50 protein-coding genes are annotated in these 57,671 nt (G+C 52.8%); 26 read left to right on the top strand and 24 right to left on the bottom strand.

The genetic code is table 11. The annotated features are described in order from the left end of the window. Window positions 1-141: 141 nt before the first annotated feature. The 3 genes from argH to argC all read right to left on the bottom strand — a co-directional run bounded on the left by argH (window position 142) and on the right by argC (window position 3,411). Complete coding sequence (gene argH, locus OGV89_RS03765; protein WP_003028856.1) at window positions 142-1,515, bottom strand: argininosuccinate lyase; 1,374 nt, start codon at window positions 1,513-1,515, stop codon at window positions 142-144. 108 nt (window positions 1,516-1,623) lie between these two features. Next, the gene (gene argB, locus OGV89_RS03760) at window positions 1,624-2,397 is read right to left on the bottom strand and encodes an acetylglutamate kinase (protein ID WP_003028854.1); all 774 of its coding nucleotides are present in this window, start codon (window positions 2,395-2,397) and stop codon (window positions 1,624-1,626) included. A 9-nt stretch (window positions 2,398-2,406) separates the two neighbouring features. After that, window positions 2,407-3,411, bottom strand: a complete 1,005-nt coding sequence (gene argC / locus OGV89_RS03755) for an N-acetyl-gamma-glutamyl-phosphate reductase (RefSeq protein WP_048234190.1) — start codon at window positions 3,409-3,411, stop codon at window positions 2,407-2,409. Between the two features lie 155 nt (window positions 3,412-3,566). Between argC and argE the strand changes: the two genes are divergently transcribed. The 6 genes from argE (at window position 3,567) to gldA (ending at window position 12,611) form a co-directional block, all read left to right on the top strand. Beyond that, complete coding sequence (gene argE / locus OGV89_RS03750; protein ID WP_286558152.1) at window positions 3,567-4,718, top strand: acetylornithine deacetylase; 1,152 nt, start codon at window positions 3,567-3,569, stop codon at window positions 4,716-4,718. A 269-nt stretch (window positions 4,719-4,987) separates the two neighbouring features. Further along, a complete protein-coding gene (gene ppc, locus OGV89_RS03745; RefSeq protein ID WP_003840542.1) occupies window positions 4,988-7,639 on the top strand; it encodes a phosphoenolpyruvate carboxylase in 2,652 nt (883 codons plus the stop codon). Between the two features lie 212 nt (window positions 7,640-7,851). Then, window positions 7,852-9,585 carry a phosphoethanolamine transferase CptA gene (locus tag OGV89_RS03740; protein WP_003847837.1) on the top strand — a complete coding sequence of 578 codons (1,734 nt, stop codon included), beginning with the start codon at window positions 7,852-7,854 and terminating at the stop codon, window positions 9,583-9,585. A gap of 151 nt (window positions 9,586-9,736) precedes the next feature. Further along, window positions 9,737-10,585 carry an AraC family transcriptional regulator gene (locus OGV89_RS03735; protein ID WP_003847839.1) on the top strand — a complete coding sequence of 283 codons (849 nt, stop codon included), beginning with the start codon at window positions 9,737-9,739 and terminating at the stop codon, window positions 10,583-10,585. Between the two features lie 247 nt (window positions 10,586-10,832). Then, window positions 10,833-11,495 carry a fructose-6-phosphate aldolase gene (gene fsa, locus OGV89_RS03730; protein WP_003847840.1) on the top strand — a complete coding sequence of 221 codons (663 nt, stop codon included), beginning with the start codon at window positions 10,833-10,835 and terminating at the stop codon, window positions 11,493-11,495. 12 nt (window positions 11,496-11,507) lie between these two features. Then, window positions 11,508-12,611 (top strand): bifunctional L-1,2-propanediol dehydrogenase/glycerol dehydrogenase, encoded by a 1,104-nt coding sequence (gene gldA / locus OGV89_RS03725; RefSeq protein ID WP_003847842.1) that lies wholly within the window; start codon window positions 11,508-11,510, stop codon window positions 12,609-12,611. Window positions 12,612-12,697: 86 nt separating this feature from the next. Here the strand turns inward: gldA and katG are convergent, their stop codons facing one another. From katG to OGV89_RS03710, 3 genes are all read right to left on the bottom strand, one after another. After that, complete coding sequence (gene katG, locus OGV89_RS03720; RefSeq protein ID WP_003840531.1) at window positions 12,698-14,878, bottom strand: catalase/peroxidase HPI; 2,181 nt, start codon at window positions 14,876-14,878, stop codon at window positions 12,698-12,700. A gap of 166 nt (window positions 14,879-15,044) precedes the next feature. After that, window positions 15,045-15,932: a methylenetetrahydrofolate reductase gene (gene metF, locus OGV89_RS03715; RefSeq protein ID WP_003028830.1), complete on the bottom strand. Its 888-nt coding sequence runs from the start codon at window positions 15,930-15,932 to the stop codon at window positions 15,045-15,047. Window positions 15,933-16,089: 157 nt separating this feature from the next. Continuing rightward, entirely contained in the window at window positions 16,090-16,998 is a 909-nt protein-coding gene (locus OGV89_RS03710) for a LysR family transcriptional regulator (RefSeq protein ID WP_032939327.1), read from the bottom strand. Between the two features lie 89 nt (window positions 16,999-17,087). On the opposite strand from OGV89_RS03710, the gene OGV89_RS03705 reads away from it, so the two are divergent. Continuing rightward, a complete protein-coding gene (locus OGV89_RS03705; RefSeq protein WP_003028825.1) occupies window positions 17,088-17,465 on the top strand; it encodes a carboxymuconolactone decarboxylase family protein in 378 nt (125 codons plus the stop codon). Between the two features lie 38 nt (window positions 17,466-17,503). Here OGV89_RS03705 and OGV89_RS03700 read toward each other — a convergent pair whose 3' ends face one another. Further along, the gene (locus tag OGV89_RS03700) at window positions 17,504-19,060 is read right to left on the bottom strand and encodes a bifunctional metallophosphatase/5'-nucleotidase (RefSeq protein ID WP_003847848.1); all 1,557 of its coding nucleotides are present in this window, start codon (window positions 19,058-19,060) and stop codon (window positions 17,504-17,506) included. 133 nt (window positions 19,061-19,193) lie between these two features. On the opposite strand from OGV89_RS03700, the gene OGV89_RS03695 reads away from it, so the two are divergent. Next, window positions 19,194-20,369: a hypothetical protein gene (locus OGV89_RS03695; protein WP_003847850.1), complete on the top strand. Its 1,176-nt coding sequence runs from the start codon at window positions 19,194-19,196 to the stop codon at window positions 20,367-20,369. A gap of 35 nt (window positions 20,370-20,404) precedes the next feature. Here the strand turns inward: OGV89_RS03695 and metL are convergent, their stop codons facing one another. Both metL and metB read right to left on the bottom strand, forming a co-directional pair. After that, window positions 20,405-22,837 (bottom strand): bifunctional aspartate kinase/homoserine dehydrogenase II, encoded by a 2,433-nt coding sequence (metL, locus tag OGV89_RS03690; RefSeq protein WP_200003156.1) that lies wholly within the window; start codon window positions 22,835-22,837, stop codon window positions 20,405-20,407. A 2-nt stretch (window positions 22,838-22,839) separates the two neighbouring features. After that, a complete protein-coding gene (metB, locus tag OGV89_RS03685; protein ID WP_003847854.1) occupies window positions 22,840-24,000 on the bottom strand; it encodes a cystathionine gamma-synthase in 1,161 nt (386 codons plus the stop codon). A gap of 264 nt (window positions 24,001-24,264) precedes the next feature. Between metB and metJ the strand changes: the two genes are divergently transcribed. After that, on the top strand, window positions 24,265-24,582 hold the full coding sequence (gene metJ / locus OGV89_RS03680) for a met regulon transcriptional regulator MetJ (protein ID WP_003028816.1): 318 nt from the start codon (window positions 24,265-24,267) through the stop codon (window positions 24,580-24,582). Between the two features lie 52 nt (window positions 24,583-24,634). Here metJ and OGV89_RS03675 read toward each other — a convergent pair whose 3' ends face one another. The 3 genes from OGV89_RS03675 to rpmE form a co-directional block, all read right to left on the bottom strand. Beyond that, on the bottom strand, window positions 24,635-26,059 hold the full coding sequence (locus OGV89_RS03675; protein ID WP_003840517.1) for an MFS transporter: 1,425 nt from the start codon (window positions 26,057-26,059) through the stop codon (window positions 24,635-24,637). Window positions 26,060-26,137: 78 nt separating this feature from the next. Next, complete coding sequence (locus OGV89_RS03670) at window positions 26,138-26,818, bottom strand: oligogalacturonate-specific porin KdgM family protein (protein ID WP_003028811.1); 681 nt, start codon at window positions 26,816-26,818, stop codon at window positions 26,138-26,140. A 337-nt stretch (window positions 26,819-27,155) separates the two neighbouring features. After that, window positions 27,156-27,368, bottom strand: a complete 213-nt coding sequence (rpmE, locus tag OGV89_RS03665) for a 50S ribosomal protein L31 (RefSeq protein ID WP_003028810.1) — start codon at window positions 27,366-27,368, stop codon at window positions 27,156-27,158. A 204-nt stretch (window positions 27,369-27,572) separates the two neighbouring features. On the opposite strand from rpmE, the gene priA reads away from it, so the two are divergent. The 8 genes from priA (at window position 27,573) to OGV89_RS03625 (ending at window position 36,469) form a co-directional block, all read left to right on the top strand. Beyond that, the gene (priA, locus tag OGV89_RS03660; RefSeq protein WP_003847856.1) at window positions 27,573-29,771 is read left to right on the top strand and encodes a primosomal protein N'; all 2,199 of its coding nucleotides are present in this window, start codon (window positions 27,573-27,575) and stop codon (window positions 29,769-29,771) included. Window positions 29,772-29,927: 156 nt separating this feature from the next. Next, window positions 29,928-30,953 (top strand): DNA-binding transcriptional regulator CytR, encoded by a 1,026-nt coding sequence (cytR, locus tag OGV89_RS03655; protein ID WP_003028807.1) that lies wholly within the window; start codon window positions 29,928-29,930, stop codon window positions 30,951-30,953. 93 nt (window positions 30,954-31,046) lie between these two features. Then, window positions 31,047-32,027 carry a cell division protein FtsN gene (gene ftsN, locus OGV89_RS03650; protein ID WP_003840513.1) on the top strand — a complete coding sequence of 327 codons (981 nt, stop codon included), beginning with the start codon at window positions 31,047-31,049 and terminating at the stop codon, window positions 32,025-32,027. Window positions 32,028-32,118: 91 nt separating this feature from the next. Further along, window positions 32,119-32,649 (top strand): ATP-dependent protease subunit HslV, encoded by a 531-nt coding sequence (gene hslV, locus OGV89_RS03645; protein WP_003028805.1) that lies wholly within the window; start codon window positions 32,119-32,121, stop codon window positions 32,647-32,649. Window positions 32,650-32,658: 9 nt separating this feature from the next. Then, window positions 32,659-33,990, top strand: coding sequence for an ATP-dependent protease ATPase subunit HslU (hslU, locus tag OGV89_RS03640; RefSeq protein WP_003028803.1), 1,332 nt, complete (start codon window positions 32,659-32,661; stop codon window positions 33,988-33,990). A gap of 67 nt (window positions 33,991-34,057) precedes the next feature. Further along, window positions 34,058-34,987, top strand: a complete 930-nt coding sequence (gene menA, locus OGV89_RS03635; protein ID WP_003028801.1) for a 1,4-dihydroxy-2-naphthoate polyprenyltransferase — start codon at window positions 34,058-34,060, stop codon at window positions 34,985-34,987. A 92-nt stretch (window positions 34,988-35,079) separates the two neighbouring features. Further along, the gene (gene rraA / locus OGV89_RS03630; RefSeq protein WP_003028798.1) at window positions 35,080-35,565 is read left to right on the top strand and encodes a ribonuclease E activity regulator RraA; all 486 of its coding nucleotides are present in this window, start codon (window positions 35,080-35,082) and stop codon (window positions 35,563-35,565) included. Window positions 35,566-35,725: 160 nt separating this feature from the next. After that, complete coding sequence (locus tag OGV89_RS03625; protein ID WP_003840511.1) at window positions 35,726-36,469, top strand: SDR family NAD(P)-dependent oxidoreductase; 744 nt, start codon at window positions 35,726-35,728, stop codon at window positions 36,467-36,469. A gap of 206 nt (window positions 36,470-36,675) precedes the next feature. Here the strand turns inward: OGV89_RS03625 and zapB are convergent, their stop codons facing one another. Beyond that, window positions 36,676-36,921 (bottom strand): septal ring assembly protein ZapB, encoded by a 246-nt coding sequence (gene zapB, locus OGV89_RS03620; protein WP_088732415.1) that lies wholly within the window; start codon window positions 36,919-36,921, stop codon window positions 36,676-36,678. A 428-nt stretch (window positions 36,922-37,349) separates the two neighbouring features. Between zapB and OGV89_RS03615 the strand changes: the two genes are divergently transcribed. From OGV89_RS03615 to fpr, 4 genes are all read left to right on the top strand, one after another. Continuing rightward, on the top strand, window positions 37,350-38,195 hold the full coding sequence (locus OGV89_RS03615) for an MIP/aquaporin family protein (RefSeq protein ID WP_003028793.1): 846 nt from the start codon (window positions 37,350-37,352) through the stop codon (window positions 38,193-38,195). A gap of 21 nt (window positions 38,196-38,216) precedes the next feature. Further along, on the top strand, window positions 38,217-39,725 hold the full coding sequence (gene glpK, locus OGV89_RS03610) for a glycerol kinase GlpK (protein ID WP_003028792.1): 1,509 nt from the start codon (window positions 38,217-38,219) through the stop codon (window positions 39,723-39,725). Window positions 39,726-39,860: 135 nt separating this feature from the next. Continuing rightward, window positions 39,861-40,871, top strand: coding sequence for a class II fructose-bisphosphatase (glpX, locus tag OGV89_RS03605; protein WP_003840506.1), 1,011 nt, complete (start codon window positions 39,861-39,863; stop codon window positions 40,869-40,871). Between the two features lie 95 nt (window positions 40,872-40,966). Continuing rightward, complete coding sequence (gene fpr / locus OGV89_RS03600; RefSeq protein WP_003840504.1) at window positions 40,967-41,713, top strand: ferredoxin--NADP(+) reductase; 747 nt, start codon at window positions 40,967-40,969, stop codon at window positions 41,711-41,713. 57 nt (window positions 41,714-41,770) lie between these two features. On the opposite strand, the gene OGV89_RS03595 is transcribed toward fpr, so the two are convergent. Then, the gene (locus tag OGV89_RS03595) at window positions 41,771-42,199 is read right to left on the bottom strand and encodes a DUF805 domain-containing protein (RefSeq protein ID WP_003840502.1); all 429 of its coding nucleotides are present in this window, start codon (window positions 42,197-42,199) and stop codon (window positions 41,771-41,773) included. Between the two features lie 100 nt (window positions 42,200-42,299). Here OGV89_RS03595 and OGV89_RS03590 point away from each other — a divergent pair, with 100 nt between their 5' ends. Both OGV89_RS03590 and tpiA read left to right on the top strand, forming a co-directional pair. Further along, window positions 42,300-42,896, top strand: coding sequence for a YiiQ family protein (locus tag OGV89_RS03590; protein WP_016151274.1), 597 nt, complete (start codon window positions 42,300-42,302; stop codon window positions 42,894-42,896). A 111-nt stretch (window positions 42,897-43,007) separates the two neighbouring features. Next, complete coding sequence (gene tpiA, locus OGV89_RS03585) at window positions 43,008-43,775, top strand: triose-phosphate isomerase (RefSeq protein ID WP_003028783.1); 768 nt, start codon at window positions 43,008-43,010, stop codon at window positions 43,773-43,775. 39 nt (window positions 43,776-43,814) lie between these two features. On the opposite strand, the gene OGV89_RS03580 is transcribed toward tpiA, so the two are convergent. The 7 genes from OGV89_RS03580 to cpxP all read right to left on the bottom strand — a co-directional run bounded on the left by OGV89_RS03580 (window position 43,815) and on the right by cpxP (window position 51,522). Further along, complete coding sequence (locus OGV89_RS03580; protein ID WP_016151273.1) at window positions 43,815-45,287, bottom strand: DASS family sodium-coupled anion symporter; 1,473 nt, start codon at window positions 45,285-45,287, stop codon at window positions 43,815-43,817. Window positions 45,288-45,400: 113 nt separating this feature from the next. Next, entirely contained in the window at window positions 45,401-46,705 is a 1,305-nt protein-coding gene (locus tag OGV89_RS03575) for an SLC13 family permease (RefSeq protein WP_003840496.1), read from the bottom strand. Window positions 46,706-46,778: 73 nt separating this feature from the next. Next, the gene (locus OGV89_RS03570) at window positions 46,779-47,528 is read right to left on the bottom strand and encodes a CDP-diacylglycerol diphosphatase (protein ID WP_016151272.1); all 750 of its coding nucleotides are present in this window, start codon (window positions 47,526-47,528) and stop codon (window positions 46,779-46,781) included. Between the two features lie 104 nt (window positions 47,529-47,632). After that, entirely contained in the window at window positions 47,633-48,622 is a 990-nt protein-coding gene (gene sbp / locus OGV89_RS03565) for a sulfate/thiosulfate ABC transporter substrate-binding protein Sbp (protein WP_115454883.1), read from the bottom strand. 203 nt (window positions 48,623-48,825) lie between these two features. Next, window positions 48,826-49,788 (bottom strand): 6-phosphofructokinase, encoded by a 963-nt coding sequence (pfkA, locus tag OGV89_RS03560; RefSeq protein WP_003028778.1) that lies wholly within the window; start codon window positions 49,786-49,788, stop codon window positions 48,826-48,828. Between the two features lie 183 nt (window positions 49,789-49,971). Next, on the bottom strand, window positions 49,972-50,874 hold the full coding sequence (fieF, locus tag OGV89_RS03555) for a CDF family cation-efflux transporter FieF (protein ID WP_003028775.1): 903 nt from the start codon (window positions 50,872-50,874) through the stop codon (window positions 49,972-49,974). 147 nt (window positions 50,875-51,021) lie between these two features. Further along, window positions 51,022-51,522 (bottom strand): cell-envelope stress modulator CpxP, encoded by a 501-nt coding sequence (cpxP, locus tag OGV89_RS03550; RefSeq protein WP_003028767.1) that lies wholly within the window; start codon window positions 51,520-51,522, stop codon window positions 51,022-51,024. Between the two features lie 150 nt (window positions 51,523-51,672). Between cpxP and cpxR the strand changes: the two genes are divergently transcribed. Next, window positions 51,673-52,371 (top strand): envelope stress response regulator transcription factor CpxR, encoded by a 699-nt coding sequence (gene cpxR, locus OGV89_RS03545; protein ID WP_003028763.1) that lies wholly within the window; start codon window positions 51,673-51,675, stop codon window positions 52,369-52,371. Then, on the top strand, window positions 52,368-53,741 hold the full coding sequence (gene cpxA / locus OGV89_RS03540) for an envelope stress sensor histidine kinase CpxA (RefSeq protein ID WP_003840485.1): 1,374 nt from the start codon (window positions 52,368-52,370) through the stop codon (window positions 53,739-53,741). The genes cpxR and cpxA overlap by 4 nt, the downstream gene beginning before the upstream one ends. Window positions 53,742-53,802: 61 nt before the next feature. On the opposite strand, the gene yiiM is transcribed toward cpxA, so the two are convergent. Next, window positions 53,803-54,477: a 6-hydroxyaminopurine reductase gene (gene yiiM / locus OGV89_RS03535; protein WP_003028749.1), complete on the bottom strand. Its 675-nt coding sequence runs from the start codon at window positions 54,475-54,477 to the stop codon at window positions 53,803-53,805. Between the two features lie 152 nt (window positions 54,478-54,629). Between yiiM and OGV89_RS03530 the strand changes: the two genes are divergently transcribed. After that, window positions 54,630-55,526 (top strand): dihydrodipicolinate synthase family protein, encoded by an 897-nt coding sequence (locus OGV89_RS03530; RefSeq protein ID WP_003847870.1) that lies wholly within the window; start codon window positions 54,630-54,632, stop codon window positions 55,524-55,526. A gap of 41 nt (window positions 55,527-55,567) precedes the next feature. Here the strand turns inward: OGV89_RS03530 and kdgT are convergent, their stop codons facing one another. Further along, entirely contained in the window at window positions 55,568-56,551 is a 984-nt protein-coding gene (gene kdgT / locus OGV89_RS03525) for a 2-keto-3-deoxygluconate transporter (RefSeq protein ID WP_048216996.1), read from the bottom strand. Window positions 56,552-56,784: 233 nt separating this feature from the next. Further along, complete coding sequence (gene sodA / locus OGV89_RS03520) at window positions 56,785-57,405, bottom strand: superoxide dismutase [Mn] (protein ID WP_003840480.1); 621 nt, start codon at window positions 57,403-57,405, stop codon at window positions 56,785-56,787. Window positions 57,406-57,671 lie beyond the last annotated feature (266 nt).

Genomic DNA, 57,671 nt, shown 5'->3' with positions numbered 1-57,671 from the left:
TTGAAGCTACTGTCCGTTTTGAGAGTTTCTCTCATACTCGAAATAACTAAAGCCAACGTGAACTTTTGCGGACCTTGTGTCCGCATTTTTTTGCATAAAAAAGCCCGGCGTGACGCCAGGCTCGAATGATTACCCATCAATTTATGCCAGACGCGCCTTCGCGTAGTCGATCGCCTGCGCAACCTGCTGGGGTGACACGCCACCTTTCGCCGCACGCTTGTCCAGGCACGATTGCAACGAGAGGATCGGGTAAACGTCATCGCCAATCACCTGGCTAAACTTTTGTAAGTCAGCAAGCGACAGCGCCTCCAGCGGTTTGCCCTGTCGAATCGCCTCGACCACCGTTTCACCTACGATATGGTGCGCTTCGCGGAACGGGACACCTTTCGCCACCAGATAATCCGCCAGTTCAGTGGCGTTAGCATAGCCCTGCTGCGCCGCTTCCTGGCAACGCGGACGTTTCACCTGGATGCCATCCAGCACCAGCGCGGCCATATGCAGACAGTCCAGCCAGGTGTCGAGCGCGTCGAACAGCCCTTCTTTGTCTTCCTGCATATCTTTGTTGTATGCCAGCGGGAGGCCTTTTAACGTCATCATCATGCCGGTCAACGCACCCTGCACGCGACCGCATTTGCCACGGATCAGCTCCAGCGCATCCGGATTTTTCTTCTGCGGCATCAGAGATGAACCCGAAGTCACACGATCGGACAGCTCGACAAAGCCCGCTTCGCCGGTGTTAAAGAAAATCAGGTCTTCAGCAAAACGCGACAGATGTACCATGCCGATAGAGGCGTCTGAGAGTAACTCCAGCACGTGGTCACGGTCAGAAACGCTGTCCAGACTGTTGCGCGTAGCCGAGGCAAAGCCCAACCAACCCGCCAGCTGCTCGCGATCGATTTCATACGCCGTACCCGCCAGCGCGCCGCAGCCTAACGGACTGACGTCCAGGCGTTTGAGCGCATCCTGCAGGCGGCTCTCGTCACGCGCCAACATTTCAACATAGGCCAGACACCAGTGAGCAAACGTCACCGGCTGCGCACGTTGCAGGTGGGTGTAACCCGGCATGACGGCGTCCTGGTTATTCTCCGCCGTCACCACCAGCGCAGTTTGCAACTGACGATTGGCCGATAGTAATTCGATAACCGTGTCTTTGCACCACAGCTTGAGATCGGTCGCGACCTGGTCGTTACGGCTACGTCCGGTATGCAGTTTTTTACCAAGCTGGCCGACTTTATCAATCAGCTTACCTTCCACCCAACTGTGAATATCTTCGGCATCGCTTTGCAGAATCTGCTGAGGATTCGCGCGAACCTCTTCCAGCAGATTATTCAGCGCTTCTTCCAACCGCAGCTGTTCATCAGCAGTCAGTACACCGACCGTTACCAACGCTTTGGACCAGGCCACAGAGCCAACAATATCCTGTTCTGCCAGGCGGTAGTCAAAACGCAACGAGTCGTTGAACTGTTTGAACCGCTGATCTGCTGCCTGTGTAAAACGCCCACCCCAAAGTGCCATAACGAATTTCCTTAATATGATATTTTTGCCCGGTGGCGCTGCGCTTACCGGGCCTACAAAACCCACGTAGGCCGGATAAGGCGAAGCCGCCATCCGGCACATTAGTAGTTAAGCCAGAATACGCGTACCAATTGGCGTGCCGTTAAACAGCGCCGGGAGTTGCTCTGCATGACGCCAGGAGGCGATATCCACCGGACGACCCAGCGTACGCGCGGCATCCAGCGCCGCATTCACCTTCACGATCATGCCATCGGTAATAATGCCCTGTTCAATCAGCTGTTCCGCTTTCGCTGCAGTCATTTCGGCAATACGCTGGCCTTTGCCATCCAGAATACCGCTCACATCAGAGAGCAGGATCAGATCCGCACCCAGCGTTGCCGCCAGCGCCGTTGCCGCCTGATCGGCATTCACGTTCATCAGCAGCCCATCATCAGTGACGCCAATAGAGCTCACTACCGGCAGAAAACCGCTTTCCAGCAGCGTGTTAATCAGCTTAGGCGAACCCGGCTGCGCCAGTCCAACATGACCCAGTTCTTTATCGAGCGGCGTCACTTTTACGCTGTCGCCATCGCCAAGATACAGACCCACAGACGCGATGTGATGCTTTTTCGCCCAAGCCAGCAAGGTTTTATTCGCCGTTCCCGCCAGGGCACCGGTAATAATGTCAATTTGATCGGCAGGCGTGACGCGCAGACCATTTTTCTTTTTCACCGGCAGATTCAGCTGCTTCATCAGCTCGTCGACCACGCAGCCGCCACCATGCACAATGACCAGCGGACGCTGGTGCGACTCACGATAATTCACCAGTGCGGTAAACAAGCGCTCCAGCGCCTCTTCGCTATCCAGTAAAACGCCGCCCAACTTGATAATTAATGGATTCATTGTTGCACCCTAAATAAGAGACTGCGTTTGGGCAAAGCCAAAACGAATATTTGCGCACTGCATCGCCTGTGCCGCCGCGCCTTTCAATAAGTTGTCTTCCGTCGCCACGACGATCAGGTGTTCACCCTGTACGGCAAACCCGATATCGCAGAACGGTAATCCAACCACATTCTTCAGCGCCGGAACCCCTTTGTCATACAGACGCACCAGCGGTTTATCGCCATACGCCTGTTGCAGCGCCTGAGCCACCTGAGCATGGGTTACGCCCGCCTTAAGGCGGCAAGTGATAGTTTCCAGAATTCCGCGCGGGAAGTTACCCAGATGCGGGGTGAAAATCACTTCTGTCCCCAGATGAGTGGCGATTTCCGGCTGATGACGATGGGTAAACACGCCATACGGCTGCAGGCTCACCTCACAAAAGCTGTTGGAGATAGCCGCTTTACGCCCCGCACCGCTCACGCCGCTGGTCGCATTAATTACCGGCCACTGGCTGAGATCCAGCAGCCCGGCATCAATCAACGGTTTCAGCGAAAGCTGCGCCGCCGTCGGGTAACAACCTGGCACAGCAATCAGATTCGCTTCTTTCAGTTTGTCCGCGTTCCACTCCGCCAGCCCATAAACGGCCTGCTCCAGCAGCTCAGGATGCTGATGCGTAAAGCCATAATATTTTTCATAGAACGTGCCGTCGTTTACGCGAAACGCGCCCGAAAGGTCAAACACCACGCAACCGGCCTGCAAAAACTGCGGAGCCAGGTCATGACTCACCTCATGAGCCGTTGCGAGGAACACAACATCCACCCCTGCGCTAAACTCGCTGATATCTGACATTGGCTGCAACGGTAAATCGACAATGCCTTTCAACTGCGGATGCAAATCGGAGATTAATTTTCCTGCATCATTGCTTTGCGCTGAGACGGTCAAAGCGGTTATGGTCATATCAGGATGGCGATTTACATAGGTCACAAGCTCTGCGCCGGCATAGCCACTGGCGCCCACAATCAGCGTATTCAACATCGGGGCAGCTCACCTTCTTAGATTCTGTTGCCAGGTATAAGCCTTTATCACCTCACCTTACACTTGGTGGGTTTTATTACGCTCAACGTTAATGTATTTTTATTCACAAATACTGCATGAATATTGATACTATCATGACCCGAGGTGTGTCAACAATGAAAAACAATTTACCGCCATTTATCGAGATTTACCGCGCTCTGATTGCCACGCCATCGATCAGTGCCACCGAAGAAGCACTCGATCAAAGCAATGCAGGTTTAATCACTCTGCTGGCGGGCTGGTTTAAAGATTTAGGCTTCAATGTGGAGGTCCAACCGGTTCCCGATACGCGAAATAAATTCAATATGCTGGCGAGCATTGGACAGGGCGCTGGCGGCCTGTTGTTGGCGGGCCATACCGATACCGTACCCTTTGACGACGGACGCTGGACCCGCGATCCGTTCACTCTAACCGAGCATGACAATAAGCTGTATGGTTTGGGTACGGCGGATATGAAAGGCTTCTTCGCCTTTATCCTCGACGCGTTGCGTGATGTCGACGTCACGAAACTGAAAAAACCCCTGTACATTCTGGCCACTGCTAACGAAGAGACCAGCATGGCGGGAGCTCGCTACTTCTCTGAAACTACCGCTCTGCGCCCGGACTGCGCGATCATTGGCGAACCCACATCCCTGCAACCGGTGCGCGCGCACAAAGGCCATATATCTAATGCGATACGTATTCTGGGACAGTCGGGTCATTCAAGCGATCCGGCGCGTGGCGTTAATGCGATTGAACTGATGCATGATGCCATCGGCCATATCATGCATCTGCGCGATGACCTGAAAGCGCGCTATCACCATGATGCCTTTACCGTCCCGTATCCAACGTTAAATTTGGGCCACATCCACGGCGGTGACGCCGCCAACCGAATCTGCGCCTGCTGCGAATTGCATATGGATATTCGCCCGCTACCGGGTATGACGCTAAACGATCTCAATGGGTTACTTAACGAAGCGCTGGCCCCTGTCAGCGAACGTTGGCCGGGTCGCCTGACCGTATCGGAACTGCATCCGCCGATTCCCGGCTATGAGTGCCCACCTGACCATCAACTGGTAGAGGTGGTTGAGAAACTGCTGGGCGCACAGACTGAAGTGGTGAACTATTGCACCGAAGCGCCGTTTATCCAGACGCTTTGCCCAACGCTGGTGTTGGGTCCAGGCTCCATTAATCAGGCGCATCAGCCGGATGAGTATCTGGAAACGCGCTTTATTAAGCCAACCCGCGAATTAATCACCCAGGTTGTGCACCATTTCTGCTGGCATTAACTGCTTGTCACCCCGCTAATCCCTTAGTGGTAAGCGGGGCGATTTTTTAACATTTCCATAAGCAACGCTTATTTGATTGGATGTGAATTAAATAACGTAAATTCACGGCATTTATTCGTTTGCTGAACCGATTTCGCAGCAATTGACGTCACGTGTTTTACGTGGCTTTATAAAAGACGGCTAAAAAGTTAAGTCCGCAAGATTTTGCGTGATAGTCAGGCGCGAAAGATACAGGACATATTCAAAATAGATGGGGTGTCTGGGTTAATATGAACGAACAATATTCCGCGTTGCGTAGTAATGTCAGTATGCTCGGCAAAGTGCTGGGAGAGACCATCAAGGATGCGTTGGGAGAGAACATTCTTGATCGCGTAGAAACAATTCGAAAGCTGTCCAAATCATCTCGCGCTGGCAATGAAATTAATCGCCAGGAATTGCTCACCACACTGCAAAATCTGTCTAACGACGAGCTGCTGCCGGTTGCCCGCGCATTTAGCCAGTTCCTGAACCTGGCCAACACCGCCGAGCAGCACCACAGCATTTCGCCAAAAGGCGAAGCAGCCAGCAACCCGGAAGTGATTGCTCGCACTCTGCGTAAACTGAAAGAGCAACCCAACCTCAATGACGCCACCATCAAGAAAGCCGTAGAATCACTCTCTCTGGAGCTGGTACTCACCGCCCACCCGACCGAGATCACTCGTCGTACGCTGATCCATAAAATGGGTGAAGTGAACGCCTGCCTCAAGCAGCTTGATAACAAAGACCTCGTCGATTATGAACGCAACCAACTGATGCGCCGTCTGCGTCAGCTCATTGCTCAGTCCTGGCATACGGATGAAATCCGCAAACTGCGCCCAAGCCCGGTTGATGAAGCCAAATGGGGATTCGCGGTTGTTGAAAACAGCCTGTGGGAAGGTGTGCCGAACTACCTGCGCGAGCTGAATGAGCAACTGGAAGAGCATCTTGGATATAAGCTGCCAGTTGATTTTGTCCCGGTTCGATTTACCTCCTGGATGGGCGGCGACCGTGACGGCAACCCGAACGTAACGGCGGATATCACCCGTCACGTGCTATTGCTCAGCCGCTGGAAAGCGACAGACCTGTTCCTGAAAGACATCCAGTTTCTGATTTCTGAGCTGTCGATGGTGGATGCCACGCCGGAGCTGATGGCGCTGGTAGGTGAAGAAGGCGCAGCGGAACCTTACCGCTATCTGATGAAAACCCTGCGTTCTCGTCTGATGGCGACCCAGGCCTGGCTTGAAGCCCGTCTGAAAGGCGAGAAATTGCCGAAACCTGCGGGACTTCTCACCCAAAACGAACAACTCTGGGACCCGCTTTACGCGTGCTACCAGTCTCTACAGGCCTGTGGTATGGGCATCATCGCCAATGGCGAATTGCTCGACACCCTGCGCCGCGTGAAGTGTTTCGGCGTGCCGCTGGTGCGTATTGATATTCGTCAGGAAAGCACCCGTCATACTGAAGCCTTGGGCGAACTGACTCGTTATCTGGGCATTGGCGACTACGAAAACTGGTCGGAAGCAGATAAACAGGCTTTCCTGATCCGCGAACTGAATTCCAAGCGTCCGCTCCTGCCGCGTAACTGGGAGCCGAGCAATGACACCCGTGAAGTGCTCGACACCTGTCAGGTCATTGCCGAAGCCCCGTATGGCTCCATTGCCGCCTATGTTATCTCGATGGCGAAAACGCCGTCGGATGTGCTGGCCGTGCATCTGCTGCTGAAAGAAGCCGGAATTGGTTTTGCTATGCCGGTCGCTCCGCTATTTGAAACGCTGGACGACCTCAACAATGCCGATGACGTCATGTCCCAGCTTCTGAATATCGACTGGTACCGCGGCTTTATTCAGGGCAAACAGATGGTCATGATCGGCTACTCTGATTCCGCAAAAGACGCGGGCGTGATGGCGGCGTCCTGGGCGCAATACCAGGCTCAGGACGCGCTGATCAAAACCTGCGAAAAAGCCGGTATCGAACTGACGCTGTTCCACGGTCGCGGCGGATCCATTGGTCGCGGCGGCGCGCCTGCGCATGCGGCGCTGCTCTCTCAACCGCCAGGCAGTCTGAAAGGCGGTCTGCGCGTGACAGAACAAGGGGAGATGATCCGCTTTAAGTACGGCCTGCCGGAAGTGACCATCAGCAGCCTGTCGCTGTATACCGGAGCAATTCTGGAGGCCAACCTGTTACCACCGCCAGAACCGAAGGATAACTGGCGTCATATCATGGATGAGCTTTCCGATATTTCCTGCGAGCTATACCGTGGATATGTTCGTGAAAACAAAGACTTCGTCCCTTATTTCCGCTCAGCTACACCGGAGCAGGAACTGGGTAAATTGCCGCTCGGTTCACGTCCGGCAAAACGCCGTCCGACCGGCGGCGTTGAGTCTCTGCGTGCTATACCGTGGATCTTTGCCTGGACGCAGAACCGTCTGATGCTCCCGGCCTGGCTTGGTGCTGGTACCGCGCTGCAAAAAGTGGTTGAAGATGGTAAGCAAAGCGAACTCGAAGCGATGTGCCGCGACTGGCCATTCTTCTCCACACGCCTTGGCATGCTGGAAATGGTTTTCGCGAAAGCAGACCTGTGGCTGGCAGAGTATTACGATCAGCGCCTGGTCAAAAAAGAGCTGTGGCCGCTGGGTGAAGAGCTACGCCAACGCCTGGCAGCAGATATCGATGTCGTACTGGCGATTGCCAACGACTCACATTTGATGGCCGACCTGCCGTGGATTGCCGAGTCCATTCAGTTAAGGAATGTTTATACTGACCCGCTGAACGTCTTACAGGCAGAGTTGTTACACCGCTCACGCCAGGCCGAAGAGCAAGGTCATGAACCGGATCCACGCGTTGAACAAGCGCTGATGGTGACCATCGCGGGTGTCGCCGCCGGTATGCGCAATACAGGCTAACGTCCCCTCCTGCTGTCGCCTTCGTGCTACTGTACGAAGGCGACAGTAAAAACCGCTGTTACAACCACTTCATTTTCAATATATTCCTGCCTGAACATATTCACTACGTGAATATTACAACAGCAAAACACGATCCTGAGATCGTGATGCTTCAGTTCCTCTTAATGTTTAGTCGCTACTCTTGGCGCTACGATTAAAGACAGGCTCACATTATGCAATCCTTACAACTCCAGTCTAAACCCGCCTTTAGCTGGAAAGCCCTGGGTTGGGCGCTCCTCTATTTTTGGTTTTTTTCCTCATTACTACAGGCCGTTATCTATTTTAGCGGCTATAGCGGATCTACCGGCCTACGCGACTCCCTGCTGTTCAGCTCGCTGTGGTTGATCCCGGTATTTTTATTTCCAAACCGTATCCGCATTATTGCTGCCTTCATTGGCGTAATTCTATGGGCGGCCTCGCTGGCAGCTCTGAGCTATTACGTCATTTACGGGCAAGAGTTCTCGCAAAGCGTTCTGTACGTAATGTTTGAAACCAATGCGAACGAAGCCAGCGAGTACCTGAGTCAATACTTCAGCCTGAAGATCGTCTTAATTGCGCTGGCATATACAGCAATGGCAATTCTGCTATGGACACGTCTGCGTCCGGTATATATTCCATCACCCTGGCGCTATCTGGTGTCGTTTGCACTGTTATACGGATTGATTCTGCATCCGATGACAGTGAACACATTTATCAAACATAAGCCGTTTGAAAAAACGTTGGATGGCCTTGCTTCACGTATGGAGCCCGCCGCGCCGTGGCAATTCATCTCCGGGTATTATCAATATCGTCAGCAGTTGACCTCGCTCAATAGCCTGCTGAATGAGAACAATGCCCTGCCGCCGCTGGCCAACTTTAAAGACAGTTCAGGTGACGCACCGCGTACGCTGGTACTGGTGATTGGTGAGTCAACGCAACGTGGCCGCATGAGCCTGTATGGCTATCCGCGTGAAACGACGCCAGAACTGGATGCGCTGCATAAATCCGATCCTAACTTCACCGTATTCAATAATGTCGTGACTTCCCGTCCGTACACCATTGAAATCCTGCAGCAGGCGCTGACCTTCGCTAACGAGAAGAACCCGGATCTGTATCTGACTCAGCCGTCCCTGATGAACATGATGAAACAGGCGGGTTATAAAACCTTCTGGATCACTAATCAGCAGACGATGACCGCCCGCAACACCATGCTGACGGTGTTCTCTAAGCAGACGGATAAACAGTTCTATATGAACCAGCAGCGTACGCAAAGTGCGCGCGAATATGACAGCAACGTGCTGGCGCCATTTAAAGAAGTCCTGGCCGACCCGGCACCGAAAAAGTTCATCATCGTGCATCTGCTGGGTACGCATATTAAGTACAAATTCCGCTATCCGGATGGCCAGGGTAAGTTCGACAATAATATCGACCATGTTCCCGCAGGCCTGAGTAACGATGAGCTGGAAGCCTACAACGATTACGACAGCGCGAATGTTTACAACGATCATATTATTGCCAGCTTGATCAAAGACTATAAAGCGACCGATCCGAACGGCTTCCTGCTGTACTTCTCCGATCATGGCGAAGAGGTTTACGATACGCCACCGCACAAAACGCAGGGTCGTAATGAAGACAACCCAACGCGCCATATGTACACGGTGCCGTTCCTGTTGTGGACTTCGGAAAAATGGCAGGCCGCGCACCCGCGCGACTTCTCACAGGATGTGAATCGTAAATACAGCAGCTCAGAGCTTATCCACACATGGTCTGACTTAGCAGGCTTCACCTACGATGGCTTCGATCCAACTCGCGCCATTACCAGTCCGCAGTTCAAAGAGACAACCCGCTGGATTGGCAATCCGTACAAGAAAAATGCCCTGATAGATTACGATTCCCTGCCTTACGGCGATCAAATCGGTAATCAATAACCGTCTGCCGGATGCGCTACGCTTATCCGGCCTACAGCTCGCAAAGACTTGTAGGCCGGATATGGCATTAGCCGCCATCCGGCAATAATCACTTGAGGGCGATTGTTTTCAACGTTACTGTTTCCCTGTCTGCTGCCTGCAAGGGATTAACATGTATCACGACGTCAGCCATCTTCTCTCCCGCCTGATTAACGGCCCCACGCCGCTGCGGCAGATTTATTTCGCCAGCACCAATAGCACAACGCCGGAACTGGCGTATCAGGTCGATTTTCCCCGGCTGGAAATTGTGCTGGAAGGTGAATTTGCGGATTCTGGCATCGATAAGGTGCTTACCCCCGGCGATGTCTTGTTTGTTCCGGCTGGCGGCTGGAATATTCCGCAGTGGGTCACACCGGTCACGACACTCAGCATTCTGTTCGGCAAACAGCAACTGGGTTTCAGCGTTGTCCAATGGGACGGCAAGCAATATCAAAACCTTACCCACCAGCACGTCGCTCGGCGCGGACCGCGTATCGGCTCTTTTCTGCTGCAAACGCTCCATGAGATGCAAATGCAGCCGCAGGAGCAGCAAACGGCCAGGCTAATCGTTGCGAGCTTGCTGAGCCACTGTCGCGATCTGCTCGGCAGCCAGATCCAAACCGCATCACGTAGTCAGGCGCTTTTCGACGCCATTCGCGGCTATATTGACGAACGCTACGCTTCACCACTCACCCGTGAATCCGTCGCACAGGCGTTTTACATTTCACCTAATTACCTCTCCCACCTGTTTCAAAAAACGGGCGCTATCGGTTTTAACGAATACCTGAACCACACGCGACTGGAACACGCAAAAACGCTGTTAAAGGGTTACGAGCTGAAGATCAAAGACGTGGCGCACACCTGTGGGTTTATTGACAGCAACTACTTCTGCCGCCTGTTTCGCAAGAATACTGAACGTTCGCCGTCAGAGTATCGTCGGCAGTATCACAGCCAGTTGACGGAGAAAAAAACTGACCAGTAATAATCGCATACTGGGACAGAAAACGGAGACAAAGGTAATATTTACTGGATTTTTGTATTATCAAAAAACATATACCATCACATATCACTTACATGTGAGGTATCTCTCATTTTTATAGACATATTACATTTATCCAGCTTTTGACAGATTTGTCAGATAGCACCGCGTGACGAAACACTCTTATCCTGTGCATAGCAAAGCAACCCGGCAACGGGCAGCTAACGGAAAACGTAGAGGGTGTTTTTGTATGGAACTTTATCTTGATACCGCCAACGTCGCGGAAGTCGAACGTCTGGCCCGCATCTTCCCTATCGCGGGCGTCACCACCAACCCAAGCATTGTGGCAGCAAGCAAAGAATCCATCTGGGATGTGCTGCCACGCCTGCAGAACGCCATTGGCAAAGAGGGCATTCTGTTTGCCCAGACCATGAGCCGGGATGCGCAGGGCATGGTGGAAGAAGCTAAACGCCTGAGCAATGCGGTGCCCGGTCTGGTAGTGAAAATCCCGGTGACATCCGAAGGTCTGGCCGCGATCAAGATGCTGAAAAAAGAGGGTATCACCACGCTGGGAACCGCCGTTTACAGTGCTTCTCAGGGGCTACTGGCTGCGCTGGCAGGAGCGAAATATATCGCGCCTTACGTTAACCGTATCGACGCGCAGGGCGGCGACGGGATTCGCGCAGTACGGGAACTGCAAACATTGCTGGAACTGCATGCACCGAACAGCATGGTACTGGCGGCCAGCTTTAAAACTCCACGTCAGGCGCTGGATTGCTTGCTGGCAGGATGTGAAGCAATCACCCTGCCATTAGACGTAGCGCAACAAATGCTCAATACCCCTGCGGTAGAGTCAGCAATAGAGAAGTTTGAGCAGGACTGGAACAACGCATTTGGTCACATCAACCTGTGAGGGAAATAAAGTATGGATCGCATTATTCAATCACCTGGTAAGTACATCCAGGGTGCCGATGTTATTACCCGTCTTGGCAGCTACCTCAAACCACTGGCAGAACGCTGGCTGATCGTTGGGGACAAGTTTGTCTTAGGCTTTGCCCAGGGTGCACTGGAAAAAAGCTTCCAGGATGCCGGACTGGCGCTGGAAATTGCACCGTTTAGCGGCGAATGTTCACAAAACGAAATCGACCGTCTGCGCGTCGTAGCGGAAAAAGCGCAGTGTGCGGCAGTACTTGGTATTGGTGGCGGTAAAACGCTGGATACCGCCAAAGCGCTGGCGCACTTTATGGGCGTGCCTGTCGCCATTGCGCCAACCATCGCTTCTACCGATGCGCCGTGCAGCGCGCTGTCCGTCATTTACACCGATGCCGGTGAATTCGATCGCTATCTGCTGCTGCCCAATAACCCGGACAGGGTCATTGTTGATACCAAAATTGTCGCGGGCGCACCGGCGCGTCTGTTAGCTGCGGGTATTGGCGATGCGCTGGCGACCTGGTTCGAAGCGCGTGCCTGTTCACGCAGCGGCGCAACCACCATGGCGGGCGGTCAGTGTACTCAGGCGGCGCTGGCGCTGGCAGAGCTGTGCTTTAATACGCTGATCGAAGAAGGTGAAAAAGCGATGCTGGCTGCAGAGCAGCACGTGGTTACACCAGCACTGGAGCGCATTATTGAAGCCAACACCTATCTGAGTGGCGTCGGTTTTGAAAGCGGTGGTCTGGCAGCGGCTCACGCCATTCATAACGGTCTGACCGCAATCCCGGATGCACATCATTATTACCACGGCGAGAAAGTGGCTTTCGGTACGCTGACACAGTTGGTGCTGGAAAACGCGCCGGTCGATGAAATTGAAACCGTTGCCGCGCTGTGCCATTCCGTTGGCTTGCCGATTACCCTGGCGCAACTGGATATCAAACAGGATATTCAGGCGAAAATGCGCATTGTGGCTGAGGCAGCCTGTGCCGAAGGCGAAACCATCCACAACATGCCTGGCGGCGCAACGCCGGACCAGGTGTATGCCGCCCTGCTTGTGGCTGACCAGTACGGTCAACGTTACCTGCAAGAGTGGGAATAACCTGCAAATAGAAAATCCCCGCAAATGCGGGGATTTTTTTATTCCTACCATGCCGGACCCGCACAAGCGACATCCGGCATCGTCTGTTACAGCAGATCGAAACGATCCAGGTTCATCACTTTCACCCATGCGGCCACGAAATCTCTCACGAACTTCTCGTGGGCATCGCTGCAGGCATAAACTTCAGCCACTGCGCGCAGTACAGAGTTAGAACCAAATACCAGATCGGCGCGGGTTGCGGTGTATTTTACTTCGCCGCTCAGACGGTCACGACCTTCAAACAGCTCTTTTGACTCATCAACCGCCTTCCACTCATGGCGCATATCCAGCAGATTGACGAAGAAGTCAGTGCTGAGTACGCCTGGACGATCGGTAAAGACACCGTGCTGGCTACCATCAAAGTTGGTGCCCAGTACGCGCATACCGCCCACCAGCACGGTCATTTCCGGTGCGGTTAGCGTCAGCTGCTGTGCTTTATCGATCAGCAGCGACTCGGTGGTCGATACGTCAGGACGGGCGCGGTAGTTACGGAAGCCATCGGCGATCGGCTCAAGCAGTTCAAACATCTCAATATCCGTTTGATCCTGGCGCGCATCCACGCGGCCCGGCGCAAAAGGTACCTTAATGCTGACGCCCGCAGCGCTAGCCGCCTGCTCGATACCAACAACCCCGGCCAGCACGATAATATCGGCCAACGAGGCGGTATGGGCAGACTTATAAATCCCTTCCAGCACAGGCAGAACGCGTGCTGCGGTGGCATTCACATCCCAGCCGCGCTGTGGATCCAGCGCCAGACGCGCACCGTTAGCGCCGCCACGTTTATCCCCACCGCGGAAAGTCGATGCCGACGCCCATGCTACTGATACCAGTTCGCCCACGGACAGCCCGGAAGCGGCAATGGTCGCTTTCAGTTTCAGGATATCTTCTTCGCTTGGGTTGAAGAACGCATGTGGCAGCGGGTCTTGCCAAATCAAATCTTCTTTTGGCACTTCCGGTCCGATGTAACGCGCTTTTGGCCCCATATCACGGTGCGTCAGTTTGAACCACGCACGAGCAAACGCTTCGTTGAACGCCTGCGGATCGTTCAGGAAACGTCGGGAGATTTTCTCGAACTCAGGATCGAAACGCAGTGTCAGGTCGGTAACCAGCATCGTCGGCTTACGTTTTTTCGATGGATCAAACGGATCAGGAATAATTTCTGGCGCGTCAACCGCTTCAAACTGAATAGCGCCTGCCGGACTGCGAGTTTGTACCCACTCGTATTTGAACAGGTTCTCGAAGAAATAGTTGCTCCATTGGGTTGGCGTCTGCGTCCAGACCACTTCCAGACCGGATGTAATGGCATCCGCGCCCGCGCCGCTGCCGTAGCTGCTCGCCCAGCCCAGGCCCTGTGCTTCAATCGGTGCGGATTCAGGATCGGCGCCTACGTGCGAAGCCGGTGCAGCGCCGTGGGTTTTGCCCAACGTATGACCACCGCCAATCAGCGCCACGGTTTCTTCGTCGTTCATACCCATATTACCGAAGGTCGCGCGAATAGCCGCTGCCGCTGAAAGCGGTTCGCCGCTATGGTCCGGCCCTTCCGGGTTCACATAGATAAGGCCCATCTCGGTTGCGCCCAACGGCGCTTTGGCCAGTTCTTCCGGGTGACGGTGAGTCAGCCAGGCTTTTTCATCACCCCAGTTTACGTCGAGATCCGGTTCCCAAACATCTTCACGACCAGCACCAAAGCCGAAGGTGCGGAAGCCTGAGTTTTCCAGCGCCACGTTACCCGCGAGGATAAACAGGTCGGCCCAGGAAATTTTCTGGCCATATTTCTGCTTGATTGGCCACAGCAGACGACGCGCTTTATCAAGGCTTACGTTATCCGGCCAGGAGTTCAGTGGTGCAAAACGCTGCTGTCCGCGACCCGCGCCACCGCGTCCATCGATGGAGCGATAGGTCCCTGCACCGTGCCATGCCATGCGGATAAACAATCCAGCATAGGTTCCCCAGTCAGCGGGCCACCACGGTTGAGATTCGGACAGAAGGGCTCTGAGATCCCCTTTCAGGGCAGAGTAGTCGAGTTTGCTAAACTCTTTGCGGTAGTCGAAGTCCTCACCCAGCGGGTTAGAACGGTTGGAATGTTGGTTTAAAAGATCAACGCGCAGTTGATTTGGCCACCAGTCGCGGTTGTTCGTTCCTGCTCCCGCGCTCTGGTCGTGACCGCCCTGATGAAAAGGACACTTACCGGCAGTTGATGTGTTCTGGCTATCGTCGGACATGCTCATCTATATGCTCCCTTTACAGTGTTCTGACTACGATATACACCACCAGAGATAAGATATAGTCGAAATAACCCACAGATTCGATAGCTAATTCCTTTTATATTTTACGTTACAGAGATGTAGATCAAAATGATCAACAAAAAGCCCTCCGGAGAGGGCTGGGATCTGTTTAGTTCGGTCTTACACCCAGTGTGTGACAAATAGCGTAGCTCATCTCGGCACGATTAAGGGTATAGAAGTGAAAATCTTTCACCCCTTCGCGGCTGAGAATCTTCACCATATCCATGGCGATATTAGCGCCCACCAGCTTGCGGGTTTCCGCGTCATCATCCAGACCATCAAACATGGTCGACATCCACGCCGGAATGCGGACGTTGGTCATGTCGGCAAATTTTTTCGCCTGCTTAAAGTTGGAGACTGGCAGGATACCCGGAATAATTTCCACATCGATACCCGCAGACACGCAGCGATCGCGAAAACGCAGATAGCTTTCTACATCGAAGAAGAACTGGGTAATCGCACGGTTCGCACCGGCATCAACCTTACGCTTCAGGTTCAGCAGATCGGCCTGAGCGCTCTTCGCTTCCGGGTGCACTTCCGGGTAAGCCGCAACGGAGATATCAAAGTCTGCAACGTCTTTCAGTAGCGTCACCAGGTCAGAAGCATACATATCCGGTTTACCGCTTCCCGGCGGCAGGTCACCGCGCAGGGCAACAATATGACGAATACCGTTGTTCCAGTAGTCCTGAGCAATAGTCCGCAGCTCATCGCGGGTTGCATCAATACAGGTCAGGTGCGGAGCCGCTTCAAGGCCAGTGCGATCCTTAATGCCTTTAATAATGCTGTGCGTACGGTCGCGCTCACCAGAGTTTGCACCGTAAGTGACTGAAACAAACTTCGGCTTCAGGCTGCTCAGGCGATCGATGGAGTTCCACAGGGTTTGCTCCATTTCACTGGTGCGCGGCGGGAAAAACTCAAATGAAACGTTAATCTGACCGGCAACTTCTGCCAGGCTCTGATTCAGGGCTTCCCGCTGGTTGGCGTGAAAAAAGCTCATACCTTACCTCATCAATCTTTTGTCGTTATATGTTGTGTTGTGAACTGCTATACGTTTAGACGTCTAGATGTAAAAATGACGGAAAAGCATGCTGGCGTCAACACAAAAATCATCGCTAAAGGTGAGGAATACTCAGTCAACGTGAAAAAAATTCACATCAGTCTGAATTGATGAGGGATTGCGCCATGACCGTCTGCAGCCACTCTAATTTCTTTACGTTTTCAGGCAGCATCAGCAGCCCCGTGCTAATACGCAATTCGGTATCGGTAAGCGGCAGGAATATCACACCCCGACGTTGGATAGCGGAAAAAGAGGCCGGAAGCAGACTCAGACCTTCACCCTGCGCGATCCGCGCCAACAACACATCATGTTCCAGCGGTTCTTCAATACAGGCAGGAGAGTAACCAGCATGACTAAAAATATGTCGGGTGTAATCAAAAAAGGCGGGGTTACGTTCACGTTTGAACCAGAACAGCGGTCGGTGGCTCAGCGACATTAACGAGAGCGAAGGCAGCGCCGCCTCTGGCCAGAGCGCGGGTAAGGCGACGATCAACGATTCTTGCCAGCCGAGCGGTGTGACGCTAAGCCCCGAAGTCTCAAGCGGTAACGCCACCAGCGCGGCATCCAGCTTTCCACGACGCACCAGACGCGCGAGTTCAGGCGAACCATGACGGACAATATGTCGCTTCTGCACATGCGTAGTCAGCTGTGACTCAAGCGCCGCAAAAACGCCCTGTTCAAACGCTGTACTTAGCCCTAAGCGCAGAGATGGCTCCCTGATTTGCGTTAATTGACTCAACGCAGCGTAGGTTTTGTCCTGGAGATCAAGCAACGGGCGTACCATTTCAAGTACGCGCTGGCCGTCCTCCGTCAGCGTTAATCCACGGGTATGACGGACAAACAGCGTGACCCCCAGGCGATCTTCAAGCTGGCGAATGTGGCGGCTCAACGGCGGTTGCGACATAAACAAGCGCTGCGCAGCCCGGCTCATATTGTTCTCTTCCGCTACTACGGAAAAGTAACGCAGTAGACGAATATCCAGAGAGTGTAATGGCGATGTTGTCATACCGAAAAGGTATCACGGAAACGGTATTATCCAAATCATTCTACACCCCCTATTCTCTAGCCATACGCCACACCTACGAGGGAAAAATCATGGAGTCAGAACGTTTTATTACCGGCCAGAAAATGCTGCAACAGGTAGATGGCAAAGGGGGAGAGGCCGTCGTTGAGAGCCTGAAGGATATCGCGCCAGATTTTGCCCGCTACCTGCTGGAATTTCCGTTTGGCGACATCTATGCACGTCCAGGTCTGGACCTGCGCAGCCGAGAAATTGCCACTGTCGCCGCTTTAACGGCAATGGGCAATGCCGCCCCGCAGTTGAAAGTGCATATTGGCGCGGCATTACACGTTGGTTTAACGCAGGATGAGATCGTTGAAGTGATTATGCAGATGGCCGTATATGCCGGCTTCCCTGCCGCACTCAATGGTTTGTTCGCCGCGAAAGAGGTGTTTGCCTCTCACAGAGGCTAAAACAACAGGCCAGCGGATTGTCTGCTGGCCTGAGCTCACTATGGTTTCACATCTGCCACACGCATGCCTTTAAGCTGCTCATCCGTCAGCGTATTTCCCGCCTTGAAATAGTCAACGACAGCATTAGAGACATAGTAACCTCCGGAGGTATTTCGCGCTTTTCCTTCGGCAAATGCCGTAAAACCATCACCGCCGTCTGCCAGGAAGCTATTGGTGGCTATGTGATAAACCGTGGCATCCTCAATCGGTTTACCGTTTAACGTTAGTACAGTGACGCGCTGACCGACTGGTTTACTGCTGTCATACTTCATCTCCAGTCCTTTGGACACCTGCAATACACCGTTGCTTAAACCCGCGCCGTGCTCCATCAGGCTACGCAACTGTTTACCGGTGAGATCCATTGTTGCCAGCTCGTTGGGGAACGGGAAGGTGCTAATGACTGCACCAATCGTGATAGCACCTGCTGGGATTTCATTACGGATACCGCCCGAATTAGTGAGCGCTAATTGAGTATCTTTACCTGCCGCCACCAGCAACGCATCCGCCGCCAGATTGCCCAACGAAGAAGATTCACCGTAAGCACGCGTCAGCTCAACCGGGGAGTTTGCAACCGTCTGTTGTACCACCTTATCAAGCTTTTTATTCCAGCCATCAATGACCTGTTTCGTCTGCGGGTCTGGCTGCCACTCATCAGCATAAATGGTCTTCAGCTCGAAGTTCTTCACGGTAAATTGATGCGGTTTCTGCTGATAATCCAGCACCAGTTTACCCACATCAATACCGCCGCTGTCGGTAGAAAGAATCAGAGTGTTACCGACTTTAATCGGCTCCGGCGTGCCCACATGCGCATGGCCGGTAATCAGGATATCCAGCCCCTTTACCTGACCTGCGGTCTGGATGTCTTTATCCAATGCACGGCGCACATCTGTACTTCCCTGGCTAGACTGACGCGCTGGCGTACCTTCATGGATCAGCGCCACAGTGAGATCGACTTTACCTTTAAGCTCATCGATATAGCGTTGCAACCACTTCACTTCATCCCGCGCTTCAATACCGACACGTGTCGCAGCAGAAACCGTATCATCAAAAGCAAACACGCCGTGCAGGCCAATCACGCCAATCTTCACGCCATCTTTTTCAATAATGGTGTAAGGCTTATCCCAGAACATTTTGCTGCTGTTCTGATAAAAGATATTACCCTGCACGATGGGGAATTTCGCCTGACTCAGTTGTAGTAGCGTGTTATCCCAACCGTGATCGAATTCATGATTACCCATGGTGACAGCATCAAAATTCATGGTGTTCATGATATCGATAATCGCCTTACCCTTGGTCAGGCTGCTGATATACGGCCCGGTAAAATAATCACCGGCATCAAAAAACCAGGTGGCGCTATTTTTCGTTTTTTCCTGCTTCACCATCGTCGTGATATTAGCCCAACCACCAATATCACGCGTGCCATTAGCAATCCATGGGACTTTATAAGGTTCAACGTGGGCGTGAAGATCGTTGGTATAGATAATCGTGACATCTTTGGCACTCGCCCAAAGCGGCAACGATACCAGAACACCAACAGCAAGCATTTTTAACTTCATAATCAATCCCTTTCAGTCATATAAAGAATCGCTACGTTACGTTCTGAAAGGTTTTTTTATGTGAGAACACTCACATCCGCTGGTGATAGTCGCGGGTCAAAATCAACGACCATTAAAAATCGTTGGTAATACGATGACGTCACTGTTCACCATCAATTGCTGTAAGTCCTTCGGCTGTAAAAATCTGGGGCTGGCCAGCTCACCAGATTACAGCTGGCCCGAGTATCGGTTGGGTTATGCTGCGCTGCATTGCCGGGCATGCGGCAGCTATCCCCCGCTGTTTAATGAGGAACAGTTTGGTGGGTGGTTGTCAGCATATTTAACGGATTTTGCCGCCCAAAGCGGTCATTTTTGCCCACGATGTTATCAGCGGGAAACCATCCTCTATGGGCATAATCCTCAGGGCAGCCAACGCGTTCAGTGCCGGAGCTGCAAACAAGTCTGGACACCAAAGCAGCAGCCACTCACCACCATTGTTCCACCAGAACAAATAGCGACGGTTCCCTTAATCGTCCCTTTTCAGGGAGCCTGCACCGACCAGAAACTTTATGTATTACTCAGTTTTGACGCTATTCGCGGCAATATTTTGCATATTTCCAGTAATTTCACGCCCCATCTCGTAGGGGATACATTACGATACCGCTGGCGTAACAACGTTGAACCTACGGTCATTCATGACGATATCGTTGAACGAGTAAGACAGAGGGAAACCCTGTTTTTACGCCGCAGCCAGTTTGATGAAATCCAGTACGGCAGTGCCATGCTCAAACGAAATGCCAACGGCGCAGTTTTACGCCCGGTCATTACCGCGCACGGACATTTCCGCATACTGAGCCATCTCTGGCCTGAGGTAAAAACGCACATTATTGCCCACGAATGTTTTCTGCGCGGCGCGGCGATTACCGCATGGGCGCAGCAATATCGCGATCATCACGCTTCGCTTTGGTTTATTGATGAAGAGATCACTAGCGATAAGTGCACACTGCCCTGGCGATTGCTGGGTAAAACCTGGCAGGGGTGGTGGCAAAACCAGTGGCAAATTTGGCAACAAGGCGACACACGCAAAATGGTGTGTCTGTTAACGGAGGGTCAGGTTGAAAAAGGGGCGTCAATCACACTGGCGGCAGGCCACCATTTTCTCGCCTGGTTACAGCAGCAGGCGGAGTTTCGGGATAGCGCCCGTTACTCGGCTCATTCGGTGTTTCAGACGATAAGGACGCTGGCGGAGCAATACAACACCCTGATCACCCAGCGCGATTTGCCCGGTGGCACTGCCGCTTACCGGGCCTACGGTTCATGCCATATGTAGGCCGGGTAAGCGTAAACACCACCCGGCAACGCAAATTACAGCAACTGCGCTAAACGGTTGATGTCAGACTGAATCGCCCCAGCGGTGACGTCACGGCCCGCGCCCGGTCCACGGATCACCAGCGGGTTATCGCGATACCAGCGGCTCTCTATGGCGAATACGTTATCGCACGGCAACAGCGCCGCCAGCGGGTGTTCAGGGCGAACCGCTTCAACACCAACGCGAGCTTTGCCGTTAGCATCAAAACGCGCCACATAGCGCAGCACCAGCCCCATTTCACGCGCCGCTTCCAGACGCTGCACCATCTGCTCGTTCAGCTCATCGCCATTCTCAAAGAAATGGTCAATAGAGCCTTCTTCACAATGCGCAGGCACCAGCGATTCCACGCGAACCTGGTCCGGTTCGATGTCGTAACCCGCTTCACGCGCCAGAATCACCAGCTTACGCATCACATCTTTGCCGGAAAGATCTACGCGCGGATCGGGTTCAGTCAGACCCTGTTGCCATGCCTGATCCACCAGATCGGTGAATGGGACCGTGCCATCAAATTGCAGGAACAACCACGACAACGTGCCGGAGAAGATCCCGCTGATCGACAAAATGGTATCGCCACTATCAATCAGATCGCGCACGGTATGGTTGATCGGCAAACCTGCACCCACGGTGGCGTTATATAACCAGTGGCGACCCGTTTTTTCGAAAGCGTCATGAATCTGGCGGTAATTATTACTGCTGCTCGCCCCGGCCAGTTTGTTGGCGCTGATGACGTGGAAACCATGGCTGGCAAAATCCAGATACTGATCCGCCAGTTGCTCGCTCGCGGTCACATCCAGCACCACTAAATCATCATACGGGTGAGCACGCATCCACAGGAATAGAGACTCTTCATCCTGCTCTACCGCCTCGTCATCAAAGAAAGCTAACGCGCGGCTGGCATCCAGCCCTTCGTAATTCAGCAGGCTACGACGGCTATCAACCACACCCGCCAGCACAAACTCTAATCCGGTACGCGCCGAGAGCGTGCTCTGCTCGCGAGCGAACAGCTCCAGCCAGCGCGACCCAATGTTGCCTTTGCCAAACAACACCAGACCAATGCGTTTTTCAGCACGGAAGATTGACTGATGCAGACCCTGAATCAGGCTCTCCGTTGGCCCAGTACGCAGTACCGCGACCAGGCTGATGCCCTCTTCCGACTGCCAGGTGAATTCAACCGGCTGACCTTTCAACTGTTGCCAGAAACGGTGGCAGTGCAGCGGATTACGGGTGACGCCCGCCCCGACCATCGCCACCAGCGCCAGCCCCTGGCGCAGACGCAGCTCGCCTAGCAGGCCAGCTTCATCCAGAATTTTCAGCGCGCTGTCAGCGACTTCGGAGGTGTAGCAAAATTGCAATAGCTGGCGGTCAGGATGCACGCCCACTGCCAGCGGACGCACCTGGCTACGTTTTAAAACCTGGTCAATCTCTTTATAAGCCAGCTTAAAATCCTGGCCAGTCGGAACCAGAAACTCAATCAGGCAGACGTCATCATGACTGGTCACAATACGCGCCCCGGTACCGGAGGCCAGTACTCGCTCAATACGCGTTGAACCCTGCTCTGGGGTATAGCTACAACGCAACTGGAGATCGATATCGCTACCGGAAACCGGCTGTAAGGTACGGGCATGGAGAACCGGTGCCGCCAGACGCGCCAGCTCGCTGGCTTCATCCAGACGCAACAGCGGCAGCAAACAGGCGTCTTTTACTTTACGCGGATCCGCGCTGTAAACCCCGGCGACATCGCTCCAGATGGTTACTCGGGAAACGCCCGCCAACGCACCAACCTGCGTCGCCGAGTAGTCAGAACCGTTACGCCCCAGTAGCACTGTTTCACCGGCATTGCTGCGGCTAATAAAGCCGGTAACCACCAGGCGTTTACCCGGATGCTGCGCCAACAGTTGCTGCAGTAATGGGTAAGAAAGACCTTCATCTACCTGCGGCTGGGCACCGCGTTCAGCACGTAAAAAATCGCGCGCATCCAGCCAGGCTGACTCCAGCCCCTGTTGATTAAGGACGGCAGACATCAAACGCGCGGACCATACCTCACCATGCCCAACAACCTCAGCATAGACGGCATCGTTCACGCCGCTGTCGAGTAACCCGGCCAGGCGTTCCAGATCGTGAATAAACGCGCCAATCAGTCCATCCGCCACCTCGGGAGGTAACAAACCGCTGATAAGCTCACTTTGATAGCGACGTAACGCCTGTTGAACCTGATGCGCAGAAAGGCGATCGGTCTGGCTTAATTTCAGCCAGCTAATCAACTGGTTAGTGGTACTGCCTGCGGCTGAAACAACCATCATGTCATCAGGCTGCGAGTAATCCGCCATAATGCCTGCGACACGCAGATAACATTTCACGTCTGCCAGACTACTACCACCAAATTTGTGCAGTTGACGACCCTTCGCCCCTGCCTGCGCAATCACACTCATGTTTACCCCTTGTTTGCAGCCCGGAAGCCATTTTCCAGGTCGGCAATTAAATCTTCGCCATCTTCAATACCGGTGGAGATACGCAGCAGCGTTTCGGAAATTCCGGCAGCAGCACGCGCTTCTGGTGCCATGCCCGCGTGTGTCATAGTTGCGGCGTGGGAGATCAGACTTTCAACGCCCCCTAACGATTCCGCCAGCGTAAACAATGACAACCCGCCGAGGAAACGGCGCAGCGTTTGCTCATCGCCATCCAGTTCAAAACTTAACATCGCGCCAAAGCCTTTTTGCTGACGCGCAGCAATCTCATGGCCCTGATTATCCGGCAATGACGGGTGATACAATTTTTTCACCAGCGGCTGAGTTTGCAGATAATCGACTATCGCCTGAGCATTACGTTGCGCCACCTCCATACGAGGAGACAAAGTACGCAGGCCGCGCAACAGCAGATAACTATCAAACGCGCCGCCGGTCACACCAATATTATTCGCCCACCATGCCAGTTCAGTGACCGTCTCCGGATCTTTGGCTATAACCACACCAGCCACCACGTCTGAGTGACCGTTTAAATATTTCGTGCATGAATGCAACACCAGATCGGCGCCTAATGCCAGTGGATTTTGCAGTGCCGGGCTTAAAAAAGTGTTGTCGACCACGCTGACCGCGCCAGCGTCGCGCGCCAGCCGGCAGATTTTCGCAATATCCACCACGCGCAGCAGCGGGTTGCTTGGGCTTTCTACCAGCACCAGCTTCGGTTTTTCTGCCAGCGCCGCCTGCAACGCCTGTTCATCGCCTTGATCGACAAACAGTACGCGATAACAGCCACGTTTTGCCAGACTGTCAAACAGTCGATAGCTCCCGCCGTAGCAGTCGTGCGGTGCAACCAGCAGATCGCCAGGCTTAAGGAAGACAGTGGTCACCAAATGAATCGCCGACATGCCAGTATTGGTCAGTACAGCACCTGCACCACCTTCCAGTTCCGCCAGCGCACGTTGAACGACATCACGCGTTGGGTTGCCGCGACGCGAATAGTCATGAGCACGAGGTTCATTAAATCCGGTAAAGTTATAGGTGCTGGAGAGGTGAATCGGCGGGACAACGCAACCGTACTGTTCGTCGTCATTTAACCCGCTACGCACTGCGATGGTGGCCTGTTTACGCGTCATATTGAGAAGATCCTGGCTGAGTCGGTGAAAAGTCAGGCACCAGAGTAATCATTGTTACTATAGCCGTCAATACATCTGGACATCTAAACTTCTTTGCGTATAGATTGAGCAAACTGGAAATAGCCGTTAAAATTATATGCATTAGCGTACATCTGCGTCGGCTACTTCGTGTCAGGGCCGCGCCACTACGATAAACTACGCACAATTATGGTCCGGGCTCAGGTTCTGGCCTCAATATTAATGACAAAGAGGATTAGGTATCTCATGGCTGAATGGAGCGGCGAATATATCAGCCCATACGCTGAGCACGGTAAGAAGAGTGAGCAAGTCAAAAAAATTACGGTTTCCATTCCTCTGAAGGTGTTAAAAATCCTTACCGATGAACGCACGCGTCGTCAGGTGAACAACCTGCGCCACGCCACCAACAGCGAACTGCTGTGTGAAGCGTTTCTGCATGCTTTTACCGGGCAACCATTACCCAACGATGAAGACCTGCGTAAAGAGCGCAGTGATGAAATCCCGGAAGAAGCAAAGGTAATCATGCGTGAACTGGGTATCAACCCGGAAACGTGGGAATACTGATTGTTAGAACAGATGAGAAAAGGCGGGATTGCTCCCGCCGATTCTCGCTATGTTACTTACTGATACCATTAAGTTTATTCAATGTTTCTTCCATTTTGAGCGTTTCCGTACGGTTTAATGGATAGAAATAAATCAGAATGACCGCCGCCAAAAACAGGCATAGTGCCGGCAAGAGATTCGCCATCGTATAAATATTTTCCTGCACAATGCTGGTTTGCACAGCGCCACCTGTTGACGATGATTGATAACCAATGATGGCCAACATAAAGCCGCCAATGGCCCCTGCACACGCCTGACCAACCTTGCGGGCAAAGAAGTTCACACCATAGACGGTACCATCCTCGCGATCGCCGGTGACATACTGGTGATAATCACAAACATCGGTCATAAACGCCCAAATCATCAGGTTGAATAGTCCGGCCCCCAACGTCGCCAGGAACAGGAAAACCAAATAGACTTTCGCGTCGGTAATGTGGATGAAGTACATAATCAAATACATCGCTACTGCAAAGAGTAGCGCGCCGACGCTGGCCTCTTTTTTACCAAACCGCTTCGTGAGCCAGGATGCCGATGGTGCCAGCAAAACCAGGGAACCAAAGGTAAACAGCAACGCGACTGACATCGCCTCTTTATTGTGGAAATAGTCATTAAACAGGTAAGTCATATTGGTACCGGACAATCCCTGATTAATCACAATCAGCAAATCCACAACCACTAAAACAATCAGCGCCTTATTGCGTGCCAGTCCCTTCAGCAACACCGAAACGGGCATGCTCTCTTTTCTCTCCACGCGCACGCGTTCGGTCGTTAACTGACAGGTCAAGGATAAAAAGATAAAGCCCAGCACTGCGCAACCAATGGAAATCCAGAAGAAGTGTTGCCCGGAAATCACCTGGCTTCCGTCCACCAGGGTGGTGTACATCAGGATCGGAATGAAAAAGCCAGTTGCCCCACCGCCGATAGCTGACCCAACGCTGCGCCAGGTTGACAGCGAGACACGATCATCCGGATTCGAGCTAATCGCCGCAGACATAGCGCCGTACGGAATACTCACGGTCGATAACAGCGAACCGTAAATGAAATAGGAGCAACAGATGTAAATAATTTTCGCCGTATAAGAAAAATCATTTACAAACGGCAGAAACAGGACAACTGCAATGATGCAAAATGGATACTTCATGCGACGCACCCACGGGTTAAAACGTCCATGTACCGTCAATTTAGAGGTATCGCATAAGCGTCCTACACCAACATCAACGAACGCATCAAAGAGTTTGGTCACAAAATAGAGTGAGCCAACAATAACGCCGGAAATACCGAGGACGTTAGTGTAATAAATCATTAAAAAACTATTAACTAAGCCAAGAATAAAACAGGTTCCGAGGTCACCACATAAATAACCAATTTTATCTCGAATTCCGAAAGGTCTGACGGCAGTGGGTTCATTATTTCCGATAATAGTTCCATCATTAGACATGATATCAACTCCTTAGACATATTATTCACACAAACTATGCTTATCGATGTAATCAGTCGATATGAAAGCTATTACCGGTTAGAAGTTATAACCAAGACCGACACGATAACGGGTCTGACGATCGTCTGTCGTTGTTGTGTTATAACCCGAGGAAACGTTACCAACCTCAACAAATGGAACCCAGGAGCCTAGTTTATACGCCACGCGGAAGTTATATTCATAATCATCTTTCCGGTTGTTATATAAATCTTCGCTATCGGCAATTTTATAAATACCATTTAACTCAAACATCCAGTCATTGACGTTATAACCAAGCCAAGCTTCCGGACGATAGACCATGCGGTCATCTTTGCCGTCAGTGTTTCTGCGCATGTACTCCTGACGATAGCGGAACGCGGTCCACCAGCTGTCGTTAATGTTGTACTGCACGCGGATATAAGGTTTATAAATCGTGATGTTATCGCCCGTTTCGATCGCAATACCTGGCTGCCAGATAAGATCCCGCCAGGTAAACTGGTAGCTTGCAGTATACTCGTTGCCATTACTTTCCATATTATTCCACGCATCATTAGATTGCGTATCTTCGGAACGTGAAATGGCTTCGACTGCGACACCAAAACCAGTCGCAAAACGGTGAGACATATAAACACGATCGTAATTACGCCCATCGTCATAATATTCATGCCGGTAATCAACATAACCCGCTTGTGCGGCCGCAGAGAATAATGGAATCAGTAATAACGCAGATTTAAATTTCATGACAATCCCTCTTCACACTCAACAACGGAAATTACCCATCTCGTCCCGTCCATTAATGGGAAACGATGAAGGATTCAGAATAATTTTATATTTCCACGAAAGTGTATTTTAGAAAGAAAGCAGAAACCTTTGGTATTTTGCCAACAATTGGCATGAGTGGCAGAAATCAGAAGATAAAAATGACGCAGATCACCAGTAGAAACATTTTACCTAAAAAACAAAAACGATGTTTCATTTATTAAACAAAAAACACTATTCAACACATCAATATAAATTTTAGTCTTCAAGCGCAGATACAAAAAAAGCGCCATAAGGCGCTTTTTTCTGACAGCTGAACTTACTTGCTGCCTGGGATGCTGAAACGCTTGTTGAAGCGATCAACACGGCCACCGGTAGCAACATCACGCTGCTTGCCAGTATAGAACGGGTGGCACTTGCTGCACACGTCGAGGTTCAGATCGTGACCGACAGTAGAGCGGATTTTAATGACGTTACCGCAAGAGCAGTTTGCAGTAATTTCTTCGTATTTCGGGTGAATATCTTTTTTCATGGGAAAACCTCGGTTTAAGGCCGCGTCGCTCTTCCAGCCCTAACGCCAGACACCACGCGATGTTAATAGTATAGGTCAGTGATACAAATTTGTATCAAAGGCGGCGAATCATACAGAAATTAACCTGCTCATGCAAACTGATCCGCATTCTACCCTCCACTAATGTGTATACTAACCCGCCAGATTTCAAGTCAGGATGATTCAATGCCCGTTGCGCACGTTGCCTTACCTGTTCCGCTACCTCGCACCTTTGACTACCTCCTGCCGGAAGGCTTGAGCGCCAAAGCCGGGTGTCGTGTACGCGTGCCTTTTGGCAAGCAGCAGGAGCGCGTGGGTATCGTCCTGTCCGTCAGCGAGCACAGTGAACTACCGCGGAGCGAATTGAAAGCCGTTCTCGAAGTGCTGGACAGCGAACCGGTCTACTCAACCTCTGTCTGGCGTCTGCTGTTGTGGGCGGCGGATTATTATCATCATCCTATCGGTGACGTACTGTTTCACGCTCTGCCAATTTTACTGCGCCAGGGACGTCCGGCGACAAACGCGCCCATGTGGTACTGGTTTGCCACTGAAGAAGGCCAGGTTATTGACCTCAACAGCCTGAAGCGTTCTCCCAAGCAGCAACAGGCGCTGGCTGCGCTACGCCAGGGAAAAATCTGGCGCGACCAGGTGGCTGAACTGGAATTTAATGACGCCTCATTACAGGCACTGCGGAAAAAAGGGCTGTGCGAGCTTGCGAGCGAAACGCCAGGCTTTAGCGACTGGCGTACGCACTACGCGGTTTCCGGTGAGCGTCTGCGGCTGAATACCGAACAGGCCACCGCCGTCGGGGCGATCCACAGCGCATCTGACAGTTTTAGCGCCTGGCTATTAGCGGGCGTGACAGGATCGGGCAAAACAGAGGTCTATTTAAGCGTACTGGAAAATGTGCTCGCCCAGGGCAAACAGGCGCTGGTAATGGTGCCGGAGATTGGCCTGACGCCGCAAACTATTGCCCGTTTTCGCGAACGCTTCAATGCGCCGGTCGAAGTTCTGCACTCGGGTTTAAATGACAGTGAACGTCTTTCGGCATGGCTGAAGGCGAAAAATGGCGAAGCGGCAATTGTTATCGGCACGCGCTCGTCGCTGTTTACGCCGTTTAAAAATCTGGGCTTGATTGTCATCGACGAAGAGCACGACAGCTCTTATAAACAGCAGGAAGGCTGGCGTTATCATGCGCGCGACCTCGCGGTTTATCGCGCCCATAGCGAACAAATTCCCATCATTCTCGGCTCAGCCACCCCTGCGCTGGAAACGCTGTGCAACGTGCGGCAGAAAAAATACCGCATGTTGCGCCTGACGCGCCGTGCCGGGAATGCGCGCCCAGCCATTCAGCACGTGCTGGATCTCAAGGGTCAGCAGGTACAGGCCGGGCTCGCCCCTGCGCTTATCGCCCGTATGCGTCAGCATCTGCAAGCGGATAACCAGGTGATCCTGTTTTTAAACCGCCGGGGTTTTGCGCCTGCCCTGCTGTGCCACGACTGTGGCTGGATTGCTGAATGCCCGCGCTGCGATCACTACTACACGCTGCATCAGGCGCAACACCATCTGCGCTGCCATCACTGCGACAGTCAGCGTCCGATACCGCGTCAATGCCCTTCCTGCGGCTCAACGCACATGGTTCCGGTAGGACTCGGCACCGAACAGCTTGAGCAGGCTCTGGCACCTTTTTTCCCCGGCGTGCCAATCTCACGCATCGATCGCGACACTACCAGCCGCAAAGGCTCGCTGGAGCAGCATCTGGCAGAAGTGCATCGCGGCGGCGCGCGAATCCTGATCGGCACGCAAATGCTGGCGAAAGGCCACCATTTCCCGGACGTCACCCTGGTGGCGCTGCTGGACGTTGACGGCGCGCTGTTCTCCGCAGATTTCCGGTCGGCAGAACGCTTCGCCCAGCTCTACACGCAGGTTTCCGGGCGTGCCGGCCGCGCCGGGAAGCAGGGCGAAGTGGTACTGCAAACGCACCACCCTGAACATCCGCTGCTGCAAACCTTGCTGTATAAAGGGTATGACGCCTTTGCCGAGCAGGCGCTGGCAGAGCGACAAACGCTCCAGCTTCCCCCATGGACCAGCCATGTGATCGTGCGGGCAGAAGATCACAACAACCAGCATGCGCCGATGTTCTTACAGCAGTTACGAAATCTGATTCAGGCTAGTCCACTGGCCGATGAAAAACTGTGGGTGTTAGGCCCAGTTCCCGCCCTGGCGCCCAAACGTGGCGGTCGCTATCGCTGGCAAATTTTGTTGCAGCACCCGTCGCGAATTCGCCTGCAGCATATCGTCAGCGGAACGCTGGCGCTGATTAATACGTTACCCGATGCACGTAAGGTTAAATGGGTGCTGGATGTCGATCCCATCGAGGGATAATCCCTCACGATGCGAGGCGGATCGTAAAATTAAATATCCATCACACTTTTTATGAAAATTCTGTAACCGCTTCCATTCACTATCTGATAAAAATGTTTCAGATGAAGGCTATTCAAGGACGAGTCTGTGCCAGCAGCTCTCTGGCGAGGAGAAAGAGTGAAACCGAATAAGCAGGTTGCCGCCGCTACGATGAAAGATGTTGCTCTGAAGGCGAAAGTCTCAACGGCAACCGTATCCCGCGCATTAATGAACCCAGACAAAGTCTCGCAGTCAACCCGTAACAAGGTTGAGCAGGCAGCGCTTGAAGTGGGATATTTACCCCAATCAATGGGACGTAACGTTAAGCGTAATGAATCGCGTACCATTCTGGTGATTGTGCCGGATATCTGCGATCCATTTTTTAGCGAAGTGATTCGTGGCATCGAAGTCACCGCCGCAGAACAGGGATATCTGGTGCTTATCGGCGATTGCGCGCACCAGAACCAGCAGGAAAAGACCTTCCTCAACCTCATAATTACCAAGCAGATCGATGGCATGGTGCTGCTCAGCTCGCGCCTGCCGTTTGATGCCAGCGTGGAAGAGCAACGCAACTTGCCACCGATGGTTATGTCCAACGAGTTCGCGCCAGAGCTGGAACTGCCCACCGTGCACATTGATAACCTCACCGCCGCCTTCAACGCGATGAACTATCTGCTGGAACTGGGGCACAAACGCATTGGCTGTATCGCCGGGCCCGAAGATATGCCGCTGTGCCATTATCGTCTGCAAGGTTACGTTCAGGCACTACGTCGCAGCGGAATTACTGTCGATCCGCATTTCATCGCGCGCGGTGACTTTACCTATGAAGCGGGAGCCAATGCGCTTAAACAGCTCCTGGCGCTACCACAGCCGCCTACCGCGGTCTTTTGTCACAGCGATGTCATGGCGCTTGGCGCCCTCTCTTACGCCAAACGTCAGGGTCTGAAGGTGCCCGACGATTTATCGATTATCGGCTTCGATAACATTTCGCTCGCGGAATTTTGTGATCCACCCCTGACAACCGTCGCACAGCCGCGTTTCGATATCGGACGTGAAGCTATGCTGTTACTGCTCGATCAATTACAAGGACAGAACGTCAGCAGTGGCTCACGATTACTGGACTGCGAGCTTATTATTCGGGGCACTACCCGGGCACTGACGTAAAGTAAAGTGCTTTCGGACTCCCCTGTCTGGTCAAAGGCCCGCCGCTTAAGTAACATGGCGGGCTGACGAACGAATAAATACAGCGAAACGATAGTGGCACAACGAGATTATGTACGTCGCGGCCAACCGGCACCTTCGCGGCGCAAGAAGAGCACATCACGGAAAAAACAACGCAATACGCCTGCGGTATCGCCCGCAATGGTTGCTATTGCTGCAGCCGTACTCGTGACCTTTATCGGTGGTCTGTACTTCATTACGCATCACAAGAAAGAAGAGTCCGAAACGCTGCAAAACCAGAAAGTCACCGGTAATGGCATCCCGCCAAAACCGGAAGAGCGCTGGCGATACATTAAAGAGCTGGAAAGCCGTCAGCCTGGCGTACGTGCGCCTACCGAACCGTCTGCCGGCGGCGAGGTGCTGAACGCCGATCAGCTAACCAATGAGCAGCGCCAGCTATTGGCGCAAATGCAGGCTGATATGCGTCAACAGCCAACGCAGCTCAACGAAGTGCCGTGGAACGAACAAACGCCTGAACAGCGTCAGCAAACGTTGCAGCGCCAGCGTCAGGTACAGCAACAGCAATGGGCCAACACGCAGCAGCAGGCTCAACAGCCGCGCACGCAACCACGGGTAGCGGAACAGCCTTACCAGCAGCCGCAAACGCGTACGGCGCAAACCGCGCCGGTACAGCAGCCGAAAGCACAGCCAAAACCGGCGGCGCAACAGCCGTATCAGGATTTGCTGCAAACGCCTGCGCATACCACCGCCGCTCAGCCGAAAACGCAACCGGCCGCGCCAATAACGAATGAAACGCAGCCGCCAAAACAGACGGCGGAGAAAAAAGATGAACGCCGCTGGATGGTTCAGTGCGGGTCATTTAAAGGCGCTGAGCAGGCAGAAACCGTGCGCGCGCAGCTGGCCTTTGAAGGGTTCAACTCGCGTATTACCACCAATAACGGCTGGAATCGCGTGGTCATTGGTCCGGTCAAAGGCAAAGAGAATGCCGACAACACCATCAGCCGCCTGAAGGTGGCTGGTCACACAAACTGCATTCGACTCGCCACTGGGGGTTGAAACCCCCAAAATCCCCCCCATCTATACTTGCATTACGCCCCGCACACTGTGCGGGGCCTGTACATTGCATTTGTAACCAAGGGGTCTGCTCGTGACAACAATAGTAAGCGTACGCCGTAACGGCCATGTGGTAATCGCCGGTGATGGTCAGGCCACACTGGGTAACACCGTAATGAAAGGCAACGTGAAGAAAGTCCGCCGTCTGTACAACGACAAAGTCATCGCGGGCTTTGCGGGCGGTACTGCGGATGCATTCACGCTGTTTGAACTGTTTGAACGCAAGCTGGAAATGCACCAGGGCCACCTGGTGAAGGCTGCCGTTGAACTGGCAAAAGACTGGCGTACAGACCGTATGCTGCGCAAACTCGAAGCGCTGCTGGCCGTCGCAGATGAAACGGCATCGCTCATCATCACCGGTAACGGCGACGTCATCCAGCCAGAAAACGATCTGATTGCCATCGGCTCCGGCGGTCCCTACGCCCAGGCTGCTGCACGCGCTCTGCTGGAAAACACCGAGCTTGGCGCACGCGAGATTGCTGAGAAAGCGTTGGATATTGCAGGGGATATCTGCATTTATACCAACCACTTCCATACCATCGAAGAATTGAACTCCAAAGCGTAAGGATCCCCCATGTCTGAAATGACTCCACGCGAAATTGTCAGCGAACTGAACAAACACATCATCGGCCAGGATAACGCTAAGCGTTCCGTGGCGATTGCCCTGCGTAACCGCTGGCGTCGTATGCAGCTCAACGAAGAGTTGCGCCATGAAGTCACGCCGAAAAACATTCTGATGATTGGCCCGACCGGCGTCGGTAAAACCGAAATCGCCCGTCGCCTGGCAAAACTGGCCAACGCGCCGTTCATCAAAGTTGAAGCAACCAAATTCACCGAAGTTGGCTATGTTGGTAAAGAAGTTGACTCAATCATCCGCGATCTGACCGATGCTGCCATTAAGATGGTTCGCGTTCAGGCAATCGAGAAAAACCGCTTCCGCGCTGAAGAGATGGCGGAAGAGCGCATTCTCGACGTGCTGATCCCACCGGCTAAAAATAACTGGGGACAGTCTGAACAGCCGCAGGAACCTTCTGCAGCGCGTCAGGCGTTCCGTAAAAAACTGCGTGAAGGCCAGCTGGATGATAAAGAGATCGAAATCGATCTCGCGGCCGCACCGATGGGCGTTGAAATTATGGCACCTCCGGGAATGGAAGAGATGACCAGCCAGCTGCAGTCCATGTTCCAGAACCTGGGCGGTCAGAAGCAAAAACCGCGTAAGCTGAAAATCAAAGACGCGATGAAACTGCTGATTGAAGAAGAAGCGGCCAAACTGGTGAACCCGGAAGAGCTGAAACAAGAAGCTATCGACGCCGTTGAGCAGCACGGGATCGTGTTTATCGACGAAATCGACAAAATCTGTAAACGCGGTGAATCCTCCGGCCCGGACGTGTCCCGCGAAGGCGTACAGCGCGACCTGCTGCCGCTGGTTGAAGGCTGCACGGTGTCCACCAAGCACGGTATGGTGAAAACAGATCATATTCTGTTTATCGCCTCTGGCGCATTCCAGGTGGCGAAACCGTCTGACCTGATCCCAGAACTGCAGGGTCGTCTGCCGATTCGTGTCGAGCTGCAGGCGCTGACCACCAGCGATTTTGAGCGTATCCTTACTGAACCGAATGCCTCCATCACCGTGCAGTACAAAGCGCTGATGGCGACTGAAGGTGTGGACATCAACTTCACTGAATCCGGTATTAAACGCATTGCCGAAGCGGCCTGGCAGGTTAACGAAACCACCGAAAACATCGGTGCACGTCGTCTGCATACCGTTCTGGAACGTCTGATGGAAGATATTTCCTATGATGCGAGCGATTTGAACGGCCAAAGCATCACAATTGATGCCGAATATGTGAGCAAACATCTGGATGCGCTGGTCGCAGATGAAGATCTGAGCCGTTTTATCCTATAATCGCGTTCAATGCATTTTCATCACTGTTGATGGGGCTGATAAAGCCCCATTTTTATTGGCGCTAAATATGACTGAACAACAACAAATTAGCCGCTCACAAGCCTGGCTGGAAAGTTTACGACCTAAGACCTTACCGCTCGCCTTCGCGGCGATCATCGTCGGTACGGCATTAGCATGGTGGCAAGGATACTTCAATCCGCTGGTTGCTCTGCTGGCATTGATTACGGCGGGATTACTGCAAATTCTGTCCAATCTCGCTAACGACTATGGCGATGCCGTCAAAGGCAGCGACAAGCCCGACCGCATAGGACCGCTGCGCGGTATGCAAAAAGGGGTCATCACCCAACAGCAGATGAAGCGGGCGCTGATCGTCACCGTGGTCTTGATCTGCCTGTCCGGTCTGGCCCTGGTTGCTGTGGCCTGCCACACGCTGGCAGATTTTGTCGGCTTCCTGGTGCTCGGCGGCCTGTCGATCATCGCCGCAATCACCTATACCGTAGGCAATCGCCCTTACGGATATATCGGTCTGGGCGATATTTCCGTGCTGGTGTTCTTCGGCTGGCTGAGCGTTATGGGAAGCTGGTATCTGCAGGCGCATACGTTGATTCCGGCGCTCATTCTGCCTGCTACCGCCTGCGGCCTGCTGGCAACTGCCGTGCTCAACGTCAACAATCTGCGCGATATCAACAGCGACAGAGAGAACGGCAAGAACACACTGGTCGTGCGTTTAGGCGCTGTCAATGCCCGCCGCTACCACGCCTGTCTGCTGATGGGCACACTGGTCTGCCTGGCCCTGTTTAACCTGTTCTCACTGCAAAGCCTGTGGGGATGGCTGTTTATCCTCGCCGCTCCGCTGCTGATTAAACAGGCGCGATACGTGATGCGTGAGATGGATCCTGCGGCAATGCGCCCAATGCTGGAACGCACCGTAAAAGCGGCATTGTTAACTAACCTGCTGTTTGTCGTTGGAATTTTCTTAAGTCAGTGGTCTCTTTAACTGACAAATATCAATTAACAATTGATGATTTTGCCAACAGTACACATAGCGCGATATACTAAAAATTCTCGCAGCAACTGAACGTTGAGCCTATGAAATACGATACATCCGAGCTTTGTGACATCTATCAGGAAGATGTCAACGTCGTGGAACCACTGTTCTCTAACTTTGGAGGACGGTCGTCGTTTGGCGGACAAATCATCACGGTAAAATGTTTCGAGGACAACGGGTTGCTGTACGATCTGCTCGAACAAAACGGCCGTGGTCGCATTCTGCTGGTCGATGGCGGTGGTTCTGTCCGTCGTGCGCTGGTCGATGCCGAACTGGCTCGACTGGCCGTACAGAATGAATGGGAAGGTCTGGTCATCTACGGCTCAGTCCGTCAGGTAGACGATCTGGAAGAACTGGATATCGGTATTCAGGCGATTGCCGCCATTCCGGTCGGTGCCGCAGGGGAAGGTATTGGAGAAAGCGATGTACGCGTCAACTTTGGCGGTGTAACGTTCTTCTCTGGCGACCACCTGTACGCCGACAACACCGGGATAATCCTCTCCGAAGACCCGCTTGATATCGAGTAAAGAAAACACCGCAATTCGGTGTGATGCCAGTCGGTTAAACAACTGACTGGCTTTTTTTTTGCCACACCACCCTTCCGATTCCCCCATCCAGCGCATTGACGAAGAAAAAACTCTCTCTATACCTAATGATGAATCTCATCACTCTCATCACGAGGTCATCATGCATATCGATCTGACAGGTAAAAAAGCGCTGGTCACCGGAGCCAGTCGTGGATTAGGGCGCGCCATTGCACTGTCGCTGGCGAAAGCCGGTGCTGATGTTGTTATAACCTATGAAAAATCTGCGGAGAAAGCCCAGGCCGTTGCCGATGAAATTACAGCACTTGGCCGCCATGGTGAGGCGATTCAGGCAAACAGTGCAGACGCTCAGGCGATTCAGAATGCTGTAAACCGCACGGTACAGTCACTCGGAGGACTGGATATCCTGGTCAACAACGCAGGGATCGCACGCGGCGGCCCGCTGGAGTCGCTGTCACTGGAAGACATCGACGCATTGATTAACGTGAACATCCGTGGCGTGGTAGTTGCCATACAGGCCGCGCTACCGCATCTCCCTGAAGGTGGGCGAATCATCAATATTGGCAGTTGTCTTGCCAACCGCGTCGCCCAGCCGGGGATTGCCGTCTACGCGATGACTAAATCAGCGCTCAACTCGCTAACCCGTGGCCTGGCTCGTGATCTCGGCCCACGAGGCATTACCGTTAATCTTGTCCATCCCGGCCCAACGGACAGTGATATGAACCCGGCAGATGGCGAGCAGGCAGAATCCCAACGACAGCTTATTGCGACAGGGCATTACGGAACACCGGAGGATGTTGCAGCGGCAGTGACGTTTCTGGCAAGCCCAGCGGCTGGGCAGATTTCCGGCACCGGTCTGGACGTAGATGGGGGTTTGAATGCCTGAAATTAACGTTGTGTTGCGGTAAAACGATTGTATTGCCGGATGACGGCTTACGCCTTATCCGGCCTACACAGGAACGATTACGCAAGAGGTTTCGTGTTGTAGCAAGGCGGCAAACGAAGGTATCCCCAGGAGCGTAGTAACTTAACTACGTGACTGGGGTAACTGAGCGCAGCCAACGCAGCTACGGCACGAAAGATGAAGCGTAATTAGACTTCTTCCATACGACCCAGCAGGGCATGCAGACGATCCTGCCAGCCATTCTGCTGTTCTTTTAGGTTGTTGTTCTCACGCTCCAGCTCTTCACGCTGCTGCTGTGCAGTCTGAACTTCCTGCGACAGTGAGTTGTTCTTTTCTTTCAGCTCTTCGATTTCCATCTGTAACAACGTGATGGTATCAATCGCCTGCTGTACTTTTGCTTCCAGTTTCTCAAACACTTCTAATGACATCGTCATACCTCTCCTGAATTGCAAGGCGTTGATGGATAAAAATCCTCGTCCCGATAACCGGCGACGCCTTAATAAAAACGAGCGCACTCTACTTAACACCGATTGTATGAAGCCGCGTCATCGCTGTCCAGCGGCATCCCGCGCAGATTGCGGTTTGCAACACTTTTAGTCTTTCTCCTGGTGACATGACTGTCATAACTCTTAAGTGTTAACAGATTGATCAGTGAAATGATTCAGCTCACACTATTTTTGTATAACAAATACCGCACAATGGCGCGAAAACGCTCATTTTGTTGATGCAGTACACACATTTTAATTTCGATATTTCTCGTTTTTGAGCGTTAACGATAAATTAACAGTGTGCCTACCGGCTCCGGGGATGTCAGTGACCTTCTCGCACACAATAAACATTAAACTCTCTTCAGGATCCGATTATGAGTCAAACCTCAACCTTAAAAGGCCAGTGCATTGCTGAATTCCTCGGTACCGGGTTGTTGATTTTCTTCGGTGTGGGCTGTGTCGCTGCACTCAAAGTAGCTGGTGCTACTTTTGGTCAGTGGGAAATCAGTATCATCTGGGGTCTGGGGGTAGCAATGGCTATCTATCTGACCGCAGGCGTTTCTGGTGCACACCTGAATCCCGCGGTAACCATCGCACTCTGGCTGTTCGCCTGTTTTGATAAACGCAAAGTTGTCCCTTTTATTATTTCGCAAATTGCCGGCGCCTTTTGCGCAGCGGCATTGGTTTACGGGCTTTATTACAATCTTTTCATCGATTTTGAACAAACCAACCATATCGTGCGTGGCACTACCGAAAGCCTGGGTCTGGCGGGTACTTTCTCCACCTATCCGAATCCGCATATCAATTTTGTGCAGGCCTTCGCGGTTGAAATGGTCATTACCGCTATTCTAATGGGGCTGATTCTGGCTCTGACCGACGATGGTAACGGTGTACCTCGTGGTCCGCTGGCACCGCTGCTGATTGGCTTATTAATTGCCGTCATTGGTGCTTCCATGGGTCCGCTGACAGGTTTTGCGATGAACCCGGCACGTGACTTCGGACCGAAACTCTTCGCCTGGATGGCCGGATGGGGTGAGATTGCCTTCACAGGTGGTCGCGATATCCCTTACTTCCTGGTTCCGGTGTTTGGCCCGATTACCGGCGCGATTTTGGGCGCATGGGCATATCGCAAACTGATTGGTCGCCATTTACCGTGCGATGTCTGCGTGATTGAAGAAAAAGACGCGGCGGCCAACACTCAACAAAAAGCTTCGCTGTAATGTGACTACGGGACAAAAATTATGACTGAAAAAAAATATATCGTTGCGCTCGACCAGGGCACCACCAGCTCCCGCGCGGTCGTAATGGACCACGATGCGAATATCGTTGCCGTTTCACAGCGCGAATTCGAGCAAATCTACCCGAAAGCAGGTTGGGTAGAACACGACCCAATGGAAATTTGGGCAACCCAAAGCTCTACGCTGGTTGAAGTTCTGGCGAAAGCCGATATCAGTTCCGATGAAATTGCAGCGATCGGTATTACCAACCAGCGTGAAACCACCATCGTCTGGGAGCGTGAGACCGGTAAACCAATCTACAACGCCATTGTGTGGCAGTGTCGTCGTACCGCAGATATCTGCGAAAAGCTCAAGCGCGATGGCATGGAAGAATACATTCGTAACAACACCGGCCTGGTCATTGACCCGTACTTCTCTGGCACCAAGGTGAAATGGATCCTCGACCACGTTGAAGGCTCGCGTGAACGCGCTCGTCGCGGCGAACTGCTGTTTGGTACCGTGGACACCTGGCTTATCTGGAAAATGACGCAGGGACGCGTACACGTCACGGATTACACCAACGCTTCACGTACCATGCTGTTCAACATCCACTCCCTGGACTGGGATGACACGATGCTGGATGCGCTGGATATTCCGCGCGCCATGCTGCCAGAAGTGCGTCGCTCTTCTGAAGTGTACGGTCAGACCAACATTGGTGGTAAAGGCGGCATTCGTATTCCTATCTCCGGTATCGCCGGTGACCAGCAGGCAGCTCTGTTTGGCCAGCTGTGCGTAAAAGAAGGGATGGCGAAAAACACTTACGGTACTGGCTGCTTCATGCTGATGAATACCGGTGAGAAAGCCGTTAAGTCCGAAAACGGACTGCTGACCACCATCGCCTGCGGACCGACCGGGGAAGTGAACTACGCGCTGGAAGGTGCGGTATTTATGGCTGGCGCATCCATTCAGTGGCTGCGCGATGAAATGAAACTCATCAGCGATGCATTCGACTCTGAGTATTTCGCCACCAAAGTGAAAGACACCAACGGCGTGTACGTCGTTCCGGCATTTACTGGCCTGGGTGCACCGTACTGGGACCCGTATGCACGTGGCGCCATCTTCGGCCTGACCCGTGGCGTAAACTCCAACCACATCATCCGCGCAACGCTTGAGTCTATCGCTTATCAGACGCGTGATGTTCTGGAAGCGATGCAGGCTGACTCCGGTATTCGTCTGCACGCCCTGCGCGTTGACGGCGGTGCGGTCGCCAACAACTTCCTGATGCAGTTTCAGTCTGACATTCTGGGCACCCGCGTAGAGCGTCCGGAAGTTCGCGAAGTCACCGCATTAGGTGCAGCGTACCTGGCTGGCCTGGCAGTAGGCTTCTGGCAGAATCTGGATGAGTTGCAGGAGAAAGCGGTCATCGAGCGTGAATTCCGTCCAGGCATCGAAACCACCGAGCGTAACTTCCGTTACAGTGGCTGGAAAAAAGCGGTCAAACGCGCCATGGCATGGGAAGATCACGACGAGTAATACGTCATTGCCGGATGGCTACTTTGGCTTATCCGGCAAAATCTTCGTGCGGGGGCAACCCCGCACACACATCAATAATCTCGCCCCCTCCCCTGTGCTACACTTCGCGCCATTCCTTTCAGCTACGAGTTTGCAATGAGACGAGAACTTGCCATTGAATTTTCACGCGTGACCGAAGCGGCCGCGCTGGCTGGCTATAAATGGCTGGGCCGCGGCGATAAAAATACCGCTGACGGCGCGGCGGTGAACGCCATGCGTATTATGCTCAACCAGGTCAACATCGACGGCACCATCGTGATTGGCGAGGGTGAGATTGATGAAGCGCCGATGCTGTTTATCGGTGAAAAAGTCGGGACCGGTCTTGGCGATGCGGTCGACATCGCCGTCGATCCTATTGAAGGCACACGCATGACGGCAATGGGTCAGGCAAACGCGCTGGCCGTACTGGCTGTGGGCGATAAAGGCTGCTTCCTGAATGCGCCAGATATGTACATGGAAAAGCTGATTGTCGGCCCAGGCGCAAAAGGGTCTATCGACCTGAACCTGTCGCTGGAAGCCAACCTGCATAACGTTGCCGCTGCACTCAATAAACCGCTGAGTGAGCTGACCGTAACCATTCTGGCCAAACCACGCCATGATGAAACAATCGCCGAAATGCAAAAACTGGGCGTGCGCGTCTTCGCTATTCCAGACGGCGACGTTGCGGCCTCCATTCTGACTTGCATGCCAGACAGTGAAGTTGACGTGCTGTACGGCATTGGCGGCGCACCTGAAGGTGTGGTTTCCGCAGCTGTGATCCGCGCGCTGGACGGCGACATGCAGGGCCGTTTGCTGGCGCGTCATGACGTCAAAGGCGACAGCGAAGAAAACCGTCGCATTGGCGAACAAGAACTGGCTCGTTGCGCCGCCATGGGCATTGAAGCGGGTAAAGCGCTGCGCCTCGATGAAATGGCGCGTAGCGACAACGTCATTTTCTCCGCCACCGGCATCACCAAAGGCGATTTGCTGGAAGGGATTAGCCGCAAAGGTAATATCGCCACCACCGAAACGCTGCTGATCCGCGGCAAATCACGCACGATCCGTCGCATTCAGTCGATTCACTACCTCGATCGTAAAGATCCCGATGTGCAGGCGCACATCCTGTAATTGATTTGATCAATAGAGCCTTCCAGCCCATATGGGCTGGAAATCTTTCGTCCAACGAACGAAGATAAGGCAATCAAAACAGACAGGAGAAAACCATGGCGGATTGGGTAACAGGCAAAGTCACAAAGGTGCAAAACTGGACCGATGCCCTGTTTAGTTTGACCGTGCGAGCTCCAGTTCTTCCTTTCACTGCAGGTCAGTTCACTAAACTTGGCCTTGAGATCGACGGCGAACGCGTCCAGCGCGCCTATTCTTACGTAAATGCCCCTGATAACCCCGATTTAGAGTTTTATCTGGTGACGGTTCCCGACGGCAAACTCAGCCCTCGTCTGGCAGCACTGAAGCCTGGCGATGAAGTGCAGGTGGTGAGTGAAGCTGCTGGTTTCTTCGTGCTGGATGAAGTCCCCGATTGCGAAACGCTATGGATGCTGGCGACCGGCACGGCTATCGGCCCATATTTGTCGATTCTGCAGTTAGGCAAGGACCTGGATCGCTTTAAAAATCTGGTGCTGGTCCACGCCGCGCGCTATGCCGCCGATTTGAGCTATCTACCGTTGATGCAGGCGTTGGAAAAACGCTACGAAGGTAAATTACGCATCCAGACGGTTGTCAGCCGTGAAACAGCCGCAGATTCGCTGACCGGACGTGTACCGGCGTTGATTGAAAGCGGTGAGCTAGAAAAAGCAGTCGGGTTGCCAATGGATAAAGAAACCAGCCATGTGATGCTGTGCGGAAACCCGCAAATGGTACGCGACACGCAGCAGTTGCTGAAAGAGACCCGGCAAATGACCAAACACCTGCGCCGTCGACCGGGCCATATGACCGCAGAGCACTACTGGTAAGAACGTTTTAATGCCCGGTAAACACCCGGGCATTTTGCCGGATGGCGCTTATCCGGCCTACGAGTCAGCTCTGTACTTTACGTCCTGCGTATCCTTACCATATTTATTTGCGTCCTGGGTGCCAATGAACGCCCCCAGATCGATAAGCATACCAACCAGAATCAACGTTGGAACAAAGCGGCCTACCGCCCATTGCCAGACGCCGGGTAATATCGCCCAATTTCCGGCCAGCAGCATCCACGCCAGGATCATCAACAGCGCCCACGCTCCGGAGCGCCCCCGGTCATGCAGACGTTTTACCGTCACTGCCGCCGTTGGCCATAGCAGACACACCAGACAAAAAGCCGCGGTCTGAATATCGAGTAATTGTTTGCTCGCCAGCGAAAACAGAACCAGCATGCTGACGATCCATAGGCCAATCCAAATCCAGAAATCACGGCGCCCGATGCGCCCTTTAAATGAGAATAACCACTGCTGTATGGTCATGTAAGTTCCTTTATTATTACCTTCCAGAACAGTTTACCCTTTTGACAAGCTCGACGGTTACCGTTTTAATCGTGAGCAATGAGAATGAAAGGTACGATTGATGAAGCAAGGATTTACACTGTTTTTATTATTGTTTTCAGCCTTAACCGCGAGCACTGCGGTACTGGCGGAAGAGCCATCGACGGCAACCACGGCCCCCTATTTACTGGCGGGCGCGCCGACCTTTGACCTGTCGATTAGCCAGTTTCGTGAAAACTTTAATACGCAGAATCCGAAGCTTATTCTGAATGAGTTCCGCGCCATCGACAGCAGTCGCGATCGAGCAAATCTCACCCGCGCAGCCAGTAAAATCAATGAAAACCTGTATGCGTCTTCCGCTCTTGAACGCGGCACCCTTAAAATCAAAAGCATGCAGATAACTTGGTTACCCATTCAGGGGCCAGAACAAAAGGCAGCCAAAGTGAAAGCGCTGGAATACATGACCGCCGTCATCCGCACCGTCGCACCGCTACTGACGAAGGAACAGAGCCAGAAAAAGCTGCAAAAACTGCTCGCCGCAGGCAAAGGTAAGCGCTATTACGCTGAAACAGAAGGCGCAATTCGCTATGTTGTTGCTGACAACGGTGAAAAAGGACTGACCTTCGCTGTTGAACCGATTAAGCTGGCACTATCAGAAAGTCTTGAGAAGGCGAATTGATGACAAAAAGCAAAGCCTTTCAGGGGATGAATCTCTATACTGTTTCACAGACCATGCTGCCCTCACGGGCGGCCATATTCCTTAATTCGCTGACAAGCGTGGAGAAATGAAATGCGACATCCTTTAGTGATGGGTAACTGGAAACTGAACGGCAGCCGCCACATGGTAAACGAACTGGTTGCTAACCTGCGTAAAGAACTGGCTGGCGTTGCTGGCTGTGCAGTAGCGATTGCTCCGCCGGAAATGTATATCGACCTGGCGAAACACGCCGCTGCCGGTAGCCACATCATTCTGGGCGCGCAGAACGTTGACCTGAACCTGTCTGGCGCATTCACTGGTGAAACAAGTGCTGAAATGCTGAAAGACATCGGCGCGCAGTACATCATTATCGGTCACTCTGAGCGTCGTACTTACCACAAAGAATCTGACGAGCTGATCGCTAAAAAATTCGCCGTGCTGAAAGAGCAGGGTCTGACTCCAGTTCTGTGCATCGGTGAAACCGAAGCAGAAAACGAAGCGGGCAAAACTGAAGAAGTTTGTGCACGTCAGATCGACGCGGTTCTGAAAACTCAGGGCGCAGCAGCATTCGAAGGCGTCGTTATCGCTTACGAACCAGTATGGGCTATCGGTACCGGCAAATCTGCAACTCCTGCTCAGGCTCAGGCTGTTCACAAATTTATTCGTGACCACATTGCTAAAGCTGACGCGAAAATCGCTGAGCAAGTTATCATCCAGTACGGCGGTTCTGTAAACGCAGCTAACGCGGCAGAACTGTTCGCTCAGCCGGACATCGATGGTGCGCTGGTTGGTGGTGCTTCTCTGAAAGCAGACGCCTTCGCAGTCATCGTTAAAGCAGCAGAAGCCGCTAAACAGGCTTAAGTTGTTAAGGCGGGAGGAGCCCTCCTCCCGCTGTATTAACTACCAGTATCCCAACCAGTGCCACCAGAAGGCGCCGGTCACACCCCAAATGGTCAGGTTGACCACACTCATCACCAGCCCCGTTTTCCACCACTCCGCCAACGTGACATAGCCCGAACCAAAGATAATAGGCGCAGTACCCGTGCCATAGTGCGTGAGCGACATCATCAAGGAGGAGGAGAAACCGAGCATTAAACCAAGCAGCGCTGGCGGCGCGCCGAGGCCTAAGCCTGCGGCGAAGAACGCAGCGAACATAGCCGTAATATGCGCAGTTGTGCTGGCGAAAAAGTAGTGCGAGTAGACGTAAAGCAGGATTAACAGCAGTGTCGCAACACTCCAGTGCACGCCAAGATGGTCGATTGCGCTACCCACGCTGGTTGCCAGCCATCCCACCAATCCCAGTTTGCTGAGAAAATCCGCCATCATCACCAGCGCGGCAAACCAGACTATCGTATCCCATGCCCCGCGGCATTTAAGAATGTCATCCCAGCTCAATACACCCGCCATCAATAGAATCGACAATCCAATTAACGCGGCGCTAGTGGGGTTTACGCTCCAGGCACTGCCCATCAGCATTGCTGGAACACCCGCCCATAGACAGAGCAGCAAAATGAACACCCCCAGGGTGATTTTCTCTGCCAAAGAAAGTGGACCCAGCGCATCCAGTTTTTGCCGCGCAAACTGCGGCGCATTTGGCGTGCGCGTGATAGCTGGCGGATAGAGCCACCAGATTACAATCGGCATGACAACCAGTGATACCAGTGCGGGAAGAAGCGCCGCAATAGCCCACATTCCCCAGGTCATGTTCAGCACGCCATCCGTCCCCTTTGTCAAAAAACTGACGATTAACGGATTAGGTGCGGTCGCGGTGATGAACATTGCCGAGCTGATCGGGTTAATGTTGTAGTTCACCAGCGCGAGATAACGGCCCGTTGAGCCATTCTCGGCATGGCCTGGCTGCGAGCCGAGGCTCTCCGCAATCGCCCGCATTACCGGGTGGATAATGCCACCACCACGCGCGGTATTGCTTGGCGTTACGGGTGCAATTAGCGTTTCCGCAAGGGTTAATGCCCACGCAATACCCAGCGTTCTTTTACCAAATAGCGCAATAAACCCGTAGCCAATACGCGCGCCCAGGCCGGTCTTTAACAGACTTTGCGACAGCATAATGGATAAACCAATCAGCCAGATTAGCTGGTTAGAAAAACCACTCAATGCATCGTTCAATGCCGCGGAGGGTTTGCCTGGGTTAGTAACGCCTGTCATCGCCACCAGCATAATCGCCACAATCGCAATTGCACCAATGGGCATAGCTTTACCGATAATCGCGGCGATCGTACCAATAAACAGTGCCAGCAGGTGCCATGCTTGCGGGGTTACGTCAGGAGGACACGGGATAACAAACCAGATGGTCAGCGTAATCACAAGCGAGATGATGGCAGGCCAGCGGCGGATGGGGGTCAAACTGTCCATGAATCAATCCTTGAGTTTCCAGTGCGCAAATCTGCGCTCAGGCATTAACCGATATTGCCGCGCATAATACAATTCACTCACTCACAAAACATAAAATTAACATTTTGATACAGCTACAGTTTTCCCAACACCGTAAACCAGGCGTAATCCAGCGGCAGAAGAATCAAATACGTTGCCGCCGCCAGTGCGATACACAGCAGCATCCCAGCCCTTGCAGGTACTTTCCCGAGCGCCATCGCCACCACGATCGGTGAAGCCTGATACGGCAACAGTGGTGTGGAATAACCCAGCACCTGGATCATAATCACCGACAGCAGCGGGAATCCCGTCGCATCGGCAAAGCTTTGCGCCAACGTGGTATACAGCGCCGGAACACCGTTCGCCGTCATAATAAAATTAAGCGCCGTGGTAATACCGGTCAGCGCGAGGAAACTGGTAAACGGCTTTTCCGCATCCAGCGGCATCACCTGTAACAGCGCTTCACCAACGGCGCTACCAATACCTGTTTGCGTGACGGTGATCGCCAGCCCCAGAATACCCGCCACATAAATACAGGTACGAATGTTGACCCCAGTGGAAAACTCGTCGCCATTGATAAAGCCAACCCGTGGGAGCAATGTGATAACTGCCGCCGCCAGCCCAGTCCACGCGGGGCCAATGCCGTGCCAGCTTTCGCTTACCCAAAGAAGCAACACCACCGCTAACATCCAGGCCAGACGTTTTTCATCTCCGCTCATCGGTTCCGACGGCGTGAGATCGCGCGGCGCATGGGGCTTGCCAGGGAACAGCCAGCAGATAAGCACGATGAGAACCGCGCCTTTAAGCCAACCCAGAACCGGCGTATGCAGCAGCAAATAGGGAAGATAATTGAGGTGGATGCCGTAAGAGCCTTCCGCAGCGCCGCTCATCACCAGATTCGGTACGTTTGCGGGTAAAATCGTCGCAGAAAGCTGGAATGTCCCAAACCCAACGGCCAGTGCCAGACCATACCAGGCGCGCGTACCATCGTTAATTCCAGCCCGTTTCGCCATCGCTGCGACAATCGGCATCAGCAGCGCAATGCGGCCCATGTTGGATGGCATTACAAACGCCAGCGCGTAACTCAACAGCACCACACTCGCCACCATTAACGGCCAGGAGTCGGTCAACCGTGATGACAGCGCTCTCGCCGCCCTGTCCGCCAGCCCCGTTTTACGAATCGCGATACCCAGCACAAAGCCGCTAAACACCAACCAGAATGCGGAGGACGCAAAGCCGCCAAAGATCACATCCGGAGGCGCGATTTTGGCGACCATCGCCACGGCAAAGAACAGCAGCGCCGTTATAAACTCCGGCAGCAGCGACGTAGCCCAGAGCAGAATGGTGATGCCAACCACCAGAGAGGGGATAAACAGAGGGTGTGTAAGCCAGAGCGACATGCCTGTCTCCTGTTGTTTTTTTCAACAAGAATACGGGGACAGGCATGCGGAGTAAACGCCAGATTAGGTGGGGTTAACGCAGAATATCACATTGATGATCCTGAATTTCCTCAGCGGAGGCGAGATTCAGCGCCAGCAGATTGCGCTGAGTAGCCAGCAGAACAAAGGATTCATCGCTCTGACGCACCATCGCCAACGCATAGCTGCCCATATGCTCACGTGCATCCGGCACCTCTTCTGCCAGCATCATAAATGGGCTGCGTTGTGCCAGTTCATTTTCCGTGACGCGACGCGCCAGATATTCATGACCGCGCAGCCCACCTGGTAGAGGTAGCCAGCGGGTGCTGATTTTCGCCAGGTTGTCATCCAGCTGTTTTCTGACATCGGTTCGCAGGCAGGAGATATGAATATGCAGGTGATTTTGAGTACGCCCGCTACGTGAGTTAATGGTCAGAGAGACTGCTTTGTCAGGGATTTCCTGGCCGTATTTTTGGCTCATAAAGCTACGCGCCTGCCAGGCCAGCCAGAAAAAGTTCGGCGTGCCTGATTTCAACAGCAGTGGGCTTTCCGTACCGTTAATGCGATAAGTGGGCATCAACAAATATTGCAAAGGGCCGTTACGGTCTTTGAACACCACATATCCGGCATCCGTCTTCACTTCTGCGCATGGTGCAGGATCCTGCTGCTGCAACTGGTGCGGTAAGCATTGTTGAAGGACGATCTGGCGTAATGCGTCCGGGTTGCCGGTGAATTTCCAGTACCCGATGCCTGCAGCGGCGGCGACCACAATCACCGCCAGTAAAAGATAGCCTGCTTTTTTCATTACGCGTTTCCTGTATCCCATTGAAGGGCAAGAGTAACGCAAAACCATGACAAATAAAAAACCCGGTCGCGTTAGGCCACCGGGTCGGTAAATCACAGACTTATTTAGCGTTTGCTGATCTGGTCGAACGTACCGCCATTAGAGAAGTGCTCTTTCTGCGCTTTTGTCCAGCCGCCAAACTCTTCATCGATGGTGAACAGCTTCAGCTTCGGAAATGCATTTTCGTATTTCTTCGCAACGTCTGTATCACGTGGACGATAGTAGTTTTTCGCTGCAATTTCCTGGCCTTCCGGAGAGTAGAGATACTTCAGATAAGCTTCCGCCACCGTTTTGGTGTCTTTCTTTTCCACCACTTTATCGACCACGGAAACGGTCGGCTCCGCGAGAATAGATTCACTCGGCGTCACTATCTCGAATTTGTCTTTACCCAGCTCGTTCGTTGCCAGCAGCGCTTCGTTTTCCCAGGCGATCAGCACATCACCGATACCACGCTCAACGAAAGTATTGGTTGAGCCACGTGCACCAGAATCGAGCACCTCAACGTTTTTATACAGGGCCTTCACAAAGTCTTGTGCCTTGGCCTGATCGTTGTTGTTGTGGTGCAGGGCATAGCCCCATGCCGCCAGATAGTTCCAGCGTGCGCCGCCTGAGCTTTTCGGGTTTGGTGTAATCACTGACACGCCCGGTTTGATCAAATCGTTCCAGTCATGAATTTGTTTGGGGTTGCCTTTGCGGACCAGGAACACGATGGTGGAGGTGTAAGGCGCAGAGTTATCCGGCAAGCGCTTAATCCAGTTTTTATCAATTCGACCACGTTCAGCAATGGCATCCACGTCATATGCCAGTGCCAACGTCACCACATCGGCTTCAATACCGTTGATGACAGAGGTCGCCTGTTTACCAGAGCCGCCGTGTGACTGGCGGATCACGACGTTATCGCCCGTTTCCTGCTTCCAGTGCGCGCTGAAGGCTTTATTGTACTGCTCGTACAGTTCACGTGTTGGATCGTACGATACGTTAAGTAACTGAATATCCTTTGCCAGAACGCTGGTCGATGCCAGCAATAATGTTAACCCTACGCCCCATTTGTTCATCGCCCAGCTCTCTTATGTGATGTTGTGATGAGCAAAGCGTGCCAGAAAGGCATCCAAACATTAAAGAATAAAAAAAGATTTGCTATAACTTCGGGGAATAAATGAGGAAGGTTGTGCCGGATGACGACTTACGCCTTATCCGGCCTACAAGAGTACACTCTGTAGGCCCGGTAAGCGAAGCGCCACCGGGCAACAAAAAACAATCAGTACAGTTTTTTCGCGCAGTCCAGCCAGTCACCTTTGAACGGACGCTTCATGTTCTCGATAGCATCGATGATATCGTGGTGAACCAGTTGCTCGTTCTGAATACCGACACAGCGACCGCCATGACCTGCCAGCAGCAGTTCAATAGCATATGCGCCCATACGGGATGCCAGGATACGATCGTAAGGAACCGGGGAACCACCACGCTGAATGTGACCCAGTACGGTCGAACGCGTTTCGCGGCCCGTTTCCTTCTCGATGTAATGCGCCAGTTCGTCAACGTCACACATGTGTTCAGTGATCGCTACAATTGCGTGTTTTTTACCTTTCGCGATGCCCGCTTTGATTTCAGCAACCAAATCGTCGCGACTGAATTCCACTTCCGGAACCACTACGAACTCACAACCACCGGCAATTGCAGCCGCCAGGGTCAGATCGCCACAGTAGCGGCCCATCACTTCAACGATGGAAATACGCTGGTGAGAAGAAGAGGTATCACGCAGACGGTCAATCGCTTCTACTACAGTACCCAGAGCGGTGAAGTAACCGATGGTGTAGTCGGTGCCCTTGATATCGTTGTCGATAGTGCCCGGCAGACCGATGCATGGGAAGCCCATTTCAGTCAGGCGTTTCGCACCCATGTAAGAACCGTCACCGCCGATAACAACCAGCGCATCAATGCCACGCTTTTTCAGGTTTTCGATAGCCACCGCACGCACGTTTTCGTCGCGGAATTCCGGGAAGCGAGCTGAACCGAGGAAAGTACCGCCACGGTTGATCATGTCGGACACGCTGTAGCGGTCAAGCTGGACCATACGGTCTTCATACAAACCCAGGTAGCCATCATGGATCCCCATGACTTCCAGCCCTTCCGTCAACGCTGCACGTACAACACCACGGATTGCTGCGTTCATGCCCGGCGCATCACCGCCGCTTGTCAACACACCGATTTTCTTAATCATGACTACCTCTGAACTTTGGAATGCAAAATGAAATCTGCTGCCGGAAGTCGATTCCGCATATCGAAACGATCCAACGAATATGCAGATAGTATAACAATCACTTCCTGCTGAATTGATTCAGGTCAGGCCAAATGGTGGTAATTTATACACAAAATGCTGGCCCGGTTCACTTTTTACAACGAATTATGAAAGCTCAAACACCTTGCCTTCCTTGGGTACGACTGAACAGGGATCCTGATGAATGATGACATCCGATCCCGGGAAACGCCGTAAAATTGCCTGCTCAACCTGTTCAGCCACTAAATGCGCCTGAACGAGCGGCAGATTATCTTCCATTTCCAAATGAATCTGAATAAAGCGGGTCGGCCCTGACTGCCGCGTGCGAAGATCGTGAGCGCCGCTGACCCCAGGCCATGACGTCACGATATCAATAATTTCCTGACGTTCCTCATCGGGTAAAGCGCGATCCAGCAAAGATTGCACTGCCTCATACCCCATGCGTAATGCGCTATATAAAATATAGATGCCAATACCGAGCGCAAACAAGGCATCCGCACGATGCCAGCCGTACCATGCCAGCCCGAGCGCAATGAGAATCGCACCGTTCATCATAACATCAGACTGATAATGAAGCATATCTGCCCGAACGGCCTGACTTTGCGTACGCTTCACTACCCAGCGCTGAAACGAGACCAGAATGATTGTACACACTAACGCAATGATGGTGACAACCACCCCAACGCCGGGATCTTTCATCGGCGTCGGTTGGATGAGATGCTGAATCCCGGTCAGGAATAAAAACAGCGCCGAACCGGAAATAAACATGCTTTGCGCCAGCGCCGCCAGTGATTCCGCTTTTCCGTGTCCGAACGTATGTTCATCATCGGCCGGTTGCAGCGAATAGCGCACCACCAACAGGTTGGTTAACGACGCCGCGATGTCCACCAGAGAATCCACCAGTGCAGCCAGAATACTGACCGATCCGGTGTACCACCACGCGAAAATTTTGATCAAAAGTAACAGTGATGCCATCACGGTCGCCGCGATTGCCGCCCGGCTCACCAGCCGCCCATAGGTATGATTCATAAACACTCCAGCCAGAATATGCCGCTAGTATAACGGATGAAGTAAAACAGTCAGGCAATAACCGAGCGACAAATTTTGGGCAAAAAAAACCCCCACATCATGTGGGGGAAGACAGGGATGGTGTCTATGGCAAGGAAAACAGGGTTACTACTGGGAACGTGAGTTGCTACTACTCAATAAATTCAACGATGAGCTTTTTTTCCAGTGCGCTACGTCGCGCAGTTGCTCCATTCGTTGTTCATGTTTCTCATTTAAAACCGCTTGCTGCTCGGGCGTTAACAGGCGATACATCTGGTTGCGGATCCTGGCTATTTCAACCTGGCGGGCAACCTGTTCTTGCGCCATTCTTTCTGCCTGAGCGCGCACTGCGCTTTCATCAAATTTCTCTGCGGTGACAAGGCGATGCATTGTCTCCATTTCGCTAACATTAACAGGAGGCTGTTCGTGTCTTGCCTGCTGCATTAAATCTCGCATCTGTTGACGTTGATGTTCGGTTAAACTGATACCGTCAAACATGTGGCTCTGAACGCTACGTTGCGATGAGCCTTCACCCAGGTGCCAGTGATCGCCTGTGACGACTTCAGCTGCATGGCTAAATGTACTGAGTGCCAGCGTTGAGGCCATGACGGCAGCGCTAACTTTGCCCATCACTTGCTCCCAAAATCTTTTCTGTCGCGATTCAACGAGAGACAGTTTACGATTCGGGCTGCAAACATGCGTCAGGGGGTGTAAAACAACGTAAAGTCATAGATTAGCGACGCCTGATGACGTAATTTCTGCCTCGGAGGTACGTAAACAATGAATAAAATCCTGTTAGTTGATGATGACCGAGAGCTGACTTCCCTGTTAAAGGAGTTGCTCGAAATGGAAGGTTTCGATGTGCTGGTTGCCTATGATGGGGAACAGGCGCTTGAGCTTCTGGATGACAGCATCGATTTACTTTTGCTCGACGTCATGATGCCGAAGAAAAACGGCATTGATACGCTGAAAGCACTTCGTCAGACACACCAGACACCCGTAATCATGCTGACCGCTCGCGGCAGCGAATTGGATCGCGTACTTGGCCTTGAGCTGGGCGCGGACGACTATTTACCCAAACCGTTTAACGACCGTGAACTGGTCGCGCGCATCCGCGCTATTCTGCGTCGCTCACACTGGAGCGAACAGCAGCAGAACAGCGATAACGGCTCGCCGACTCTGGAAGTAGATGCGTTAAGCCTTAATCCGGGCCGCCAGGAAGCCAGCTTTGACGGGCAAATCCTGGAGTTAACCGGCACCGAATTCACCCTGCTTTATTTGCTGGCACAGCATCTCGGTCAGGTGGTTTCGCGTGAGCACCTGAGCCAGGAAGTGCTGGGTAAACGCCTGACGCCTTTCGATCGCGCTATCGATATGCATATCTCGAACCTGCGTCGTAAGCTGCCAGAGCGTAAAGACGGACACCCGTGGTTTAAAACCCTGCGTGGTCGCGGCTACCTGATGGTTTCCGCTTCATGATAGGGAGCTTAACCGCGCGCATCTTTGCCATCTTCTGGTTGACGCTGGCACTGGTGTTGATGTTGGTACTGATGTTACCCAAGCTCGACTCACGCCAGATGACCGAGCTACTGGACAGCGAGCAGCGCCAGGGGTTAATGATTGAGCAACACGTTGAAGCTGAACTGGCGAACGATCCACCCAACGATTTGATGTGGTGGCGTCGCTTGTTTCGGGCGATAGACAAGTGGGCGCCACCAGGACAGCGGTTATTACTTGTTACGACGGAAGGACGCGTGATCGGCGCAGAACGCAATGAAATGCAGATCATTCGTAACTTTATTGGTCAGGCCGATAACGCCGACCATCCGCAAAAGAAAAAATACGGTCGCGTTGAGATGGTCGGGCCTTTCTCCGTCAGAGACGGTGAAGATAACTACCAGCTGTATCTCATTCGACCAGCCAGCAGCTCACAATCTGACTTTATCAACCTGCTGTTTGACCGACCGCTGTTGTTGCTGATCGTCACCATGTTAGTCAGCTCTCCGCTATTGCTCTGGCTTGCCTGGAGTCTTGCGAAACCAGCGCGTAAGTTGAAAAACGCGGCGGATGAAGTGGCCCAGGGCAACCTGCGTCAACATCCGGAGCTGGAAGCCGGTCCGCAGGAGTTTCTGGCGGCAGGTGCCAGCTTTAACCAGATGGTGACGGCGCTAGAACGGATGATGACCACGCAGCAACGTCTGCTGTCGGACATCTCTCACGAGCTGAGAACACCGCTAACGCGTCTGCAACTGGGTACCGCTCTGCTGCGCCGTCGTAGCGGTGAGAGCAAAGAGCTGGAGCGCATTGAAACAGAAGCACACCGACTAGACAGCATGATCAACGACCTGCTGGTGATGTCACGTAATCAGCAGAAAAACGCGCTGGTCAGTGAAACGGTGAAAGCTAATCAGCTGTGGGGCGAAGTGCTGGATAACGCCGCCTTTGAAGCTGAGCAGATGGGTAAATCGCTCACGGTGAATTTCCCGCCGGGCCCGTGGCCGCTGTACGGTAACCCAAATGCGTTGGAAAGTGCGCTGGAAAACATTGTGCGCAATGCCCTGCGCTATTCACATACGAAGATTGAAGTTGGCTTCGCGGTGGATATCGACGGGATTACCATCACCGTGGACGACGATGGCCCAGGTGTAAGCCCTGAAGACAGAGAACAGATTTTCCGTCCGTTTTATCGTACCGATGAGGCGCGCGATCGCGAGTCTGGCGGAACAGGTCTGGGTCTGGCGATTGTTGAAACCGCAATCCAGCAGCATCGTGGCTGGGTGAAGGCCGAAGACAGCCCGCTGGGTGGTTTACGGCTGGTAATTTGGTTACCGTTGTATAAGCGTTCCTGAGTCTCTCTGTGTTGCCGGATGGCGGCGTAATGCCTCATCCGGCCTCCACGGACAGGGGGAATTATTTCCCCCACAAACGGCGGGAATTGTCTTCGATCTTGCCGCTTAAACGACGCTTTTGCATCGTTCTGGTCCAACTTTTTGATAACCCGGCAGCCGACAGTAAACGGTGATATTGCGAATCATCAAACGGCATATGCCAGGCGATAGCAATTGCCTCCCGCACGCTGACGTCGCTCACGCGTGACGCCAGGATCAACGGCGCGTCTGCAGATACCAGCCCTGCCGCGACGACGCTGCACAGCCAGCCCGTCTTACCTGCATCCTGCATCTGGCAGGCCATATCGCTGATGCCAAAATGGAAATTCAACTTAAAGCACGGCGAGCGCGGCTGCGTGACCTGAATCAACGCCTCTCCCCACTGGAAAATGTCACCAATATACACATTCTCTTCAGTCAGCCCCTCAGTAGAGAGGTTCTCACCAAACGCGGGCGCGACAAATAGCTCCGCCTGCTCCGGAAACGCTTGTCTCCAGTGCTGATAGTGTTCACGCGGATAGTGACACAGCGCGCGATCCGGCCCGCCATGAATTTTCGCTTCCGCCTGTTCATCTCCCGTCAGCCCCAGTTCGGTCAGCATCAGCTCACCGTCAATCTGGACTTTAGCAATCGCGCTGGGACGGCTTCCCGTGTAGTCCCGAACTTTGCCCGTAAAAACATCGACCGGATATCGCATCTGTTCCCTCTCCCGATAAATATCCCCCATTACACCACATTTATTTTACCCCAGTCGCTCAAAATGAGAGCACGGTTCACATGAAACTTAGGGACACATGCTATCAATGTAAGCTGGTTTTGAAACATCATTTCAAATAAGGAGTCGACAACGTGACTGGTCAATCGCAATTTGCTGGCGTCTGGTGTCCTTCCATTACGCCAATGGACAATGACGGTAAGATCGATCTCAACGGTCTAAACCAGCATCTCAAACGCCTTACCGAGGCCAAAATCGATGTGATTTTGCTGATGGGCAGCATCGGAGAATTTGCTTCCTTTACGCTCGAAGAAAGGCTGTTGCTGATCCGCGAGGCCCGCGCCATGAGCTCGCTGAAGATGGTCGCCAACGTCTCATCCACCTGCCAGAATGATGTATTGTTGATGGCGCAGGAAGCGTATCGCTCAGGTTACGATGCCGTGATGATCCTGCCGCCCTACTACTACGGACAAACGGCGAAACAGCTGCTGAGCTACTTCCGTCAGTTGGGGCAGAAACTCAGCGGCAAATGGTTTGCCTATAACTTCCCGGCACGCACCGGCTGCGATTTAACCCCCGAGCTGGTTGCCTCCCTCGCCGCTGAATTCCCGAATTTCGCTGGTATCAAAGACACCGTCGACTGCCAGTCTCATACTCGCAGTATGATTCAGACCACCCGCGCCGTGCGGGAGGATTTTGCCGTGCTGTCCGGCTACGACGAATACTATATTCCCAACCTGTTGGCAGGTGGCGCAGGGATTATTTCAGGGTTGAACAACGTCATGCCGGAACTGTTTGTCAGCGCGCGGGAAGCGTTTAAGCAGGGCGACCTGGCAGCGCTTCGCGATATTCAGGACCAGATTGGCACCTACATGTCCATCTATGCCATCGGCGAAGATTTTGTCACCACCATCAAAACCGTGGTATCGCGTAAGTTTGGCTATTGCTCCGGCGTGTCACGTAATGCCGGTGGAGAGTTGAACGAGAGTGAGTGTAGAACAATCGATGAGGTGTTTGTCGTCAAAGGGTAAATAATTAAGCCGGATGGTGCAGACCATCCGGCTTAAGAGACTTACTTCACGGTGCCACGAAGATCAATTTCTGCCGCCCTTGCTTTGGCCCTTTTTGACCAGATAGACGTGATAATCGGCACCAGAATGGAGGTCACAATCACCGACGTGGCGACCAGGGAAGTTGCTGCCGGTGCCATCGGTTTAAATGCCGGAACCATTTCAGCAATCAGCACAGGCGTAGCAACCGCCGCCCCCGCAGAACTGGAAGCCGCAATCCCCGCCGTACCATCGCCACCACCAATCAGTTTATCGGCGATAATCAATGGAATACCAGTGATGATAATCACTGCCACGCCCAGCAGAATACCCAGCACGCCGGTCTGAGCAATCACGCTCAAATCAATGGTGTTACCTAATGCGAAGGCAAAGAACGGGATCAGCGTCTGCACGGCCTTACTGAAGAATTCCCGCAGCTCAGGATCCAGATTACCCAGCGCAAAACCAATCAGGAACGGCAATACTGCGCCAACAAATACGTGCAGTTCAAACGACGCGATCCCGGCAGTTCCCAGAATCACCATGGTCATCAGCGGGCCAGACTCCAGCGACATCAGGACAAACGCCCCAGCCTCTTCTTTGGTGCCGTACTGCTGCATAATCGAGGCATACAACCCGCCGTTGGTCATATCCATCGCGGCCACCAGCGCCAGCGTAGACAACCCAGCGAAGAATCCGACCTCTACGCCATGTTCTGGCAGAATGCGTGAGGCAATCGCTGCAACCACCCACGCCACCAGAATCTTGGTTATGACTAACGTACCTGATTTACGCAGCACGGTGCCGGTGGCGCTTAGCTTGATCGACGCCCCCATGCAAAAGAACCAGACCGCCAGGATAGGTACCGTACCGGTGATCATACCGTTGGTAAAGGAGCCGAAGTATTTCCCGGCGCCGGGGGAAAAGGTGTGACACAACGCGCCCAGGAAAAGCGGCACCAGCATCATACCGCCTGGGATTTTCTCTATCGTACGTTTGATCTGCATTTCCATCACCTGTAGACATAAAAATGGGGCAATTTTTATGGGCGATTGCATCTTGCTTTGAGATGCGCCCGTCTTGATGAAAAGAAGATAGACATTCATAGAGACTATAAAAGTGATCCCACTCGCATAATAAAACCTTGTTTCAATTTAAGTGGATCATTGTTTTTATATTGAGTTTGATCACAAAAAAACCCCACAAGCATCGCTTGCAGGGCTTCGTTAAAGCATAGAACTTATTTTTTTGCTGCGAAACGCGCGGCAGCTTCGTCCCAGTTCACGACGTTCCAGAACTCTTTGATGTAGTCCGGGCGACGGTTCTGGAATTTCAGGTAGTAAGCGTGTTCCCAAACATCCAGGCCCACGATTGGGAAACCGGAAGCGCCAGAGATAGCTTCACCCATCAGCGGGGAATCCTGGTTGGCGGTGGAAACAACAGCCAGTTTGTCACCTTTCAGCACCAGCCACGCCCAGCCGGAGCCAAAGCGGGTTGCCGCTGCTTTTTCAAATTCAGCTTTGAAGTTGTCAACGGAGCCAAAGTCACGTTCGATAGCCGCTTTCAGGTCACCCTGCAGCGTAGTACCGGTTTTCAGGCCTTTCCAGAACAGGCTGTGGTTAGCGTGACCGCCCGCGTTGTTACGCAGTACGGTTTTCTTGTCTGCTGGCAGTTGATCCAGTTTGGTGATCAGCTCTTCAGCGGACAGGCTGGCGAATTCTGGCAGGCTTTCCAGCGCAGCGTTCGCGTTGTTTACGTAAGCCTGGTGGTGTTTGGTATGGTGGATTTCCATCGTCTGCTTATCGAAGTGCGGTTCAAGGGCATCATAAGCGTACGGCAGGGATGGCAGTGTATAACTCATAATCATCTCCAGTATTGTCGGGCGGCCTGTGTTAACGCCGCGTAAGCAGTTGGGTCATTATAGTTAATTAAATGATATTGAAAATGATTATCAATGCCGTATTTTTTACAAGGTTTTAATAGCGCATGTTGATTGCTAAAGATGTGAACCGAATCACCCAGTTAACGTGATGATTGCCAACATGCGCAAAATGGCGGCAATCGTTAAAAGGTTAACACCCTGCGTAATTTTTAAACTCGTTTGGTCGGAGGGGTCATTACCGACGA

It is taken from the genome of Citrobacter sp. Cf125 (genome assembly GCF_030333935.1).
In the GTDB taxonomy this organism is placed as follows: Bacteria; Pseudomonadota; Gammaproteobacteria; order Enterobacterales; family Enterobacteriaceae; genus Citrobacter; species Citrobacter freundii.
Note: the sequence above shows the minus strand (reverse complement) of the source record. Positions and strands in the feature narration are given on the sequence as shown.

What these genes read in the sequence shown, in the direction of transcription:
- argH (WP_003028856.1), bottom strand. Translation starts at nt 1,515, where the DNA reads ATGGCACTTTGGGGTGGGCGTTTTACACAGGCAGCAGATCAGCGGTTC.
- argB (WP_003028854.1), bottom strand. Translation starts at nt 2,397, where the DNA reads ATGAATCCATTAATTATCAAGTTGGGCGGCGTTTTACTGGATAGCGAA.
- argC (WP_048234190.1), bottom strand. Translation starts at nt 3,411, where the DNA reads ATGTTGAATACGCTGATTGTGGGCGCCAGTGGCTATGCCGGCGCAGAG.
- argE (WP_286558152.1), top strand. Translation starts at nt 3,567, where the DNA reads ATGAAAAACAATTTACCGCCATTTATCGAGATTTACCGCGCTCTGATT.
- ppc (WP_003840542.1), top strand. Translation starts at nt 4,988, where the DNA reads ATGAACGAACAATATTCCGCGTTGCGTAGTAATGTCAGTATGCTCGGC.
- OGV89_RS03740 (WP_003847837.1), top strand. Translation starts at nt 7,852, where the DNA reads ATGCAATCCTTACAACTCCAGTCTAAACCCGCCTTTAGCTGGAAAGCC.
- OGV89_RS03735 (WP_003847839.1), top strand. Translation starts at nt 9,737, where the DNA reads ATGTATCACGACGTCAGCCATCTTCTCTCCCGCCTGATTAACGGCCCC.
- fsa (WP_003847840.1), top strand. Translation starts at nt 10,833, where the DNA reads ATGGAACTTTATCTTGATACCGCCAACGTCGCGGAAGTCGAACGTCTG.
- gldA (WP_003847842.1), top strand. Translation starts at nt 11,508, where the DNA reads ATGGATCGCATTATTCAATCACCTGGTAAGTACATCCAGGGTGCCGAT.
- katG (WP_003840531.1), bottom strand. Translation starts at nt 14,878, where the DNA reads ATGAGCATGTCCGACGATAGCCAGAACACATCAACTGCCGGTAAGTGT.
- metF (WP_003028830.1), bottom strand. Translation starts at nt 15,932, where the DNA reads ATGAGCTTTTTTCACGCCAACCAGCGGGAAGCCCTGAATCAGAGCCTG.
- OGV89_RS03710 (WP_032939327.1), bottom strand. Translation starts at nt 16,998, where the DNA reads ATGACAACATCGCCATTACACTCTCTGGATATTCGTCTACTGCGTTAC.
- OGV89_RS03705 (WP_003028825.1), top strand. Translation starts at nt 17,088, where the DNA reads ATGGAGTCAGAACGTTTTATTACCGGCCAGAAAATGCTGCAACAGGTA.
- OGV89_RS03700 (WP_003847848.1), bottom strand. Translation starts at nt 19,060, where the DNA reads ATGAAGTTAAAAATGCTTGCTGTTGGTGTTCTGGTATCGTTGCCGCTT.
- OGV89_RS03695 (WP_003847850.1), top strand. Translation starts at nt 19,194, where the DNA reads ATGACGTCACTGTTCACCATCAATTGCTGTAAGTCCTTCGGCTGTAAA.
- metL (WP_200003156.1), bottom strand. Translation starts at nt 22,837, where the DNA reads ATGAGTGTGATTGCGCAGGCAGGGGCGAAGGGTCGTCAACTGCACAAA.
- metB (WP_003847854.1), bottom strand. Translation starts at nt 24,000, where the DNA reads ATGACGCGTAAACAGGCCACCATCGCAGTGCGTAGCGGGTTAAATGAC.
- metJ (WP_003028816.1), top strand. Translation starts at nt 24,265, where the DNA reads ATGGCTGAATGGAGCGGCGAATATATCAGCCCATACGCTGAGCACGGT.
- OGV89_RS03675 (WP_003840517.1), bottom strand. Translation starts at nt 26,059, where the DNA reads ATGTCTAATGATGGAACTATTATCGGAAATAATGAACCCACTGCCGTC.
- OGV89_RS03670 (WP_003028811.1), bottom strand. Translation starts at nt 26,818, where the DNA reads ATGAAATTTAAATCTGCGTTATTACTGATTCCATTATTCTCTGCGGCC.
- rpmE (WP_003028810.1), bottom strand. Translation starts at nt 27,368, where the DNA reads ATGAAAAAAGATATTCACCCGAAATACGAAGAAATTACTGCAAACTGC.
- priA (WP_003847856.1), top strand. Translation starts at nt 27,573, where the DNA reads ATGCCCGTTGCGCACGTTGCCTTACCTGTTCCGCTACCTCGCACCTTT.
- hslU (WP_003028803.1), top strand. Translation starts at nt 32,659, where the DNA reads ATGTCTGAAATGACTCCACGCGAAATTGTCAGCGAACTGAACAAACAC.
- menA (WP_003028801.1), top strand. Translation starts at nt 34,058, where the DNA reads ATGACTGAACAACAACAAATTAGCCGCTCACAAGCCTGGCTGGAAAGT.
- rraA (WP_003028798.1), top strand. Translation starts at nt 35,080, where the DNA reads ATGAAATACGATACATCCGAGCTTTGTGACATCTATCAGGAAGATGTC.
- OGV89_RS03625 (WP_003840511.1), top strand. Translation starts at nt 35,726, where the DNA reads ATGCATATCGATCTGACAGGTAAAAAAGCGCTGGTCACCGGAGCCAGT.
- zapB (WP_088732415.1), bottom strand. Translation starts at nt 36,921, where the DNA reads ATGACGATGTCATTAGAAGTGTTTGAGAAACTGGAAGCAAAAGTACAG.
- OGV89_RS03615 (WP_003028793.1), top strand. Translation starts at nt 37,350, where the DNA reads ATGAGTCAAACCTCAACCTTAAAAGGCCAGTGCATTGCTGAATTCCTC.
- glpK (WP_003028792.1), top strand. Translation starts at nt 38,217, where the DNA reads ATGACTGAAAAAAAATATATCGTTGCGCTCGACCAGGGCACCACCAGC.
- glpX (WP_003840506.1), top strand. Translation starts at nt 39,861, where the DNA reads ATGAGACGAGAACTTGCCATTGAATTTTCACGCGTGACCGAAGCGGCC.
- fpr (WP_003840504.1), top strand. Translation starts at nt 40,967, where the DNA reads ATGGCGGATTGGGTAACAGGCAAAGTCACAAAGGTGCAAAACTGGACC.
- OGV89_RS03595 (WP_003840502.1), bottom strand. Translation starts at nt 42,199, where the DNA reads ATGACCATACAGCAGTGGTTATTCTCATTTAAAGGGCGCATCGGGCGC.
- OGV89_RS03590 (WP_016151274.1), top strand. Translation starts at nt 42,300, where the DNA reads ATGAAGCAAGGATTTACACTGTTTTTATTATTGTTTTCAGCCTTAACC.
- tpiA (WP_003028783.1), top strand. Translation starts at nt 43,008, where the DNA reads ATGCGACATCCTTTAGTGATGGGTAACTGGAAACTGAACGGCAGCCGC.
- OGV89_RS03580 (WP_016151273.1), bottom strand. Translation starts at nt 45,287, where the DNA reads ATGGACAGTTTGACCCCCATCCGCCGCTGGCCTGCCATCATCTCGCTT.
- OGV89_RS03575 (WP_003840496.1), bottom strand. Translation starts at nt 46,705, where the DNA reads ATGTCGCTCTGGCTTACACACCCTCTGTTTATCCCCTCTCTGGTGGTT.
- OGV89_RS03570 (WP_016151272.1), bottom strand. Translation starts at nt 47,528, where the DNA reads ATGAAAAAAGCAGGCTATCTTTTACTGGCGGTGATTGTGGTCGCCGCC.
- sbp (WP_115454883.1), bottom strand. Translation starts at nt 48,622, where the DNA reads ATGAACAAATGGGGCGTAGGGTTAACATTATTGCTGGCATCGACCAGC.
- pfkA (WP_003028778.1), bottom strand. Translation starts at nt 49,788, where the DNA reads ATGATTAAGAAAATCGGTGTGTTGACAAGCGGCGGTGATGCGCCGGGC.
- fieF (WP_003028775.1), bottom strand. Translation starts at nt 50,874, where the DNA reads ATGAATCATACCTATGGGCGGCTGGTGAGCCGGGCGGCAATCGCGGCG.
- cpxP (WP_003028767.1), bottom strand. Translation starts at nt 51,522, where the DNA reads ATGGGCAAAGTTAGCGCTGCCGTCATGGCCTCAACGCTGGCACTCAGT.
- cpxR (WP_003028763.1), top strand. Translation starts at nt 51,673, where the DNA reads ATGAATAAAATCCTGTTAGTTGATGATGACCGAGAGCTGACTTCCCTG.
- cpxA (WP_003840485.1), top strand. Translation starts at nt 52,368, where the DNA reads ATGATAGGGAGCTTAACCGCGCGCATCTTTGCCATCTTCTGGTTGACG.
- yiiM (WP_003028749.1), bottom strand. Translation starts at nt 54,477, where the DNA reads ATGCGATATCCGGTCGATGTTTTTACGGGCAAAGTTCGGGACTACACG.
- kdgT (WP_048216996.1), bottom strand. Translation starts at nt 56,551, where the DNA reads ATGCAGATCAAACGTACGATAGAGAAAATCCCAGGCGGTATGATGCTG.
- sodA (WP_003840480.1), bottom strand. Translation starts at nt 57,405, where the DNA reads ATGAGTTATACACTGCCATCCCTGCCGTACGCTTATGATGCCCTTGAA.